We start from the raw sequence: 57671 nt of genomic DNA, 5'->3' as shown, positions 1-57671 counted from the left end.
GCGGACGCGCGCATGACCTCGCCGGCCTGGTCGGGGCGCAGCGTTCCGGGCAGCGCGCGATGGGCCTTCGGCGCCGCCAACCGCAGCCCGGGGTCGACCGCGAGCAGTCCACGGTCGGTCGCCCAGGCCGTGAACGTCCGCGCCGAGGCCGCACGCCGCGCCAACGTGGTCCGGCTCAGACCCTCGTTGCGCTGCGCGGCCAACCACGCACGCAGTTCCGCGATGTCGAGCGCCTCGAGACCCGGCCCCGGCTCGGCCGTTCCGACCCCACCGGCTCCGCCCCCGTCACCGCCGCGCTCGTCACCGCCGTTCTCGTCACCGCCGTTCCCGTCGAGGTCGTTGACTCCGCAGACGGTGGCGACCAGGGACACGGCGTCGCCGACGTAGGCCCGCACGGTGTGCGTCGACAGGCCGCGTTCGGCGGCGAGGTGCCGTTCGTAGTCGTCGACGACGGTGGCCACCGGCCGGGGCAACACGGCGCGCAGCCGACGCAGGTCGGTGCGCCCGTGCGCGGGCCGACGCCCGCCACGCGCGGTCGAGGAACTCATGCGGCTGACGCTGCGGTACTGCACGACCGTGGTCAAGTATCGCCACGCCTCGATGATCAAGCTGCAATCCGCGTGCTGGGGACCTCCTTCCTTCCTGTTCGGATGTCACCCGGTAGGGGTCACCCTCGTGGAACGGGTGCGCTGGTCACGCGCGCTCGCCGCCACCCCGTCTCGCACCGCTCCACAAGTCCGGACAGCTCCAGCTCGGGCAGCAGCGCGCGCACCCTCGCCAGCGGCACCCCGGCCGCCTCGGCGACGTGTTCCGCGGCGCTGCCGTCGCGTTCGGCCAACGCCTCGTGCACGCGCAGCGCCTCGGGTCCGAGACCGTCGGTGGCCCGCCGCGGACGTGGGGCCGTGGCCGTCCGGGTCATGCCGCCGGATCTGCCGACGGTGTCGAGCACCTCGTCGACCGACGCGACGAGCGTGGCGTGGGATTCGCGGATCAGCTCGTGGCAGCCGACCGAGGTCGCCGCCCCGATCGGCCCGGGTACGGCCATGACGACCTTCCCGAGCGCCCCGGCGGTGGCGGCGGTGTTGCGGGCGCCGCTGCGACGGCCGGCCTCGACGACGACGGTTCCGGAGGTCAACGCCGCCAGCAGCCGGTTGCGCACCAGGAACCGGTGCCGGGCGGGCGGGGTCCCGGGTGCGTACTCGCTCACGACGACGCCCTCGGCGGCAATCCGGTTCAGCAGCCCGACGTGGCCTGCCGGGTAGGCGATGTCGAGTCCGCAGCCCAGCACCGCGACGGTGGGTCCGCCCGCTGCCAACGCACCGCGGTGGGCGGCGCCGTCGATGCCGTAGGCCGCGCCGGAGAACACCGGGGTGCCGTCCCGCACCAGGCCGTTGGCGAGTTCGGCGGCGGTGTGCTCGCCGTACTCGCTGGCCGCTCGGGCCCCGACGATGGCGACCGCTCCCTCGACGACCTCGTCCAGGCGCCCGCCGCCTCGGACCCACAGCCCTACGGGCGGGGCCACGTCGCGCACACCGCGTCCGGTGGCGATCTGCAACGACAGCAGCGGCCAGGCCGGCCACTCGTCGTCCTCGGGCGTGACGAGCCGATGTCCCGCCTCGTGGGCCGTCCGCAGGGTGTCGACCGCCCGGTCGACATGTCGTCGTGCCTGTGTCTCCTGCGCGACGCCGGCGGGCACCTCCCCGCGGCGTACGCGCGCGGCGGCGACGGCGGGTCCGTGCTCGGCGACGAACGCGGCCACCGCCGGTGCGGGCGGTTCGGCCACGCCGAGCAGATACGCCCGCGCCACCCGCGCCTCGTCCGCGGCTACGTCCACAGCGACGTCCCCGCCGGCGCCTGTTCCTGGGCCCGGTCCCGGGCCGGTTCCGATGTCGGGGCCCGTGGTCATGCCACCCTCCGATCCCGGAACTCCAGGGCCGCGGCGACGTGGTCGCCGTCCGGCTCGTCAGCAGCGGCGAGGTCGGCGAGCGTCCACGCGATCCGCAGGCATCGGTCGGCCCCGCGCGCAGTGACGGCGCCGCGATCGAGACTCCGGTCGAGCAGCCGGGTCACCGCGGCGGGCAACGCGAACTCACGTCGCAACGCCGGGCCCGGCACATCGGCGTTGGTGCGCCAGCCGCGTTCCGACCAGCGTTTCGCCGCGCGCTCGCGTGCCGCCACGACGCGGTCGCGCACCCGCGCCGTGGGCTCGCCCGCGCCCACCTGCCCCGCGCCGACCGGCGCCGTCTCCCCGCCGCCGGCGGAGCCGGGCGCATCGGAGTCGGCGAGGTCGTCGATCTCGGCGGCCAGGCTCAACGACGACGCGGGCCGCATCCGGACGCGCAGGTCGACCCGGTCGAGCAGCGGTCCGGACAGTTTCGCGAAGTACCGCCGCCGTGCCGCGGGACTGCATTGGCACTCGGTCTCGCGGGCCGGGGCGCACGGGCACGTGTTGGCGGCCAGCACGAGCTGGAAACGTGCGGGATACCGCACCCACCCCTTCGACCGGCCGATGCGCACCTCGCCCTCCTCGAGCACGGTCCGCAGGGCCGCGAGGCGCTCGCCGCCGAACTCGGGTGCTTCGTCGAGGAACAGGACCCCACGATGCGCCCTGCTGATCGCGCCGGGAGCGGCCAGACCGCTGCCACCGCCGATCAACGCCGCGACGGAGATCGAGTGGTGCGGGGCCACGAACGGCGGGACCCGCACCAGCGGCGCCTCGCTGCTCAGGGCACCGTCCACCGAGTGCACCGCGGTGACCTCGAGCGCCTCGTCGTCGCCGAGGGCCGGCAACAGCCCGGGCAGCCGGGTCGCCAGCATCGTCTTCCCGATACCGGGCGGTCCGGTCATCAACAGGTTGTGGCCGCCCGCCGCGGCGACCTCCAGCGCCCACCGGGCCTCCGGCTGACCCGCGACGTCGGCCAGGTCGAGCACGTCGGTACCGACGCCGTCCACGCCCGGTTGCGGTTCGGCGCGCACCAGCGGACCCTCGTCGGCCAGCCAGGCGATCAGCTCGGTGAGCCGCTCCGCTCCCCCGACCTCGAGTCCGGCGACGAGCGCACCCTCGGCCAACGATTCGACGGCCACGACCGCGCGCCGGTAGCCGGCCTTGCGCGCGGCGAGCAGCGCCGGCAGCACGCCGCGTACGGGCCGCACACGACCGTCGAGCGCCAGTTCGCCGAGCAGGACCGTGTCGAGGAGTTTGTGCGCCGGCACGGCGCCGGAGGCCGCCAGCACCGCGGCCGCGATGCCGAGGTCGTAACCGGAGCCGTCCTTGGGCAGGTTCGCCGGCGACAGCCCCAGGGTGACGTTGCTGTCGGGCCAGCGCTGCCCGCTGTTGCGGACGGCGGCGCGGACGCGGTCCTTGGCCTCCCGCAGTCCCGTGTCGGGCAGTCCGACGAGTTTGGTGCCGGGCAATCCGGCGCCGATGTCGGCCTCGATCTCGACGGCACGTCCGTCGACGCCGATCAACGCGACGGACCAGGCACGTGCGAGCGCCATCAGAACGCTCCCCGGATGTGCCGGACGGTCGGTCCGCGTCCCGGGGAGCAGTCGACGGAGAGCACGTCGAACCGGATCGGACACCAGCCGACGCCGAACTCCGACAGCCACCGTGAGGTGAGCCGGCGGATCCGCGCCTGTTTGTCCTCCGTGACCGCCTCTGCCGGTTCGCCGAACCGCGGCCCCGAACGAGTCTTCACCTCGCACACGACGAGGGTCGTCCGGTCGGTCGCGACGATGTCGAGTTCGCCCTCGCGGCATCGCCAGTTGCGGCTCAGCACGACGAGTCCGTGCTCGGTCAGGTGCTGCGCGGCCAGGTCCTCACCACGGCGGCCCAACGCGAGATGCGACGCGCGCCTGCCGCCCGCTGTGGAGCTCATGCTCGTTCACCCCCAGGGTCCACGGCCGGCACTCGCCGGCCCTGAACCTCACGATCACAGGGGTGTCAGGTCCGCGGCAGGGTCAATTCGCCAGGTTGTGGACAACCGGGGTGTTGTGGACAACCAGGGCACGCGCAGGCTCTACGGCGCGCGATTGTCGGTGGCCCGTGCTACGGCGGGTCAGTTGCCGAACGGGCCCTCCTCGGGCAGCTGGAGCTCCGGTTTCTCCAGCTCCTCAACGTTGACGTCCTTGAAGGTGATGACCCGAACGCTCTTGACGAACCGGGCGGGCCGGTACATGTCCCAGACCCAGGCGTCGGACATGCGCACCTCGAAGTACACCTCGCCCCCACCGTCCCGTACCTGCACGTCGACCGCGTTGGCCAGGTAGAACCGCCGCTCGGTCTCCACGACGTACGAGAACTGGCCGACGATGTCGCGGTACTCCCGGTACAGCGACAACTCCATCTCGGTCTCGTACTTCTCGAGATCCTCTGCGCTCATCTGCTCCTCGCAAGCCTTACGAGCCGTTCCACCGCGGACAATCCGCGGTGAGCAAACATTGTGACACCCGCCGGCGCCGAGTTCGAAACAGCGCCGCGCTCCTCAGCCCGCCGGAATCTCGAACAGCACCGCCTGGTTCTCGTCCTCCCGGACGGGGGTGCTGCGCAGAGCCGCCGCGGTCAGCATGACCGGATGCGGCGGTTGCCGGTCGTGGTGCTTCCCGGCGGCCGCCACGTTCGTGTAGGACCACCGGTGCACGGGGCTCGGTCCGTGCTCGAACAGCGCCTGGCCGTGCACGCCCGTGGTGTAGCCCTTGTGCACGTCGAAGCCGTACTCCGGATATTCGCCGTGCAGCTCGGCCATGATCCGGTCCCGCGTGACCTTCGCCAGCACCGACGCGGCCGCCACGCAGGCCACGGCCCGGTCGCCCTTGATCACCGGGACACTCGGTGCGGGCATCCCGGGCACGCCGAACCCGTCGATCAGCACGTATCCGGGGGCGGCGGCGAGGCCCGACACGGCCCTGCGCATGCCCTCGATGTTGGTCACGTGGATGCCACACGCGTCGATCTCGGCCGGTTCGGCGATCACGACGGAGTAGTCGAGCGCGCGCCTCACGACCCGCTCGTACACGCGCTCGCGGGCCGCCGCGGTCAGCAGCTTCGAATCGGTCAGCTCGGGCAGTCGGGCGGCATCACCCGGCCGCAGGACGCATGCGGCGACCACCAACGGGCCCGCGCAGGCGCCGCGTCCCGCCTCGTCGACGCCGGCGACCGGGCCGAGTCCGCGCCGGTCCAATGCGCCCTGCAACGCCCACGGCATCTCGCCGCGGATGATCGCCCGCGGAGGTCGCGGCTCGAGGACCGACAGACCGCTCGTCGCTGCCGCCGGCCGCGTCGACGACGGTTTCCGGGCCCGTTTCGCGGGCTTCGTCGGCTCAGGCACGCCGATCACTCCACCCTTCGCCCCGGCCGGCTATCGATCGCGGCGAACCGCCCCGCCGACGGCCGAGGCGACGCCACGTCCGACCTTCAGCACGGGCCAGGCCGCGATGACACCGACACCCAGCGGAATGCCCTGCTGCCACGTGGGGGCGCTCATCGCGTTCGCCTGCTCCTCCTGCGGATTCGGCGAGCTGATCACACCCCAGCGCGACGGCGGCAGCACGATCAACCGCGCCTTGCCGACGATGGCGTCCTCGGGAACCGCGCCACTGGCGGTGCCCTCCTCGTTGTGCGAACGCGAGTCGGCGGAGTTGTTGCGGTTGTCGCCCATCATCCAGACGTATCCCTCGGGGATCGTCACCTTGGGGAACGGCGACTGGGGGCGGTCGCCCTCGAGGAGCAGATAGGGCTCGTCGAGGGGTTCGCCGTCGACGAGAACGCGGTTCTCGTCGTCGCAGCATTCGACGGTCTGTCCGCCGGTCGCGATGATCCGCTTGACGAAGTCGCGTTCGTCGGGCGGCGCGAGGCCGAACGCGGAGCCGACCATCTGGAAGAACTCGGCGACGGCGTTGCTCTCGTCCTGCGCCAGTTCGGGGCCGACCCAGGCGTCGGGCCCGCGGAACACGACGACCTCACCGGGGTCGGGGTCGGTGAAGTTGTAGACGAGTTTGTCCACGAGGATGCGGTCCGGCGTGCACCCCGGGCAGCCGTGGAGGGTCTCCTCCATCGAACCCGACGGGATCATGTACACGCGGGCCAGGAACTGCTGGATCAGGAACGCCAGCACCAGCGCGATGCCGATGAGGATCGGCAGTTCCTTCCAGAACGACCGCGGCTTCTTCGCCTTCCCGCGGCCGGAACCTCGGCCGGCGGCCTGTGCCTTCTCTCCGGCACCCTCGCTGGAATGCTCCTGCGATACGGCGTCGTCGGACGGTTTGTCGAACGGATTTCTCCGCTCACCGCCCGGGCGTTCCGGTTCGTCCTCTGAGGCGTTTGAAGACACAGGCTCGACCACGGCGTCAGGCTACGGGAAGCTCCGCCGCGCTCAGGAGGCGGAGGTGTTCTCGCGGCGCTCCTTGATCTTGGCCGCCTTGCCCCGCAGGTCGCGCAGGTAGTACAGCTTCGCGCGGCGGACGTCGCCCTTCTTGGCGACCTCGAGCTTGGCGATGTTCGGCGAGTGCACCGGGAAGGTGCGCTCCACGCCGATGCCGAACGACATCTTGCGGACGGTGAACGTCTCGCGGATGCCGCCGCCCTGACGGCGGATCACGACGCCCTCGAAGACCTGGTTCCGCTCGCGGTTGCCTTCGATGACGCGGACGTGAACCTTGAGCGTGTCGCCCGGGCGGAAGTAGGGGATGTCGGAACGCAGCGAGGTGGCGTCCAACGCGTCCAGGGTGTTCATCTTCTGGTCCGTCCTCGTCCTCGTGTGGCAATGTGGCATGGGTCCGGGCGCGCACCGGCCTCACAGCGGGCCGCCCAGGAGTTTCGGCAGCGCGTGGTCACACGTCGCGCCAACTGGTCAAGTATGGCATGGAGGCCGTGCACGGCCGACAAGGGGCTGCACCATGGGCGCCCGGCGCCCCACGTCAGTCCTGGTCACGGAGCCGGTCGAGCACTTCGCGGTCGCGGGCGTCCAGTTCGTCGGCGAGCCGCTCCAGCAGGTCCGGCCGGCGGTGATAGGTCCGTTCCAACGCCTGATCGCGGCGCCACCGGTCGATGTGGGCGTGGTTGCCCGAACGCAGCACGTCGGGCACGGCGAGGTCGCGCCACACCTCGGGCCGGGTGAAGCTGGGGCCCTCGAGCAGTCCGTCGGAGAACGAGTCCTGCTCGGCGGAGACCGGATTGCCCAGCACCCCGGGCAGCAGCCGGACGACGGCCTCGGCCATCACCAGCACGGCCGCTTCCCCGCCGACGAGCACGTAGTCGCCGATGGACACCTCGTCGACGGGCATGCGCCGGGCGGCGTCGTCGAACACGCGCTGGTCGATGCCCTCGTACCGGCCGCAGGCGAACACGAGGTGCTCCTCCTCGGCGTACGCGCGGGCCATGGTCTGGGTGAACGGCCGGCCGGCGGGGGTGGGCACGACGAGCCGGGAGCGTTCGGTGCACACCGCGTCGAGCGCCTCGCCCCACACCTGCGGTTTCATCACCATGCCGGGCCCGCCGCCGTACGGCGCGTCGTCGACGGCGCGGTGCACGTCGTAGGTCCAGTCCCGCAGGTCGTGGACGCCGATCTCGACGAGCCCGCGCTCGATGGCCCGGCCCAGCAGCGCCGCGCGCAGCGGGTGCAGGTACTCGGGGAAGATCGTGACGACGTCGAGTTTCACGGCACGGCTTTCGGACAGAGGCGGATCAGGGGCTGGGCTCGACGTCCTCGAGCAGACCCTCGGGCGGGTCGAGCACGACCTTCCCGGCCTGCACGTCGACCTCGACGACGATCGCCTGCACGAACGGGACCATCGCCTCGGACCGGCCCTCGCGGTCGAGCACGAGCAGTTCGCCGCCGGGCGAGTGGACGATCTCGCGCACGGTGCCGACGGTCGTGCCGTCGGTCAGCTCGGCGCGCAGCCCTTCGAGTTCGTGGTCGTAGAACTCGTCGGGGTCGTCGATGGGCGGGAGTCCGTGGGCATCGGCGAGCAGCAGCAGGCCCCGCTGCGCCTCGGCGGCGGTGCGGTCGGGCACCTCCTCGAAACGCACCAACAGCCGCCCGCTGTGCCAGCGGGCGGCTGTGACGGTGAGTCGGGTGGTGGCGCCACCACGGGCCCGGCCGGTCAGGACCGCACCCTCGACGAACCGCTCCTCGGGGGAGTCGGTGCGCACGTCCACGGCGAGTTCGCCGCGAATGCCGTGGGCCTTCGCGACCCGGCCGACCACGACCTGTTCGGTCATCCGCTCAGCGGTCGGTGTCGATCACGTCGACGCGGATGCCCTTGCCGCCGACGGATCCCATCACGGTGCGCAGCGAGGTCGCGGTGCGACCGCTGCGGCCGATCACCTTGCCGAGGTCGTCCGGGTGGACGTGGACCTCGAGGGTGCGGCCGCGGCGGTTGGTCACCATCTCGACGCGGACCTCGTCGGGGTTGTCGACGATGCCGCGCACCAGGTGCTCGAGCGAATCGGCGAGGAAGCTCACGCCTCGTCGGCCTTCTTCTCGCCCTCGGCCTCGGCGGCGGGCGCCTCGGCGGACTCGGCCGTCTCGGCGGTCTCCTCGGCCGGCTTGTCGGCCTTCTTGCCGCCACCCTTCTTCTTCGGGGTGGTGGCCTGGATCGAGGGCTCCTCGTTCGCGGCGGCGAGCGCCTCGTTGAACAGCTCCTGCTTGGTCTTCTTCTCCGGCTGCGGCTTCAGCGTGCCCTCGGCACCGGGCAGGCCCTTGTGCTTCTGCCAGTCACCGGTGACCTCGAGCAGACGCTGCACCGGCTCGGTCGGCTGCGCGCCGACACCCAGCCAGTACTGCGCACGCTCGGAGTTGACCTCGATGAGGCTCGGCTCGTTCTTGGGGTGGTACTTGCCGATCGTCTCGATGGCCTTGCCATCCCGGCGGGTGCGCGCGTCCGCGACGATGATGCGGTAGTACGGCGCACGGATCTTGCCCAGGCGCTGCAGCTTGATCTTGACGGCCACGGGTGTGGGTACTCCTGTCGTGTTCGCTTACGTGGTTCGTAGGCACCACCCCGAGTGGGGAGCGGATCGGCGATGCCCCGCAGGTCTGTGGTCTCGCCCCGAACGCGGTGAGAGGGCCCGTTCGGAGCGGGCAAGCTCCCATTTTGCCAGAGCGACTTCGCTCACCCGCGCCCACCTCCCCTACCCGGTCCCGATCGCGACCGGAGAACACTGCGACGCGAACTCGGTAACCCGGCCACCGGAGCGGCAGCGGCCGCGATTCCGGCGCGCCGCCGGCGGGAAGGATCGCACGTGGACGCAGCGACGCTCGCATTGCTCGCCGGAGCCGGCGTCGGTGCGGGACTGGCGGCGTCGATCGCCGGACTGGCCTCGCTGTTCAGCTACCCGGCCCTGCTCGGCGCCGGACTGCCGCCTCTGATCGCCAACATGACCAACACCGTGTCGATGTTGGCGACCACGGTCGGCGCCGCGGGCGGATCGCGGCGCGAGTTGCGCGGCCAGGGCCGCCGACTCGGCTGGATCGTGCTCGGCGCGGTGATCGGCGGCTCGGGCGGCGCCGCACTGCTGCTGACCACGCCCGCCGAGACGTTCGAACTCGTCGTGCCGTGGCTGATCGCGCTCGGCTCGCTGCTGCTGCTCGCGCGGGACCGGTTGCGGCAGGCGGTCGAACTGCGCGCGATGAAACTGGGCACCGAGCACACACCCGGCAAGGGCTTCGTCACGGCGTTCGGCGCCGTGACCGTCTACTCGGGATACTTCGGCGCCGGCTCGGGGATCATGATGCTCGCGGTCCTGTCGGTGTCGCTGCCCGATCCCCTGCCGGTGTCGAACGCGTTGAAGAACATCGCCACCGGCGCGGCGAACGCCACGGCCGCGGTCGCGTTCGCCGTGTTCGCCCCTGTCCACTGGCCGGCCGCGGCCGCGCTCGCCGCGGGATCGTTCGTCGGCGCGTGGCTCGGGCCGATGGTGGTGCGCCGGCTGCCGGAACGTCCGCTGCGGATCGCCATCGCCCTCGCCGGGCTGGGGCTCGCGGCGCACCTGTTCGTGCAGGCGCTGTAAGTCGCCTGCACCGGCGCGCGGCTCGGCCGCTCAGGCCTCGGCGATGCCCAGCGCGGTGAGCAGGATCGCCACCGCGGGCAGGAAGTTGTTCATCTGGTGCGCGACGATGCTGCCGAGTAGCCGACCGGTGATGAGCCTGGCCAGGCCGATCGGAATCGAGATCACGATCAGCAGCGACGTCCGCAGCGGTTCGAGGTGGCTGACGGCGAACACGGCGGTCGACAGGACGAACGCGGCGAACCGGCCCCACTTCTCCTTGCGCCATTCGAGCCGTTCGGTGGCACTCCACAGCAGACCGCGGTAGATGATCTCCTCGCAGATCGGGCCGAGCAGCCACAGGTACAGGAACATCACGATCGCGGCCTGCACCGACATCGGGGTGTTCTCGACGAGCGCGCCGATCGCCGACTGGGCGTTGCGCTCCCCCACGATCTCGGTCCAGATCCACGCACCGACGCTCGTCAGGACGAGGCCGAGCAGGCCGAGTTTGAGCCCCAGTTTGACGTCGTCCCAGCGCCAGGACAGGTTCAGATCGGCCAGCGGTCCGTTGCCGCGCACCTTGGTGATCACCAGGGCCGTGGACGCGGCGATCACCGTCGGCAGCATCGTGCCGATCAGCACGTTGCGCACCGACAGCGCCTCGCCGGGTTCGGTGTCGCGGTAGAGGATCGCCCCGATCAGGGCGGCCGAGGCGAGCAGCACGCACTCGACGAGGATGAACGCGCCGAAGCCCCAGCGGGGCCGGGGCAGCGCCGTCGACTCGGCCGTCGACCCGGACGCCGGTTCGGAGGAGGCGGCGCCGCCCGCGTCCGGTGCCGTCACGCTGGTCCTCCCGCCGGTCGCCTCGCCGCTGGCGAGCCTACTGTGCGCCACCGCACGGTCACGCCCCGCCCGGCCCTCCCGCCGAGGGCACGCCCTCAGCCCACGCGCCCACCACCGACGAGTCTGCCGCGCAACACGATGTGCCGCGGGGCGGCGAGGACGTCGAGGTTCTCGCGCGGGTCGGTGTCGTAGACGAGCAGGTCGGCGTGCGCGCCGTCGACGATGCCGTCGTGGCCGAGCCACGAGCGCGCCGCCCATGACGCCGCACCGAGCGCCTGCTCCGGGGACATTCCCGCGCGGTGCAGTGCCGACACCTCATCGGGCAGCCGGCCGTGGGCGACCATGCCGCCGGCGTCGCTGCCTGCGTAGATGTCGACGCCCGCGTCGATGGCCCGGCCGATCATGTCGCCGACCCCCGTGTGCAGCGCCCGCATGTGGGCCGCGTAGGTCGGGTACTTGGCGGCCTGGTCGCGATGCCGGGGAAGTTCTCGATGTTGATCAACGTCGGGACGAGGGCGGTGCCCTGCCGCGCCATGCGGTCGAGCAGGTCCGCGTCGAGTCCGGTGCCGTGTTCGATGCAGTCGATGCCCGCGGCGATCAGGCCGGGCAGCGCGTCCTCGCCGAACACGTGCGCCGTCACGCGCGCGCCCGCGTCGTGCGCGACCCGGATCGCCTCGGCCAGGATGTCGTCCGGCCACAGCGGCGCGAGGTCGCCGACGCCGCGGTCGATCCAGTCGCCGACGAGCTTGACCCAGCCGTCGCCCACGGCGGCCTGTTCGGCGACGGCCTCGGGCAGCTGGTCCGGGTGGTCGAGGTCGATGCCGAGCTTCGGGATGTACCGCTTGGGCAACGCGATGTGCTGGCCGCTGCGGATGATCCGCGGCAGGTCGACCCGGTCCTGGAGCGGGCGGATGTCGATCGGCACGCCGCAGTCGCGGATGAGCAGGGTCCCGGCGTCGCGATCGGTCTCGGCCTGCGCGGCGGCCTCGTCGAGCGTCACCGGCCCGGCGACGCCGATCCCGGGGTGGCAGTGCGCGTCGACCAGACCGGGCACGACGAACGCGCCGTCGAGGGTCTGCGCACCGTCGACCGGGGTCAGCGAGATGCGCTCACCGTCGGTCCAGAGGTCCCGTTCACGCCCGTCCGGCAGCGTGACCGCGCGGATGTGGAGCATGGCTCACTTGTTCTTCGGCAGCTTGAGCTTCGACGGGTCGAAGCCGGGCGCAGGTCGTTGAGACCGCCGCCGAGCTGGGACAGGTCGGGCGTCTGCCCGCCGCCGGCCCCGCCGCCACCGGGCATGCCACCCGGCATCCCACCGGGCAGACCGGGGAAACCGCCGGGCATCTTCTGCTTGGGCGCCTTGTTCTTGCCCTTCTTGCCCTTGCGGCCCTTCTTCTGCTTCTTGGTGGCGCTGCCGCCACCGCCGCCGAAGCCGAACCGGCCCGCCATCTGCTGCATCATCTTGCGGGCCTCGTAGAAGCGATTCACGAGGTCGTTGACCTCGCGGATCTTCACGCCGGAACCGTTGGCGATGCGCTGGCGCCGGGACGCGTTGATGATCTTCGGGTTCTCGCGTTCGGCGGGCGTCATACCGCGGATGATCGCTTGGAGCCGGTCGATCTGGGCGTCGTCGACCTGCGAGAGCTGGTCCTTCATCTGCCCGGCGCCGGGCAGCATGCCCAGCAGATTGCCGATGGGGCCCATCTTGCGCACGGCCTGCATCTGCTCGAGGAAGTCCTCGAGCGTCATGTCGCCGGTGCCCAGCTTGGACGCCGCCTGCTCGGCCTTCTCCTGGTCGAACGCCTGCTCGGCCTGCTCGATCAGCGTGAGCATGTCGCCCATGCCGAGGATGCGGCTGGCCATGCGGTCGGGGTGGAAGACGTCGAAGTCGTCGAGCTTCTCACCGTTGGAGGCGAACAGGATCGGCTCGCCCGTCACCTGCCGGACCGACAGGGCCGCACCACCGCGGGCGTCACCGTCGAGCTTGGTGAGCACGACACCCGTGAAGCCGACGCCGTCGCGGAACGCCTCGGCCGTGGTGACCGCGTCCTGACCGATCATCGCGTCGACGACGAACAGCGTCTCGTCGGGCTGCACCGCGTCACGGATGTCCGCGGCCTGCTGCATCAGCTCCTCGTCGACACCCAGCCGGCCGGCCGTGTCGACGACGACCACGTCGTGCTGGGCGTGCCGCGCCTCCTGGATGCTGCGCTTGGCGACGTCGACCGGGTCGCCGACGCCGTTGCCCGGCTCCGGGGCGAACGTCGTGACCCCGGCGCGCTCACCGACGACCTGCAGCTGCGTGACCGCGTTGGGGCGCTGGAGGTCGCAGGCCACGAGCATCGGCGCGTGGCCCTGGTTCTTCAGCCACAGCGCGAGCTTGCCGGCCAGCGTCGTCTTACCGGCACCCTGCAGACCGGCCAGCATGATCACGGTCGGCGGGTTCTTCGCCAGGTGCACGCGGCGGGTCTCCCCGCCGAGGATCGCGACGAGCTCCTCGTTGACGATCTTGATGACCTGCTGGGCCGGGTTCAGCGCCTCGGAGACCTCGGCGCCCTTGGCGCGCTCCTTGACCTGCTTGATGAACTCGCGCACCACCGGCAGCGCGACGTCGGCCTCCAGCAGCGCGATCCGGATCTCGCGCGCGGTGGCGTCGATGTCGGCCTCGGAGAGCTTGCCCTTGCCTCGAAGGTTCTGCAGGACCGATGTGAGCCGATCCGAGAGGGTGTCGAACACGGGGTGCACGCTCCAGCAGGTCGTCGTTCCTGGCGCCGGTTCATCACACCGACGACGTCCCAGGGTACTGGCCGCAGATCGTCGAGGGGCCGCCCGGCCGGTCTGTCCCCCACAGATCCCCCTACGCCCGGCCGGGCGGCGTCTCGTCCCGGTCGCGAGCACCGCGGTCGGCCTGTTCGCCAGACCCCCAGCACCAGGCGAGCCCCACCGAGCAGCGATGTCGCATCCGAGCTGGTCACCACGATGCCCGCCGGACCCCACGTCACGTCAGCGTGAAGACACCGCAATCGGCCTGAGTAGCCCTACTCAGCCACCCCTGCGTAGCCACGTGCGTAACCCCCGTGTCAGCACCCCACGTCGCCGTGTTGGCAACTGGCGTCGCCGTGTTGGCGTTCGGCGTCGCTCAGCCGGAGCCGGCGGCACGGCGGTTGCGGAACTGCGCCGCCTTGACGCGGTTCTGGCAGGTCGTGCCGCAGAACCGCCGGGTCCCGTTGCGGGAGGTATCGACGTAGACGCGGTCACACGCGGGCGCGGAGCACACGCCCAACCGGTCGGCGTAGGGATTGCCGAGCACGACGGCGAGCGAGGTCGCCATGGGCGCCTCCCAGCTCGGCACGAAATCCGCGTCGGGCGTGTGGAAATGCAGATGCCACGGGCCGTCGCCGTGCCGGGACAGCTCGGGAGCGGCGCGGGTTTCTCGCAGCAGACCGTTGACGTGCCGGCAGGCCGCGTCCATGTCGCCGGCCTCGACGTGTTCGAAGACGACGCGCAACCGGCCCGCGGCGGCGGCGAGGTCGTCCACGTCGCCCTGCACCGGCCGCTCGTCGCCAACTGCCCCCAAGGCTTCGCGTGCCGAGCTCAGCATCTCGGCCGCCGACGGCGCGTGCTCGCGGCCGCGCGCATGTCCCGGGGTGAGTGCGTTGACGAGCGCGACCGTCGCGGCGACCACGCCCGACGTGTGACTGTCGAAATCCACTTGACCAGTTACTCGCCTTCTCGTAGCGTCGTCACTGTCATTCTATGCTTCGACAGTTACGGAGCCGGTCATGTCCACTGTGCTCGATCGCAGCATCGCCGAACACTGGCTCGCCCGGTGGGACGCGCAACAGGAGCGGTATGTCGCCGATCGCGAGGAACGCTTCGCCGTGATCGCCGACGTCGTCGACACCGCCACGCGCAATGTCACCGGCTCCGGGCCGGTCGTCGTCGATCTCGGCTGCGGGCCCGGTTCGCTGTCCGCCCGGCTGTTGTCGGCGATCCCCGGCGCCGCAGTCGTCGGCATCGACTCCGATCCGGTCCTGCTCGGACTGGGCCGTGCCCGCCACCCCGAGGTGACGTTCGTCGACGCCGACCTCGCAGGCGACGAATGGGCAGGCGCGATCCCCTCCGTCGTCGACGCAGCCGTGTCGACGACGGCACTGCACTGGATGGACCCCGGCGACCTCGAACGGCTGTATCGCACGCTGGCCGAGCACATCCGCCCCGGCGGCGTGTTCGTCAACGGCGACAACCTCGCCGCCCACAGCCCGCGCATGCACGAACTCGCCACGCGCGTACGCGACCGCAGGGCCGAACGGGTAGGCGTCACCGGCAACGAGGACTGGCACGCCTGGTGGACCGCCGTGGAGACCGACCCGGCGCTCCGTGACCTCGTCGCCGAGCGGGCGCGGCGCACGCTCGAGCACCACGACGACAACGGCGTCACCGTCGACGAGCACCGGAAACTCCTGCACGCGGCAGGTTTCTCCGACACGGCCGTGGTGTGGGCGCACGGCGACGACACGGTTCTCGTCGCCGTGCGCTGACCCGCGTCCGCACCGAACGCGGGTCGCTCAGGCCGAGGACGCGGCGATGACGGCCTGTTCGACCCGCTGCCGCCAGGCGGCGTCGATGGTGCCGCTGCGTGGGGTCACGGCGAACGAGTCGACGGCACGGTCGCCCAGGGTGGCGACCTTCGCCCAGCGCACGTCCGCGTCGCACCGGCGCAGCGCGCCCGCCACCCGGTACAGCAGACCGATCCGGTCCATGGCGCGGAGTTCGACGACGACGGTGTCCGAACCGGCGGTCTCGTCGTCGAACCACAGCACCTTCGGCTCGACCGGACGTGCCACGCCCGCGTACGCCCGTTCCTTCTCGGCCAGCTTCTGCGACAACGCCAGTCCACCCGCGACGGCACGTGCGAACTGGTCGCGCAACAGCGCCGGATCCGGCGGGGTGCCGAACCGCGGTGACGCCGTGAACACGCCGACCCGGCCGCCGCCGTGGCTGCGCAACGTCGCCGTGTGCACCTCGAGCGAGTTGAGCGCGAGCACCCCGGCGGCCGGGGTGAGCAGCTCGGCGCCCGCGGGCACCGCGAGCACGACGGTGGCGATCTTGTCGCCGTCGCCGTCACCGCCGTGGGCACCGAGCGAGACCGTCGCCTGACCCTTCATGGTGCGCACCGCCTCGGCCACCTGCTCGACCTGCGTGTCGTCGAGCTCCTCCGGTGAGGGCAACGGCGTCCCGGTGAGCAGTTTGCGCGTGCGGCTCACCAGTTCCCCGATGAGACCGGCCTTCCACGCCGTCCACACGCCCGGGCCGGTGGCGAGCGAATCCGCCTTCGCCAACGCGTGCAACAGATCCAGCAGCAACGGATCGCCGTCGATGGTCTTGGCGACCCGCTCCACCGTCTCGTGCTCGCTGATGTCCCGGCGCGTCGCGGTGTCGGGCAACAACAGGTGGTGCCGCACCATCGCCGTGACGACTGCGGCGTCCCGTTCGGACAGTCCGACCCGGACGGCCACGTGCTGGGCGATCTTCGCGCCGAGCTCCGAGTGGTCGACGTCGCGCCCCTTGCCGATGTCGTGCAGCAAGGCGCCCAGCAGCAACAGGTCCGGGCGCGCGACCGTGTCGGTCAACTTCGCCGCCTCGACGCACGTCTGCACGAGATGCCGGTCGACGGTCCACACGTGCACCGGCTCGCGCGACGGCAGGTCGCGCACCGCTCCCCATTCGGGGAACAACCGCGCCCACAGTCCCGTCCGGTCGAACGCCTCCACGGCATCGACCAGCCCGTCGGCCGCGCCCAGCAACTCCGTCAGCGCCTTGCGCGCCGACTCCGGCCACGGTGCGCGCAACTCCGGCGCCGAATCGGCGAGCGTGCGCAACGTACCGTGCGACACGGGCGCCGACGTGCGCGCCGACGACGCCGCGACTCGCAACAACAGCCCGGGATCGCGCGCGGGCACGGCATCGCGCGCGAGCGCGACCTCGTTGCCGTGCAACACCACACCGTCGTCCAACGGCGTGCGCGACGGTTTGCGGCCGAACCGGCCCTTCGGTGGATCGGCCGCCCGCAACGCCACATCCACGGCGTAGGCGACCGTCCGCCCCGAGCTCGAGAGCGTGCGGGCCAACGCGAACCGGTCCCCGAACTCGAGTTCCGTCGCGACGACCGCCGCGTCCTCGGCCCCGAGGATGTCCCTGCTGCGCCGCACGGTGCGTCGCAGTTCGGTCCGCACGTCGAGCAACAGCCCGCGCGCCTCGGCGACCTCCTCCGAGCCCCGATCGGCCAACTGGGCCACCGACAACGCGTCGAGCAGTCCCAGATCCCTGAGCCCGCCTCGACCATGCTTCAAGTCCGGCTCGGACACCTGGGCGATCTCCCCGCTACGGCCCCATCGCTCCCGTGTGGACTCGACGAGTTCGGGAATGCGTTTGCGGGCACTTCTCCGCCACTGATCGCGAGCGGCGGAGACGAGTCTGGACGCCAGATCGGCGTCCCCGGCGATGAGTCTGCCGTCGAGCAGTCCCATCGCGGTGCGCAGATCCTCCGAAGCCACCTTCAGCGCCTCGGCCGGAGTGCGCACCGAATGATCCAGGCCGACGCGCGCGTCCCACAGCGGGTACCACAACGCGTCGGCGATCTCACCGATCTTCGGATGTCCATTGTGGATGAGTACGAGGTCGAGGTCGGAGAACGGCGCGAGTTCGCGACGGCCAAGGCGCCAACGGCGACCAGCGCGACGTCAGCAGGCGCGATGCCTGCGACGCCGACGCCGGCCGCCGTGGCGGCCTTGTTCAACCAGAACTCGTACAGGTCAACCAGAGCCGCCCTCAGTGCCGTGGCACCGAGCCGGCCGTGCCGACCCTCCAGCAGCCGATTGGCCGCCTCGACAAGTCCCCCTACGACCACCGTGTGCGCCTAGAGGGCATCCGCGCCGCGCTCGCCTGTGCGGACACGAACCACGGTGTCAACAGGGGTGACCCAGACCTTCCCGTCACCGATCTTTCCGGTGTGGGCGGCAGTAGCCACCGCGTCGATGACCTTGTCGACATTGGCGTCGTCGGTCACGACCTCGACCTTCAGCTTGGCCACGAAGTCGACGGCGTACTCGGCGCCGCGGTAGACCTCGGTGTGGCCCTTCTGCCTGCCGTAGCCCTGAACCTCGCTGACGGTCATGCCCAACACCCCGAGCTGCTCGAGTGCGGAGCGGACGTCGTCGAGAGTGAACGGCTTGACGATCGCAGTGATGAGCTTCATGACGTGGAATCCTCCATCTGCTTCGTCGAGCTCGCCGCGCCGGTGTCCACCGAGGCCGCACGGCCGCTACGGCCGCCCGCGAAGTCGTAGGCCGACTCGGCGTGTTCCGCCTCATCGATACCGGAAACCTCGTCCTCCGTCGACACGCGACCGCCGGTGACACCCTTGACGATCAGGCCGAGGATGGCTGCGACCACCGCGGAGTAGACCATCGTGCCCACCACGGACAGAACCTGGATGCCCACCAGGTCGATGCTGCCGCCGTAGAACAGGCCGTTGGTGCCCTCGCCGTCCGGAACAACGCTCGCCGTGGCGACGAAGCCCAGCATGACCGTACCGATCAGACCACCCACGAGGTGGACACCGACGACGTCGAGCGAGTCGTCGTAGCCGAAGCGGTACTTCAGGCCCACCGCGGCGGCACAAGCGGCACCGGCGATCGCACCGATGGCCAGGGCGCCCCACGTGTCGACGTAGGCACACGCCGGGGTGATGGCGACCAGACCGGCCACGACACCGGAAGCGGCACCGAGGCTGGTCGGCTTGCCGTCGCGGATCTTCTCCAGCAGCAGCCAGCCGAGCATCGCGGCACAGGTGGCCGTGACGGTGTTGATGAAGGCGATGCCGGCGACACCGTCGGCGGCGTAGGCCGAACCGGCGTTGAAGCCGAACCAACCGAACCACAGCAACGCGGCACCGAGCATCACGAACGGCAGGTTGTGCGGCTTCATCGGCTCCTTCGGCCAGCCGGCACGCTTACCGAGCACGAGCACCAGACCCAGGGCCGCAGCACCCGCGTTGGTGTGGACCGCCGTACCACCGGCGAAGTCCAGGGCGCCGATCTCCTCGATCCAGCCGCCGCCCCACACCCAGTGCGCGACCGGGAAGTAGACGAGCGTCGCCCACAGACCGGCGAACAGCAGCCAGGCGCCGAACTTCATGCGATCGGCGACCGCACCGGCGATCAGCGCCACCGTGATGATGGCGAACATCGCCTGGAACGCGACGTCGACCGTGCCCTCCGTCGGGTCGCCCTCGGGCGTCATCAGGCCGGAAAGGCCCAGATAGTCGAGGGGGTTACCGACGAAGTAACCGATGTCGGTGCCGTAGGTCATCGAGTAGCCGTAGATGACCCACAGGACACCGATGAGGCCCATGGAGCCGAAGCACATCATGAGCATGTTGAGGACGCTCTTCGAGCGGACCATGCCGCCGTAGAACAGCGCCAGTCCCGGCGTCATGAGCAACACCAACGCGGAGCTGGTGAGCAACCAGGCTGTATTCCCTTCCACGCTTCTCCTCCTTCGAGAGGCAGCCGAACTCGCAATTGCGCGACAGCATCCGGAGTCCGTGTTGCACCGAATGGCTCATCGCGTTTCGGGAGGGTGAAGCGATTCGCTGCGATTGTTACGTCTGCGTTTCCCAAACTGGGGGTGGATACGTCCCGTTCCGAAACGTCATGGTCGAATATGGGGTGTGACCTCACGTAACAGCTCCAAACGGGCGTTACCACCGGCGATCGTCGAAGTGTTGCGCTGCTCCGTCTGCTCGGCCCCACTGAGCCCTTCGGAACGGTCACTTCGTTGCGTGCGGCGTCACACTTTCGACGTTGCGAAGCAGGGGTACGTCAACCTGCTGCACGCGAAGGTCGACGCCGGCACCGCCGACACGGGCGAGATGGTCGCCGCCCGCGCGGAGTTCCTCGGCGCCGGGCACTACGCGCCGCTCGTGAGACTCCTCGCAGAGTCGGTCCGTGCATCCACCCGTCCGGAATCCGGCCCCGCACCGTCGCTGATCGTCGACGCGGGCGCGGGCACCGGCCACTACCTGGCCGGTGTGCTCGACGCGTGCGACGGCGACGCCCACGGGTTGGCGCTCGACGTCTCGGCGCCCGCGTTGCGCCGGGCCGCCGCCGCGCACCCGCGGATCGGGGCCGTGGTGTGGAATCTGTGGCAGCCCTGGCCGGTCGCGGACGGGGCCGCGGATGTCGTGCTCAACGTGTTCGCACCGCGCAACGCGGCCGAGTTCCACCGGGTGCTGCGCCCCGGCGGCACCCTCGTCGTCGCGACACCGGGTGCGCGACATCTGCACCAACTCGTCGAACGGCTCGGACTCCTCGACATCTCCGGAGGCAAAGCCGGGCAGCTGAGCGAGACGCTGACCGGCCGGTTCACCCACGTCGACACGCGTTCGACCTCGCGCACCGAGCCGTTGGACGCCGACGACGTGCGCCGGATCGTCCTCATGGGACCGAACGCCCACCACCTGCAGCGCGGCGTGCCGGGGGGCCTCGGTGAGCGCCTCGACGCGCTACAAGGGACGGTGGAGGTCACGACCGAGTTCGACGTGTCGGTGTTCCGGCGGGTCGACACCGAGGCGAACGAGTCGAACGTGTCGAACGATGCGGACGAGTTGACGGAGGACGGCGGATGACCGAGGTGCCGGCGAGCGTGCTGGCCGACCACGACTGGGTGCGCGAGGACGTGCGGCGTGCGGCGTCGATGTACGGTCCGGCGACCGAGCGGGTGCTCGGCTCGATCCGGTGGTACTCGGCGTCGTCGATGCTCGTGGCGCCTCCGCTGGAGGCACTGGTGCACACCGGCAAGCCGGCCGACCCGGCGCTCGAGGCGGTGCTGCTCGACATCCACGGCGACGGCCGGATCCGCGACTCGCGCTCGCTGCGGTTCCTCGACGGCGGGGTGCCCCGGCTGGCCGAGGAGTTCGCCCGCGCGATCGGCCCCGCGGTCGCGACGATCGCCGACGTCAGCGGCGCCTCGCAGCGTTCGTTGTGGGCGATCGCGGCGGACTCGATCGGCAATCGGCTGCTGTGGGCCGCCTCCGCACTCGGCCGGGCCGGCGCCGCCGACGAGGCGATACAGGTCGCGGGCGAGCTGGGCGACGGGATCGCCGCGGCGGGCGCGCCGATGCCGCGTCCGCTGTTCACCGACGTCGGCGGGAAACCGGTGGTGCGCCGCACGTCGTGCTGCCTGATCTATGACCGACCCGGCGGGGAGAAGTGCACGAGCTGCCCCAAGCAACCCCCGGAGGAACGCCTCCGCCGCCTGCGCGCCCTCCTCGGTTGACACTCCCGAGGGCCCCATGGTCGCGCCCACCCGTCGCCCAACCACCACCCCCCAACGACGCGCTGACGCGCGGCAGCGCCCGACGCGACCATGGGGCCCTTGGGAGCTTTTACGTGACCGAGGTGTGGCGGGTGTGGAGGGTCTGCTGGCCCGTTTCCGTCAGCGTGCCGGGGAGGCGGAGGCGGGCCAGGCCGCCGTCGGGGTAGATGTCGAGCCTGGCGTAGCGCATCGGCCGGCCGCGGCCCTCCGCCTCGTCCGGCACGGCGAAGCGGTGCCGGGTGTCGGGCTGCAGCCGGGTCCGGGGCAGAACCTCGAACCACGATTCCCCGTCGAGCGATCCGCTCAGCGACGCCCATCCGGGCGCGTTGCCGCGCAGGTTGCTGGTGTCGAGTTCGACGAAGCGCACCACGCCCTCGGCCGCCAGCGCCGCGATCATCCAGTCGTTGCCGTCGTCGCGACGGCGCGCGGTCTCCCAGCCCTCCGCCTGGTTGGCGGCCAGTCCTGGCGCGAGCACGTTGTTCGGCGAGGAGTAGAACATGTTGCTGCACCCGGTGACGATGGCGCCGTTCTCGAGCGCGGCCAGGTCGAGCGCCGACGGGTCGAGCAACGCCGGATCGGGCACCACCGTGCCGTGCACGCGCAGCCGCGCCACTCCCCCGTCGGGATGCATGGTCAGCCGCACGTGGGTGTACCGGCGGCCCGAGTCCACGGGGTACGCGTTCTCGGTGTGCCCGTCCGCGGGCGCGTGGTCGACCAGCACGTCCCAGTCGGCGGCCGCGACCTCGTCGGCATCGGGGTATCCGGGCAGCGCGCATGCCTCGACCGAGACGTGCGGCGGGTAGTTGCCCTTGAAGAACGCCGTGTCCACGACGACGCCCTCGATCACGCCGGGCATGCCGAGCCGCACGATCGCCTGGTCGTCGCCGGGCGTACGGTGCCGACGCGTCTCCCAGCCGTCGTAGACCTGCCCCTTGGGACCGAACGTCTCCGGCTGGTGGCGCGGGGTCCACGGGTTGACGAGGTTCTCCTTCTCGGCGAACAGCTCGTCGCTGGCCCACATGACCGTGCCACCGAAGCGCCGCGACGCCAGATCGATCAGCTCGGTCCACTCCGGACGGTCGGTCATGCAGACTCCCTGGGTCGGTTCGTCAGGAACTCCCCGAACGGCTCCCCCGCGATCTCCCGTCCGCGCAGCCAGGTCGAGCGGACGACGCCGGCGAGGGGCCGGTCGTGGTAGGCGCTCACCGGGTTGCGGTGGCGCAGCCGTGTCCGGTCGACGACGAACGCGTCGTCCGGGGCGAACACGGCGAAGTCGGCGTCGCAGCCCACGGCGATGCGTCCCTTGTGGTCCAGTCCGACCTGTTCGGCGGGACGCAGCGCCATCCAGGTGACGACGTCGGCGAGGGTGAACCCGCGCTGCCGCGCGCCGGTCCACACCGCGGGCAGGCCCACCTGCAGCCCGGCGACGCCGCCCCACGCGACGCCGAAGTCGCCGCTGTCGAACCGCTTCAGCTCGGGGGTGCACGGCGAATGGTCGGTGACGACGCAGTCGATGACGCCGTCGCCGAGCGCCTGCCACAGCTGTTCGCGGTTGGCGGCCTCGCGGATGGGCGGGCAGCACTTGAACTCGGTCGCCCCGTCGCGGATCTCCTCGGCGACGAAGCTCAGGTAGTGCGGACACGTCTCGGCGGTCACGGCGACGCCGTCGGCGCGCGCCTCGGCGATCAGCCCGACGGCCTCGGCCGAGGCGAGGTGCAGGATGTGCACGCGCGCACCCGTCTCGCGTGCGAGTCGCAGCACGCGGGCGATCGCGGTGTTCTCGGCCTCCTGGGGCCGGGAGTCGAGGAAATCGGCGTACCGCCGGCTGCTCGGCTGCGGCGCCCGCTCGATGACGTCGGCGTCCTCGGCGTGCACGATCAGCAGTCCGTCGAAGGCGGCGAGTTCGCGCATCGCCGTCTCGAGTTGTGCCTCGTCGAGCGGGGCGAACTCGTCGACGCCGGAGTGCAGCAGGAAGCACTTGAATCCGAACACGCCCTCGTCGTGCAGCGGCCGCAGCGCGCCGAGGCTGCCGGGGACGGCCCCGCCCCAGAACCCGACGTCGACGCTGATCCGCCCGGCGGCGGCCCGGCGTTTCGCCTCGAGGGCGGCGACGTCGACGGTCGGCGGGAGGCTGTTGAGCGGCATGTCGACGATCGTGGTGACCCCACCTGCCGCGGCGGCGCGCGTGGCGCTGTCGAAGCCCTCCCAGTCGCTGCGTCCCGGGTCGTTGACGTGCACGTGCGTGTCGACCAGACCGGGCAGGAGCACCTCGTCGGCGGCGAGTTCGACGACGCGCCCACCCGCGGGCAGCGCGCCCGGTTCGTCGACGGCGACGATGCTGCCGTCTGCGACGCCCACGTCGGCGGGCCGCTCACCGTCCGGGGTGACGACCCGCTGTGCCCGGATCACCAGGTCCATGCGGTACCTCCTCGGCCCGCAGCATAGGCACATGTGAAGCCATCGGTAAACACCCGAGGTGGTCGCGGGGACTCGCGGTGCTCTAGATTCACCGCCGTGTTCCCTGCCGACGACGTGGAACTCGGCGCCCGCCTCCGCGCGCTGCGCGCCGAGCGCGGCATGTCGCTGCGCGCGCTCGCGGCCGAACTCGGCATCAGCCCGAGCGCGCTGTCGCAGATGGAACGCGGCCGGAAACGCCCGTCGGTCACCCGACTCTTCCAGATCATGACGCTGCTCGACGTGCCGTTGTCGGCGGCGTTCGGCGAGGCGCCCGCACCCGCGCAGGACCCGCCGGTCGGGTCGGTCGGGTCGGTCGGGTCGGTCGGGTCGGTCACTGTCACGCGCGCGGGCGAGGTTCCGGAACTGCCGCTCGGCGACGGGGTGACGTATCGCAGTCTCACGCCGGTGCCGATCCCGGGGACCGAGGTCTACGAGACTGTCTATCCGCCGGGGTCGAGTTCGAGCCAGGACTCCGAGTACCTGCGGCACACCGGCCACGAGATGGGCACGGTGACCGCCGGGACGCTGACGGTCGACGTCGACGGCCGGCGCCACGAACTCGCCCGCGGCGACGGGATTCGGTTCCCGTCGTCGACCCCGCACCGCATCCACAACGCCGGCGCCGAGACCGCCGTCGCCGTGTGGATCAACCTGCGCTGAGCCCGGCGGCGAGTACCCGTTTCAGCCGGATCGGCGTTCACGGGGCAGCCAGTCCAACGACGTCACGGTGTCGGTGGTCGGCAGGTATTCGAGGCCGACGTAGCCGTCGTACCCGGCGGCCTCGAGGGCGGTGAGGACACCGTCGAGATCGGTCGTCCCGCTGCCCGGCTCGTGCCGGCCCGGCGCGTCGGCCAGCTGGACATGCCCGGTGCGCGCGGCGTGCTCGGCGACCGTGTCGAGGTCGCCCACGACCGCGCGGTGGTACAGGTCGGTCAGCAGGGTGAGCTCGGGCCTGCCGACCCGGTCGAGCACGGCGAGCGCGTCGGCCGTGCTCGACAGCGGATAGGCCGGCCGCCCCGACAACGCCTCGAGCACGATCCGGCCGTCGAGCTCGGCGACCCGATCGGCAAGGCGGTCCAATGTGGACACCGCGCACTCGTCCTGTTCCCGGGGGTCGACACCGTCGAGCCGGTTGCCGTAGAGAGCGTTGAACCGGCGCGTGCCGAGCCTGCGCGCGATGTCCAACGCGACGTCGACGCTCTCCTGCAGTTCGGCCTGCCGGCCCGGCCACGACACGAGTCCGCTGTCGCCCGCGGACATGTTCCCGGCGTAGAAGTTGAGACTGACCAGGCTGACCCCGCGTCGGTGATCGCCGAGACGAACGCGTCGACCTCGGCGTCGGCGGGCACCGCGACGGTGTCGAACGGCCACCAGCACTCGACCGCGTCGAAGCCGGCCTCGCGCGCGCGCGCGGGCGTCGAGCAGCGGCAGCTCGGTGAACAGCATCGAGAGGTGGGCGTCGAACCGCAGTCCGTGGCGCGTCGGGTCGGGCGTCATGGGAGATCATTCTGGCCCAGCGTGCCGCGACGCGAACGGACACCGCCCCGGCTGCCACGTAACCTCACCGACGTGGCAGATCTCGAAGCGGAATTCACGAGTGAGCCCTTCCGCGGCGAAGGGGCGCCGCCGGAGCATGCCGTCAGGGCCAGGGAGGCGGCCGAACACGCGGGGTTGACCACGGACTTCGGTCCGCTCGGCACGTCGGTGCGGGGTGAGGCCGACACGGTGCTGGAGGCGCTGCCCGCCATTGCCAGGGCCGCACTCGAGGGCGGCGCGACGCGACTGACGCTGCGGGTGCAGCACCCGGGCCACGAGGAGCCCGACGAGTCCGGGGCGGGCACGGTGCTCGAGGGCATGGTGCGCCAGGTGGAGGCCGAGCTCGGGGCGCGACTGTCCGAACTCGACCGGCCGGGCAAACAGCGGGCCGTGCGGTTGCTGGACGAACGTGGCGCCTTCCAACTGCGCCGCTCGGCCGCCGAGGTCGCCGAACTGCTCGGCGTCACCCGATTCACCGTCTACAACTACCTGAACCGCCAGTAAGTTCAACAAACTGTTGACGGACGGGTAGGCCTCGCTTACGTTTCAGCGAATGAGCAGGCTCCCGTTGGCCGAGTTCAACACGGCCGAACCGCACCGACTACGGCCGATGCTGACCGCGTGCCTGGCCACGGCGCGCTGGGCCGACCACGTCCTGGCCGGACGTCCGTACACCGACGTCGAGGCGTTGCGCGAGCACGCCACCCTGACCCTCACCCCCGACGAGATCCACGAGCCATGGCGGCCCATCCGCGGATCGGCGAGAAACCGGCCGGCGGCACCTCCCGGGCGGAGCAGTCCGGTGTGGACGACGAGGACGCCCGGCGCTTCCGCAGCGCCAACGCCGAGTACGAGGAGCGCTTCGGCCACGTCTTCCTGATCTGCGCGAGCGGCCGCAGCGGCGCCGAACTGCTCGCCGCACTGCGCGAGCGGATGGACAACGACGCCGACACCGAGCTCCGCATCGCCGGCGAGGAGCTCGTCAAGATCGCGCAACTGCGCCTGACCAAGGAGGTCCAGTGAGCCTGGTGACGACCCACGTCCTCGACACGGCACGCGGCCGCCCCGCCGCGGGCGTGCCCGTCGAACTGCACGCCCGGGACGACGGGTGGTCGACGATCGCCGCCGCGGTGACCGACGACGACGGCCGCGCCCGCGACCTCGGCCCGGACCAGCTGCCGGCCGGGGTGTACCGGCTGGTGTTCGACACCGAGTCCTACCTGGGCGCCGACTGCTTCCTGCCGGAGGTCACGGTGACGTTCCGGATCACCGATCCGGCCTCGCACCACCACGTGCCCGTGCTGCTGAGCCCGTTCTCGTACTCCACCTACCGAGGGAGCTGATCTTTCGTGGGCATCTCGCTGGGGCCCAACCAGTACGGCAAGGCCGAGGTCCGCCTGGTCACGGTCGACCGGCAGGGGCCGGTGCACCACCTGAAGGACCTGACCGTGTCGACGTCGCTACGCGGCCGGCTCGAGCGCACGCACCTGACGGGCGACAACGCCGACGTCGTGGCCACCGACACCCAGAAGAACACGGTGTACGCGTTCGCCAAGGACGGCGTCGGCGAGATCGAGGACTTCGCCCTGCGCCTGGCCACCCACTTCACCGGCTCGTTCGAGCACATCACCGGCGCGCGGATACTGATCTCCGAGCACGGCTGGAACCGCATCGCCGTGGGCGGCACGCCGCACGACCACGCATTCAGCCGCGCCGGGGACGAGGAACGCACCACCGCCGTCACCGTCCACGACGGAAAAGCGTGGATTGTGTCCGGAATTACCGGTTTGACGGTATTGAAATCAACCGGGTCCGAATTTCACGGTTTCCCGCGGGACGAATACACCACGCTCGCCGAGACCGAGGACCGAATTCTTGCGACGGCCGTCACGGCACGCTGGCGCTACGGGCGCGCCGACGGTATCAACTGGTCGGAATCGTACGACGCGATCCGCCGTGCGCTGCTCGAAACCTTCGCCACCAAGCACAGTCTGTCGCTGCAGCAGACCCTGTACGCGATGGGCGAGGCCGTCCTCGAGGCCCGTCCCGAGGTCGCCGAGGTCCGGCTCTCCCTGCCGAACAAGCACCACTTCCTCGTCGACCTGAGCCCCTTCGGACTGGCCAACGAGAACGAGGTGTTCTACGCGGCGGATCGGCCGTACGGACTGATCGAGGGCACCGTCATCCGCGACGATGCCGAGGATTCCGGGCTCGCCTGGTATTCGCTTCCCGAATTCTGATCCCGCGCACGCGGCGGGTCGTTTGGAGATTCCCGTGCATCCTGTCGACGCGAAACCGCCCACTGGGCAACTGATTGCCGGAGGCCTGCAACACGTCGCCGCGATGTACGCGGGGGTCGTGGCACCGCCGTTGATCATCGGCGCCGCGGTGGGCCTGTCCGCGGGACAACTGAGCCTGCTGATCAGCGCGAGCCTGTTCACCGCAGGCCTGGCGACGATGCTGCAGACGATCGGCGTCTGGCGGTTCGGCGCGCGGCTGCCGCTGGTCAACGGCGTGACGTTCGCGACCGTGGCTCCGGTGCTGGCGATCGTCGACCAGCGCGGACCGGACGCGGCCCTCGGCGTGGTGTACGGCGCGACGCTCGTCGCCGGCCTGCTGATCGTGTTGGCGGCACCGTTCTTCTCCCGGCTGACCCGATACTTCCCGCCGATCGTCACCGGCACGGTGATCACGTTGATCGGTGTGTCGCTGCTGCCGGTGGCCGTCGGCTGGATCTCCGATCAGCAGCCCTCGGCCGGTGGCACCAACCTGCTGCTCGCCGGGGTCACGTTGATCGCGGTGCTGGCGTGCACCCGGTTCCTGTCCGGTTTCTGGAGCCGGGTGGCGCTGCTGCTCGGACTGGTGGTGGGCACGCTCGTGGCGTGGCCGCTGGGCGAGGTCGACTCGTCGAGCCTGACCGAGGCGCCCGCGTTCGGCATCGTGACGCCGTTCCACTTCGGCGCGCCGGTGTTCGACATCGCGGCGATCATCTCGATGGCCATCGTCGCCGTGGTGATCATGGCCGAGAGCACCGCCGACATGATCGCTCTCGGCGAGGTCGTCGAACGGCCCACCTCGGAACGCACCATCGCCGACGGACTCCGCGCCGACGGACTCGGCACCGCCGTGGCGACCATGTTCGGCGGGTTCGCGTGCACCGCGTTCGCGCAGAACGTGGGACTCGTGGCGTTGACCCGCATGTTCAGCCGGTACGTCGTCGCCGCGAGCGGGTTCATCCTCGTGCTGCTCGGCATGTTCCCCGTCGCCGGCGGCATCGTGGCCCTGGTGCCGCAGCCGGTGCTCGGCGGCGCGGGACTGGTGCTGTTCGGCGGCGTCGCGGTGGCCGGCCTGCGCACCCTGGCCAAGGCCTCCTTCGAGCGGCCGGCGAACATCACGATCGTCGCCGCCGCACTCGGTATCGGACTGATCCCCATCGCCTCGCCGGACTTCTACGAGGGATTCCCGGCCACGATGCGCACGATCCTCGACTCCGGCATCAGCGCGGGCTGCCTGGCCGCGGTCGTGCTGAACCTGATCTTCGGCGACCGCGCCCGCCGCGACCCGGTCCCGGAGGAAACCAAGGAACCCACCCCAACCTGACCACCGTGTCAGCACCCCACGCGCGTGTCAGCACTTCACGCGGGCGTGTCAGCACCCCACGGCGCCGTGTTGGCACTTCGGCGTCAGCGGGTGTCGGCGACGAACTCCCGCAGGGTGCGGGCGAAGAACTCCGGATTGTCCTCGGGGATCAGCGTGCGACTGTCGGGAACCGTGACGAGCCGGCCCTGCGGGAACAGCGCGGCGAGGCGTCGTCCGTGCTCCTGCGGCATCATCTTGTCCTCGGCGGCCCAGGCCACGAGGACCGGACGATCGAACGTCCCCATCGCCTCGGCCCATGCGCGCAGGGTGCGCTTCGGCGGAATGCCCTTGCCGTAGCGGATCAGGTCGGCGCGCACGGCCTTGTTCCGTCGCCCGGGTGCGAACCAGTCGCGTTGGACCTCGCGGGGGATCGGTCGTTTCGACATCCACCCCCACCCGCCGGGCGCACGCTGCACGGCGCGGAACCGCAGCAGGTGCAGCAACGCGGCGATACCGCCTGGAATCCGGCTCAGCGCGAGGAGCAGCCGGCCCGGCAGTCCGGGCGGGTAGTTGTCGAACGCCTCGCACGAGGCCAGCACGACGCGAGCCAGACGTTCCGTCCGCTGTTCGGTGAGCAGCACCTGGCCGCCGCCCCAGTCGTTGACCACCAGGGTCACCTCGCGCAGGTCCAGGGCTTCGAGGAACTCCCCGATCAACAGGCCGAGCCCCCGCAGGCTCAGGTCGGCGTCGGGGCGCATCGGGATCCGGTGCCCGCCGAGCGGCCACGTCGGCAGCACGCAGCGGTACTCCCCGGCCAGCTCCGCGACGACCTTGCGCCACACCGTCGCGTTCATCGGCGGTCCGTGCAGGAACACCAGCACCGGGCCGTCGGCGTTGCCGGTGTCGACGTACTCGATCGTGCCCGCGGACAGTTCCACCGCGGAACGCTCGCCTGTCAGTTCGGTCGTCATGGTCGCTCTCCTTCGAGCCCATTGACCGGATGTCCGATCCGCGCCAACCCTTCGACCTGCGACGATGATCGCGGCATCCGACTAGATAGATCGCTCTACTCAGCCGTTAGCGTAGAATGCCGGCCATGGCGAGCACAAGGGAACGGATCGTGACGGCCGGCGCCGAGCTCTTCCGGCGCCACGGATACACCGGCACCGGCGTGAAGCAGATCGTCACGCGGGCCGAGGCCCCCTTCGGCTCGCTGTACCACTTCTTCCCCGGCGGCAAGGAGCAACTCGGCGCCGAGGTGATTCGTGAGGCGGGGCTACCGTTCGCGGCGCTGTTCGACATCTACATCGCCTCGGCCGACTCGCTCGTTGACGCCATCGAGGGCGCCTTCGCGGGTGCCGCCGAGACGCTCGTCGAAACCGATTACGCCGACGCCTGTCCGATCGCGACGATCGCGCTCGAGGTGGCCAGCTCCAACGAGAACCTCCGTCAGGCGACGGCCGAGGTCTTCGAGGCCTGGCTCGCGACGGGCACCCGGGTGTTCGGCGAGTTCGGGCTGTCCGCCGACGACGCGCGCAGGCTCGCGATCGCCACCGTCACGAGCCTCGAAGGCGCGTTCGTCCTCAGCCGGTCCCTGCGCAGCACCGAACCGCTCCTCGCCGCTGGCCGCACCGTCGCCGCACTCGCCCGCGAACTCCAGTGACGACGACCCCGAATCGCCAACACAGCGACGTGGATTGCCAACACGGCGACGCGAGGTGCTGACACGGCGCCCTGAACTGCTGACACGGCGACGCCAGGTGCTGACACGGCCTGTTAGATGAGGTGGTCGGGGCGGACCGGGGCTCGGGTGAGGTCCTTGCCGGTGGCTGCGCGGACGGCCGCGATGATCGCCGGGGTCGACGAGATCGTCGGCGGTTCGCCGACGCCGCGCAGTCCGTACGGGGCGTGCGGATCGGCGAGCTCGAGGACGTCGATGTTCATCGGCGGCATGTCCAGCACCGTCGGGATGAGGTAGTCGGTGAACGACGGATTGCGGATCACGCCACCCTCGGTCTGGATCTCCTCCATCACGGCGAGCCCGAGCCCCTGCGCCGAACCGCCCTGGATCTGCCCGACGACGGCTTGCGGGTTGAGCGCCTTGCCGACGTCCTGGGCGCAGTCGAGCGCCACGACCTTGACGAGGCCGAGTTCGGTGTCGACGTCGACCACCGCGCGGTGGGCCGCGAAGCCGTACTGCACGTGGGCGTTGCCCTGGCCGGTCTCGGGGTCGAGCGATTCGGTGGGCCGGTGCCGCCATTCGACGGTCTCGTCGAGTTCGTCGCCGCCGAGCACGTCGGCGACGTCGGCCAGCACACCGTCCTCGGTCGAGCCGACCTTGAGCCCGTCGAGGTGCAGGTCGGACTCGCTGCGGCCGAGCGCCGACGCGGCACGCGAGAGCAGCGCCGAACGCACCTTCAACGCGGCGGCGCGCACCGCCCCGCCGGTGACGTAGGTCTGCCGGGACGCCGACGTGGAGCCCGCGCTGCCGATCGAGGTGTCCATCGGCAGGATCGCCACCTGCTCGACGCCGAGTTCGGTGCGCACGATCTGCTGCAGGATCGTCACGAGCCCCTGGCCCACCTCGGCGGCCGCGGTCTGCACGGTCGCAGCGGGCTCACCGCCGACGACCGACAGCCGTACCCGTGCGGTCGAGTAGTCGTCGAAGCCCTCGGAGAAGCAGATGTTCTTGATGCCCACGGCATAGCCGACGCCGCGCACCACGCCCTCGCCGTGGGTCGTGTTCGACACGCCGCCCGGCAGGATGCGCACGTCGGCCTCGCCGGCCGCGGGCAGCGGGTCCGGCAGGGGCATCGCCTCGAGCCGGTCGAGCAGCTCCACGACGGGTGCCGCCGAGTCGACGACCTGACCGGTCGGCATGACCGTGCCCTCGCTCATCGCGTTGCGCCGCCGGATCTCCGCCGGCGACAGTCCACACGCGACGGCGAGTTTGTCCATCTGCGACTCGTAGCCGAACGCGGCCTGCACCGCGCCGAACCCGCGCATCGCGCCGCACGGCGGGTTGTTCGTGTAGGTGCCCCAGCAGTCGATGCTGACGCCGGGCACGTCGTACGGTCCGACCCCGAGCGTCGCGGCGTTGCCGACCACGGCGCCGGTGGACGAGGCGTACGCGCCGCCGTCGAGGTAGATCCGCGCGGTGACGTAGACGAGCCTGCCGTCGCGGGTCGCGCCGTGCTCGTAGTACATCGTCGCGGGATGCCGGTGCACGTGGCCGTAGAACGACTCCTCGCGGTTGTAGACCATCTTCACCGGCTTGCCGGTGTGCAGCGCGAGCAGACAGGCGTGAACCTGCATCGACAGGTCCTCGCGGCCGCCGAACGCACCGCCGACGCCGCCGAGGGTCAGCCGCACCTGCTCCGGGGACAACCCGAGCGCGGCGACGATCTGCTGCTGGTCGACGTGCAGCCACTGCGTGGCGACGTACAGGTCGACGCCGCCGGACCCGTCCGGCACGGCCATTCCGGACTCCGGGCCGAGGAACGCCTGGTCCTGCATGCCGACCTCGTACCGTCCACTGACGACAACCTCGGCAACCGCACCACCGTCTGCGCCGTCGGGAACCTGCCCGCGCCGGATGGGCACGTGCCGCACGACGTTCCCACCCTGGTGCAGCGGGGCGGTGTCGCCGTGGACGGCCGCCTCGGCGTCGGTGACGGGGTCGAGTTCGGCGTAGGTGACGTCGATGAGCTTCATCGCCCGCTGCGCGATCTCCGGGTGGTCGGCCGCCACGACGGCGACGGCCTCCCCCCGGTAGCGGACGACGTCCTCGGCGAGCACGGGCTGGTCGGGGTGTTCGAGCCCGAAGCGGTTGATGCCGGGCACGTCCTCGTGGGTCAGCACCGCGTACACGCCGGGCACGGCGAGCGCGCGGGAGATGTCGATGCCGGTGATGCGCGCGTGCGGGTGGGGGCTGCGCAGGGTGGCGCCCCACAGCATCTCCTCGTGCCACAGGTCGGACGAGTAGGCGAACTCGCCGCGCACCTTGCGGACGCCGTCGGGGCGGGTGGGGCTCGACCCGACGCCGCCGGCGGCGGTGTGGGTGCCGGCGGGGTCCACGGCCGCGGGGCTCACGGGTGCCGAAGAGGTGCCAGTCGCCGAGGACTCAGCAGTCGTGCCGGTTGTCGAAGTCGTCCGGGTCATCGCATCCTCCTGCTCGCCGCGGCGAGCTCGGCCGCCACAGTCGTCTCGTCGGTGCGGTCGAGGTGGCCGTCGGTGACGACGGGTTCGCCGCCCACCAGCAGCAGTTTCACGTCGGGCACGGCCGACAGCACCAGCGCGGCCACCGGGTCGTCGATGCCGGCGTGGTTCAGTCCGCGCAGGTCCCACACGGCGAGGTCGGCGAGCTTGCCGGGTTCGAGCGAGCCGAGTTCGCCGTCGCGACCGAGGCAGCGTGCGCCGCCCATGGTGCCCATCCACAGCGCCTGCCGGGTGGTAAGCGCCTGCGGTCCGCCGCGCTGGCGGGCCTGCAGCAGCGCCTGGTGCAGTTCCTCGCCGAGCCCGCCGGACTCGCTGGACGCGGCGCCGTCGACGCCGAGTCCCACGGGCGCGCCCGCGTCCAGCAGCGCCCGCGCGGGCGCGATGCCCGTGCCGAGTCGACCGTTGGACGTCGGGCAGTGCGCCGAACCCGTGCCGGTCGCACCCATCCGGCCGACGGCGTCGGCGGCGAGGTGCACGGTGTGGGCCAGCCACACGTCGTCGCCGAGCCAGCCGAGCTTGTCGGCGTACTCGGCCGGGGTGCAGCCGAACTCGGCGAGGCACTGCTGCTCCTCGTCGAGCGTCTCGGCGAGGTGGGTGTGCAGGCGGACGCCCTTGCGGCGGGCCAGGTCGGCCGCCTCGGTCATCAGCCGTTCGGTGACGCTGAACGGGGAGCACGGGCCGACGGCGATGCGCACGTCGGCCGCCGGGGAGGCGTCGTGATAGGCGTCGATGGCGGCCTCGGTGCCCGACAGCGCCCCGTCGAGGTCCTCGACGAGGTGGTCCGGCGGCAGCCCGCCCTGCGACTCGCCGCGGTCCATGGACCCGCGCACGAGGTGTCCGCGCACACCGATCCGCCGGACCGCGGACACGAGGGCGTCCATCTGGTCGCCGCCGGTGCGCGGGAAGACGTAGTGGTGGTCGGCCACGGTGGTGCAGCCGGTGAGCGCGAGCCGGGCGAGTCCGGCGGAGGCGGCGGCGTGCGTGATGTCGGCGTCGAGCCGGCCCCACACGGGATACAGCTCGACGAGCCATTCGAACAGCGTCGAATCGGCGGCGTAGCCGCGGGTGGCCCACTGGTACAGGTGGTGGTGGGTGTTGACCAGGCCCGGGGTCACGAGGCATCCGGTGGCGTCGACGCGCGGTCCGGGGTGGTGCGCCGGTGCGGGCCCCTCCCCGACCGCCGTGATGACGCCGCCGTCGACGACGACGTGTCCCGTGCGGTACTCGGTGCCCTCGGCATCGACGGTGGCGACCGCCGCGTTCTCGATGATCATCGGGCGCTCGCCGCCGTCCGGACCGCGTCGAGGATCTTCTCGTAACCGGTGCAGCGGCACAGGTTCCCGGCGAGCGCCTCGCGGATCTCCTCGTCGCTCGGGTCGGGTTCGCGCCGCAGCAGGTCGTGGGCGGCCACGACGAGACCCGGCGTGCAGAATCCGCATTGGACGGCGCCGCAATCCACAAAGGACTGCTGGACGGGGTCGAGCGCGTCGCCGTCGGCGAGTCCCTCGACGGTGCGCACCTCGCGACCCTCGGCCTGTCCCGCGGCGACGAGGCACGCGCACGCGGGCACGTCGTCGACGTACACGGTGCACGAGCCGCACTCGCCCTGTTCGCAGGCGTTCTTCGACCCGGGCAGGCCGAGCCGTTCACGCAGCACGTACAGCAGGCTCTCGCCGGCCCACACGTCGTCGACCCGGCGGCTCTGTCCGTTCACGATCAGGTTCAGGCGCATGCTGCCGCACTCCCTCGGTAGTCGTCCCACGCCCAGGTCAGGGCCCTGCGCGCCAGTACGCCGAGGGCGTGGGTGCGGTACTGCGCGCTGCCGCGGACGTCGTCGATCGGTTCGGTGGCGTCGGCGACGAGGCCCGCGAACCGCCGCTTCATCGAGTCGGCGAGCGGGGCCCGGGTGTCCCACGGCAGCTCGGTGGTCAGGAACTGCTCGGCCGCCGCGACCCGCCGCGGGGTCGGTGCCGCCGAACCGATGGCCACGCCCGCGTAGCCGTCGCGGATCACCACGGCCAGCGAGCACACGGCGATCACCATCGCGTTGCGCGTTCCGACCTTGCTGAACTGCTCGGCGGTCCGGTGCTCGGTGGGCAGGTGCACGGCCGTGATCAGCTCGTCGGCCTCGAGCGCGTTGCGTTTGACCCCGGTGTAGAAGTCGGCCGCGGGGATGCGCCGGACACCGCGCACCGAGGCGACCTCGATCTCGCGCCCGCGGCGAGCAGCACCGGGTGCGTGTCGCCTGCGGGCGAGGCGGCGCCGAGGTTGCCGCCGACGGTGCCGCGGTTGCGGATCTGCGGCGAGCCGACGGTCCGGGCGGCCATGGCCAACCCGGGCAACGTGTCGCCGAGCTCGTCGATGAGACGGGTGTAGGGCACGCCCGCCCCGAGGCGGACGTGCCCTACGGACGCGGACCAGGTTGCGAGTTCGTGAATCCGCGTCAGGTCTACCAGCACGTCCGGACGGTGGTGGTCGTAGTTGAGTTCGACCATCACGTCGGTGCCGCCCGCGATCGGCACGGCGCCGGGCCGCTCGGCCACGACGGCGAGTGCCTCGTCCAGGGTCTCCGGTCGGACGAATTCCACGGGCGTGCTCCCAAGGCTGTCCAGGCGTTTCGGGCTGTGCCTGCCAGTAGACAGCCACGGATACCCCGCGGCAACGGCTCGGATGTATGAAACGCACAGGCCCACGACCGGCTCGTTTTGTGCTTTCCTACAAACCTGATGACGCTGGTGAAAACTCTGCTGGAGATCCCCGGACTGCGGCTGCGGCTGCACGCGGGCCGCGACCTGCTCGACCGCGAGGTCAGCCGGGTCTACGTGACCGAGCTGCCCGATCCGAGCCGGTACCTGTCCGAGGGCGAGTTCGTGCTGTCGGGGCTGCTGTGGTGGCGCGGTCCCGGCGACGCGGAACCGTTCGTGCGCGCGCTCGCCGACGCCCGCTGCGCCGCGCTGGCCGCGTCCGGCGCGGACACCGGCGGCATCCCCGACGACCTGGTGCAGGCGTGCCGGCGGCACCGCATCCCGCTGCTGGAGGTGCCCGCGGACCTGTCGTTCGCGGTCGTCACCGAACAGGCCGTGCTCGCGTTGGCCGCCGAGACCGACGGGGCGCGCAAACGGTTGCTGTCGGCCGCGGCCGAGGATTCCTCGCTGCCCGCGCTCGTGGCCTACGGCTCGGCGGAGCTGGGCGCGGACTGCTGGGTGGTGACCTCGACCGGCCGCGTCGTCGCCGCGAGCACGCCGGAACAGCCGCGCCGAGGCCGTGCTTCCGGCGATACCGAGGCGAGCGTCTTCGCGGTGGGCGGGCGGCATGCCGTGCCGTGGTCGCTCGTCGTCGACGCCCTGTTGAGTCCGGGTGGCCGCGAGGTCGCCGAGGAGTTGGCGAATCTCGTCGGGCTCGCGCGCGGCCGCCGCGACGAGGTACGTCGGGCCCGGATGCGGGTCGCGGCACCGCTGCTCGAGTCGCTGGCCGACCCGAGCTGTTCGGGCGCGGACCTCGCGCGGGCGTTCGAGGCGACCGGGCTGCCCGCCGAGGCGTCCGTGCGGGTGCTGCTGGCGCGCACCCCGGGCGCCGGCACCGCAGCGGAGATCCTCGATGAGGCGTTGAGCGCGTTCGCCGGCACCGAGCAGCTGTTTCTCGGCGAGGTCGCCGGCACCCACACCGGCGGTTCCGGCAGCGAGGCGTGGGCCGTGATGGCCGTCGAGCCCTCCACCGCCGACGAGCCGTGGCCCGGCGACTGGCCCGCCCGGGCGATGGAGACGTTGGCCGAACTCGGCTCCGGACGGGTGCTGATCGGCGCGGGCGGACCGGCGCCCGTGCACGGTCTGCGCGGGGCGGCGGAGGAGGCCCGGCACGCGGTGCAGGCCGCGGCGGCGCGGCCGGAACGGGTGGCGGTGGCCTCGGGTGCCGGGATGGGCCTGCATCAGCTGTTGCTCGCGGGCGCACCCGACGAACTGCGCCAGGCCCTGGCGGCCCGGGTGCTGGGCGAGCTGCCACAGCATCCGGAACTGCTGCGCACCGTGCGGGTGTACCTGGAGTGCTCGGGTTCGCCGGCGAAGGCGGCCAAGCGATTGCACGTGCACGTCAACACGTTGCGCTACCGCATCGCACGCGCGGGCGAACTGCTCGGCGGCGGCAGCAGCTCGGAGGCCCCGTGCGACCTGACGGACTTCCGCACCCAGGTGGACGTCTATCTGGCGTTGTCGGCCGAGGCCCGTACGGTGGGCATCGATGGCACGTGACAGGGGTGGACGACAGGCGTTCGGCGAGCTGGGACGGCGGCTCACACAGCTCGACGGGCAGAGCTACGGGCGGTACAAGAGCCTCCAGGGCGACTGGGACGGCGACGGCTTCACGGTGACGGTGCAGAAGGCGCAGACGGATCCGTTCGCGCCCGCGAGCCGCATCGAGGTGCGCGTCGACGCCGGCCATCTCGCCTACCCCGAGTCGTGGTGGAGCACGCCGGTGCGGGCCCGCGCGCTCGCGGACTTCCTGTTGCGAGTGCTGGGAAAGCAGCTGCGCGGGTCGCTGCTGCGGGTCGACGTCGGCGGCCAGCAGGTGCTCGACCGCAGCGCTCTGCGCGTGCACCGCGGCGCGGTGACGTTGCGCCTCGGCATCGACCTGCCCGGACCGCGGCGGCGGATCGATGGGCGCGGTGCCCGCAGGGCCCTGTGCGAACAACTTCCCCGCGCGATCGAGGCGCTGCGCCGCGACGCGCTCGACGCCGACGCGGTCGAGGAGTTCGTCGACTCCGTCGAGGACACCGACGCGCTGCGGCGGCAGCTGTCGGACCTCGGGCTGGTGGCGTTCGTGGCCGACGGGGCGATGTTGGCGCGGCGCAGCGGCACCGACGACCGGCCGCTGGCCGACGGCGTTCCGTTCACCTCCCCCGAGTCGTTGCGCACGACGGTGCAGCTGCCGCATCGGGGCGCGGTGAGCGGCATGGGGATCGCCGAGGGCGTCACGTTGATCGTCGGCGGTGGCTTCCACGGCAAGTCGACCTTGCTGCGCGCGCTCGAACGCGGCGTGTACGACCACGTTCCCGGCGACGGCAGGGAACTCGTGGTGAGCCGGTCGGCGACGGTGAAGGTGCGGGCCGAGGACGGCCGCAGCGTGCAGCGGGTCGACGTGAGCGCGTTCGTCGGCGAACTGCCGACCGGCGCCGACACCCGCGACTTCTCGACGTCGAACGCCTCCGGGTCGACCTCGCAGGCCGCCACCACGATCGAGGCGATCGAGGCGGGCGCCGAGGTGTTGCTGATCGACGAGGACACGGCCGCGACGAACCTGATGATCCGGGACGCGCGCATGCAGGAGCTCGTCGCGAAGGGCAACGAACCGCTGACCCCGTTCGTCGACCTGGTGCGCCCGTTGTACAGCCAGCACGGCGTGTCGACCGTGCTGGTGATGGGCGGATCGGGCGACTACCTCGACGTCGCCGACCGCGTCGTCATGATGGCGGCCTACCACCCGGAGGACGCGACCGAGCGTGCCGTGGCGCTGCGGGCGCCGCAGAGCCGGGCCGTCGAGGCCGACGGTTTCCCCGCGATCCGGCACCGGGTGTGCGATCCGCGGTCGCTCGCCGCCGAGCGCAAGGGCAGGCGCATGGTGAAGGCACGCGGCATCGACACGCTCACCTACGGCGAGACCGACATCGACCTGCGGTCGGTCGAGCAGATCGTCGACGTCGGACAGGTCGCCGGCATCGGCCAGGCGTTGACCCACGGTGTCGAGAGTGGACTGATCGACGGCAAGCGGACGGTCGCCGAGTTCCTCGACCTGCTCGAACGCGATCTCGCCGAGAACGCCGACGCGCTCCGGCACGGTTTTCTGGGCGACTACGTCGTGCCGCGCCGCTTCGAGGTGGCGGCGGCGTTGGCCCGGCTGCGCGACCTCCGCGTGGCCGACCTTCGCGAGTAGCCTCGGCCCCCATGAGTGACGAGCGGGAACGGACCGAAGGCACATCTCCGTGGCCGGGCGACCGGGCACAGGTCGTGGCGGGTCTCGTGGTCGCCCTGAGCGGGCTCTATCTCATGGTCGATTCGAACAACCCGGTGTGGCTGTCCGCGGCGCAGTTCGTCGCCGGCACGGTGATGGCCGTGCCGGCGTGGCGTCGCCGCCGCCGCGTGGACCAGGGCGAGGGCGCCGACCGGCGCGCGTAGTATCCAGTTCGGCCCCCAAGTGACCCGCGGGCGAAGTATAGGGCCTCCGGGGACCGCATCGTCCTCGCCGACGCCACCGACACCGCGTCGCCCGGATTGCGGTTCGGCTCACGAACACCGCGACCGACTCGTCGAGGCCGTGCTGCGACTCGCTCACGGAGCCGCCACCGGACCGACCTCACGCCGCTTCGACGAGCACGCTGCCGGTTACGCGAAGGGTGCGAGTTCCACGCCGGCGTCGAGCAGGCCCGCGCGGATGCGGCGAGCGAGGTCGACGGCGCCTGCGGTGTCGCCGTGCAGGCACAGCGACTGGGGCCGTGCGGCGAGGTCGGTGCCGTCGACGGCTGTGACGACACCCTCGACGGCCATGCGCACACACCGTGCCACGACGACGTCCGCATCGTGGAGGACGGCACCGGGTTCGCGCCGCGACACGAGCGTGCCTCCGGGGTGTAGGCGCGGTCGGCGAACGCCTCGGCGACGGTCGGCAGGCCGGCGTCGGCGGCCAGGCGCAACAGTTCCGACCCAGGCAGACCGAGCACGGGCAGCGCGGGGTCGCAGCGGCGGACGGCGTCGACGACGGCCTCGGCCTGGGCGGTGTGGTGGACGACGGTGTTGTACAGCGCGCCGTGCGGTTTGACGTACCGCACGGCGCTGCCGGCGATGCGGGCGAACCCGTCGAGCGCCGCGATCTGGTAGATGACGTCGTTGACGAGCTCGGCCGGGTCGACGTCGATGAACCGGCGGCCGAACCCGGCCAGGTCGCGGTAGCCGACCTGCGCGCGATCGCGACACCGCGTTCGGCGGCGCGCTCGGTGACGCGGCGCAGCACGGTCGGATCGCCGGCGTGGAATCCACATGCGACATTGGCGCTGGTGACGACGTCGAGCAGGGCATCGTCGTCGGTCAACGGCCAGATGCCGAAGCCCTCACCCAGGTCGCTGTTCAGATCGAGCCGGTTGGGGTCGAGCCTGTTCGGATCGAGACGGTTCGGATCGGACACCATGCCCGTCAGGGTACGACCGCTCAGCCGGCGCGGGCGGCGAGGCGGGTGATGGTGGGGCGGTCCGGACCACCGGCCAGGTCGGACTCGTCCACGGCGCCGCAGTCGAGGCCGCGCGCGACGTAGGTGGCCAGCGCCTGCGCGGTGGCGGGTTCGTCGAGGACCGCGCCCTCGGGGGCGGTGCCCGCGCGCGCGGCGACGTAGGTGCGCAGCCGGTCGAGCGCGGACGGCAGGGTTTCACGGAAGAACGCGTAGGTGGCGGCGAACCGGCTGGGCAGCTGGTGCGGGTGCAGGTCCCAGCCCTGGTAGAACCCACGTTCCAGCGACCGGCGCACGAGCGCGTGTGCTCGGCCCAGCCCGCGCGGACGGCGGCGGCGTCGCCGACGGGCAGCCGGTTGGTCGACCCGTCGGACAGGCGCACTCCCCTGCCCGCGGCGGCCACCTGCATGAACTGCTTGGCGAAGTCCGCGGCCGGGTGGTCCATGCTCTGGTACGCCCCGGCGATGCCGAGTCCGGCGCTGTAGTCGTAGGTGCCGAAGTGCAGTCCGCTGCACCGGCCGTCGGCGGCGCGCAGGATCGCGGGCAACGCGACGGTGCCGTCGCCGGACAGCACCGACTGCGCCGTTTCGACCTGCACCTCGAACCGCAGGGTGCCCAGGGCGAGCCCGTTGGCCTTCTCCAGTTCGGACAGCACGTCGGCGGCCGCGGCGACCTGGTCGACGTCGGTGACCTTCGGCAGCGTCACCACGAACCCGGGCGGCGGGCCGCCCAGGTGCTCGAGGAACACATCGAGCGTGCGGATGCCGCGGCGGCGGGTGGCCGCCTCGAAGCTCTTGAACCGGATTCCGCGGAACGGAACGGATTCGGCGGCGAGTTCGCGGGCGCAGCGCACGACCTCGGCATCCTCGACGTCGTCGCCGGGGCTGCCGTAGCCGTCCTCGAAGTCGACCCGCAGGTCCTCGATCGGCTCGGCGGCCAACTTGTCCCGCACCCGCCCGAGCACGTCGGCGGGCGCGTCCAGGCCTTGGGCCGAGCCGTGAGCGCAGTCGTGGGCCTCCAGCACGGCCAGTGCCTGCTCGCCCCATTCGCCCACGAGTCCGGTGTGGAACCGGTTCGCGGGCACGTACACGGTGTGCACGGGTTGACGTCCGGTCGGCTCACCGGGGTAGGTGGCGGTCACGCGCGCGTCGGCCTCGGCGAGCGAGGCGTCGATGCGCGCGTAGACGTCCTCGGTGAGCCGACCGGAGGCCATTACTTGATCCGCTCGTAGGCGGGCAGCGTCAGGAAGTCGACGAACTCCTCGGCGAGCGCGACCTCCTCGAACAGCTCGACGGCCGGCTGCAGCAGCTCCGGCTTGATCTCACCGCTGAGCTGCTCCTTGACCTCGTCGAGCAGCGAGCGGACGAGGTCCCGCGTCACGGTCTCGCCGGAGTCGGCCAGCACGACGCCGTTCTGCACCCACTGCCACACCTGCGACCGGGAGATCTCGGCGGTGGCGGCGTCCTCCATGAGGTTGTGGATGCCGGCCGCGCCGTTGCCGCCCAGCCAGGAGGCGATGTAGCGGACGCCGACGTCGACGGCGCCGCGCAGGCCCTCCTTGGTGCACTGGGCGTCGGTGGCGGCGACGTCGAGGAGCTGGTCGGCGGTCACCGACACGTCCTCGCGGAGGCGGTCGAGCTGGTTCGGCTTGTCGCCGAGGACCTTGTCGAACTCCTCCTTGCACAGCCCGACCATGCCCGGGTGCGCGACCCACGAACCGTCGAAGCCGTCGCCGGCCTCGCGGGACTTGTCGGCGTGCACCTTGTTCGTGGCGTTCTCGGCCACGGCCGGGTCCTTGCTCGGGATGAACGCGGACATGCCGCCGATGGCGAACGCGCCGCGCTTGTGGCAGGTGCGCACGAGCAGCTCGGTGTAGGCGCGCATGAACGGCGCGGTCATGGTGACGGCGTTGCGGTCCGGCAGCACGAACGTGGAACCGGCGTCGCGGAAGTACTTGATGACGCTGAACAGGTAGTCCCAGCGGCCGGCGTTCAGGCCCGAGGCGTGCTCTCGCAGTTCGTAGAGGATCTCCTCCATCTCGAACGCGGCCGGGATGGTCTCGATCAGCACCGTGGCGCGGATGGTGCCGTGCTGCACGCCGAGGGTCTTCTCGGCGTAGGTGAACACGTCGTTCCACAGCCGCGCCTCGAGGTGGCTCTCCATCTTCGGCAGGTAGAAGTACGGGCCCTTGCCGCGGGCGAGCAGTTCCTTGGCGTTGTGGAAGAAGTGCAGGCCGAAGTCGACGAGCGCGCCGACACCCTTGCGGCCGTCGAACTCGATGCCCCGCTCGTCGAGGTGCCAGCCGCGCGGGCGGACGACGATCGTGGCGTGCTCGACATCGTCGCGCAGGCTGTAGTGCTTGCCGTTCGATTCGAGCTCGATCGTGCCGCGGATGGCGTCGGACAGGTTGATCTGCCCGTTCACGACGTTGCTCCAGTGCGGCGTGTTCGCGTCCTCGAGGTCGGCGAGCCACACCTTGGCGCCCGAGTTGAGGGCGTTGATCGTCATCTTCCGCTCGGTCGGACCGGTGATCTCGACGCGGCGGTCACGCAGCGCGGGCGGCGCCTCGGCGACCTGCCACTCCGACTCGCGGACCTGCTTGGTCTCGGGCAGGAAGTCCAGCTTCCCGGTGCGCTTGGCCTCCTCGCGGCGCTGCTTCCGCGCCTCGAGCAGCTGGTCACGGGTCGACGCGAAGTTCTTGTGGAGTCCGGACAGGAAGTCCAGCGCCTCGGGCGTCAGGATCTCGTCACCGCGCTCGACGGCGTCGCCGAGCACACGAACATCAGACATGAAACACCTCAGGGGACGTCGTCTCTATGGGGTTCGTCTTTTACATGACGGACTATAGTTTCTACATTACGGAAGCTCAATGTGAGTGTCCCTGCAGTGCGCGGAAGGAGTCGGCGTGGCCGCGAGCGGTGGAGTTCAGTCCCTCGATCGGGCGTTTGAGCTGCTGGAACGGCTCGCCGATGCGGGCGGCGAGGCGAGTCTGTCCGAGTTGGCGACGTCGTCGGGGTTGCGATGCCGACGATCCACCGGCTCATCCGCACGCTGGTCGCCTCGGGCTACGTGCGGCAGAACGAGAATCGCCGGTACGCGCTGGGCGCGCGGTTGATCCGGCTCGGCGAGCACGCGAGCCTGCAGTTCGGCACGTGGGCGCGGCCGTTGTTGGCCGAGCTGGTCGACGAGGTCGGCGAGACGGCGAACCTGGCGGTGCTGGAGCGCGACGAGGTGGTGTACGTGTCGCAGGTGCCCTCGAAGCACTCGATGCGCATGTTCACCGAGGTGGGCAGGCGGTTGTTGCCGCACGGCACGGGCGTGGGCAAGGCGATCCTCGCGGGCCTGGCGGCCGAGGACGTGCGCGAGTTGTTGGACCGCACCGGCATGCCCGCCTACACCGAGCACACGCACATCGACGTCGAGCGTTTCCTGACACATCTGGGTGAGATCGCCGAGCAGGGGTACGCGCTGGACGAGAGCGAACAGGAACTGGGCGTGCGCTGTGTGGCCGTGCCCGTGCCGGGAACGCCGACGCCGACGGCGGTGTCGGTGTCGGGTCCGGAGGGCAGGCTGACGAAGGAGGCCGTGGGCCGGATCGCCCCGATCGTCATGCGCACGGCCGAGCAGCTGTCGAAGCAGCTGCCGGGCTGAAACTGGTCGGGGCCGGCCGGCCGGTCGGGGCGGCTTTACCGCATGGGGGTCTCGTCGACCTGGATGTCGAAGTTCACCTGACCGTCCTCGACGGACGTGACCTCGACGTCGACGCCGATCTGGCTGTCGTCCATGGCGGTCAGAGTGCACCGGGTGGTCTCGCCGACCTCGCCGGTGAGGTCCTCGGGGCAGTCGACGTTCTTGGCCTGGTTGCCGGTCTGCTGCTCCAACGTGGACTGAACACGGTCGGCGAGCGCCTCGGAGTCCACGTACACCGAGAACGAGCACCCGGACAGTCCGAACGCGGCGACACCGAGAGTGCCCAGGACGGCGAGGCGGGACAGGCGATTCATGCGAGAACTCCAGTCGTGAAATGAACGTGGTTGGGTGAAACCAGGGACGACGTGCATCGCGGCGGACGGCGTGCCGGAGCCGGCACGAGGTGGGACGGCCGGGCCGCCGCCCCGGTTCCCGGCCCCGCGCGCGTGTGTCAGTTCTCCGCGGGTCGCGCAGATGCGACGATGGCCTGCATATCGGGTGTCACCGCCTCGATCCGGTCGACGGTCGCGGTCCCGTGGATGAGAATTACGGCCTTCTGTCCCGCCTGGGCACCGCTGCCGGGAACGGCGAGGATCGTCTGGACCTGAACGAGCTCGTACGTCGATCCGCCGAGCTCCGCGTCGTAGCGCAGCATCTGCACCATCTGTTCGCCGCCACCGGCCGCGCTCTCCTGGCGGCTCGTGACCTCGGGGTTGTACCCCGCCTGCTCCGCGGCCGTCACCTCGCGTCCGCGACGTCCTCCAGCGAGGTCTCGGCGTCGGCGAGGTGACCGAGGACGTTGACGTTCGGGATGTGTTCGTCGTCGTCGGCCTTCATCGGCTCGTACTGGAGCAGCAACGCGACGTTCGGGAGACCGGCCCGTTCCGGGTCGATCTCCCGCCACCCGTCCGGCACCTCGATGCTGATCGGCAACGGCAGGTCACGGATCACCGTGCGACCGTCGTCGCCCTCCCCGGACTCGGTGGGCGACGCGGACGGAGCGCTCGTCGCGGCGCTGGGCTCCGCACTCCCGTCGGGACCACCGACGGCCTCCGCCGACCCGGTCTGCTGCTGCGCGCACCCGGCGACCGTGCCGAGCAACACGACCCCGACCGCCACCGCACCGACGCGTCGTCGCAGTTGACCCGCGTATCCATTCACTCTCCGGCCCCCGAACCCATTCGAATCCATCATGGACAGATCAACGCCGCGCGGCTGCCCAGGCAGCCTCGGGCACCCGGTCGAGAAGGTCACACCGAACATCGAGCGCAGCGATCAACTGATCCGGATCCCGGTGATCCTTGCAGTCGTCCCACACCTCGATCTGGTCGCCGCGCACAATGACGCCATCCAGCCGACCGGAATACGACCCCAAGTAGTGAACAATGCTGTCGTTGACGAACTGGGCCGCAAAATTCTGATCGTCAGCCCTGATCGCGAAATGGTTATCGATCTCCGGGCGTCCGGATCGGAAGTTGTACCACCCCAACCCCCGATTGACCGTGGACGAGATGCGGTCGCTCTTCCTGAGCGCGAACGTGGAGACCGCACCCGGGGCAGTCACCCACACGCACATGTTCTTGACCCGCTCACGCTTCGGGGTCACCACGTCGAATGTGCCGGCAATGAAGGATCTCCCCCGGTGAACACCGGTGATCACATCCTTCACCGCGACAGCCCGCGCGCGACGCTGCAACGGGTTCAGCGGGTGGCCACCGGTCGAATAGGTGTCGTAGACGAAGTTGTAGAACCGGAGGATCTCCTCCGACCCGCCGATCAGGTTCCATCCGCGCCGCTGGGCTTCGACTCCGAGGCGCTGCTGGATGTCAGCCTCGGTGCGCTTATGCCGCTTGTGGAAGTAGACCATCATGGCGCCCAGCGCCGCGAAGACGAGCAGTGAGCCGCCCACGGTCACGAACACGATCATCCCGGTACTCACGAGATCCCTCCCCCGAACTCGCGGCCCACTACCTCCCTGTGGGACCGGTCGGCGCGTAGTTTCGCAATCTTGTCCACTTTGCGCACGTCGTCGTTAGTTACCTCACTCAAAGAGGCGACGTCGGCACCGTATGTAGTGGAACAAGGCGGGCATTCGGCCACGTTTCGGGCCGGTGTGGGAGTGTCCTCAGTGGTCGTCGACGCGGATCGAGGCGACGAACTGCTCGAACTCGGGGGCCGCCTCGGTGAGGCGTTCAGGGGTCGCGGTGAGCGTGCTCGACACGACGGCGAGGCGGTCGTTCTGATCGCGGAAACCGATCAACGTCTGCGCCATGGCGAGCGTCTTCTGGTGGTTGCCCATCCGCTCGTCGTACTGGACAACCTGGAAGTAGACGGGTGTCTCGCCGGGGCCGGCGCCGTCGGAGCCGTCCTGTTCCTGGACGACGTGCGGATCGCCGCCGTCCTGCCGCAGCGACTCCACCTCGCCCTGGGCGACCTGCTTGAGCGTCGTGTCGCCCTCGATGATGTTGCCGCCCACGACGATGTTCGTGCTGAAGTCGGTCTCGATGGACTCGTTGTGCACGGCGAAGAACGCCGCGTCCGGCGCGTCGACCTGGGCGGGGTCGAGCGAGCGCCACCCGGCGGGCAGTTGCACGGTGATCGGCACGGGCAGTTTGTCGATCCGCACCTGCTCGCCGTCGCCACCCGGACCGCCGTCCTCGTTCTGCCCGTCACCGCCGGGGCCTTCGGGGCCACCGGGACCACCGGGACCACCGGGGCCATCGCCGGTCTCGCCGTTGCTCGGCCCCTGCTGCTCGGATCCGGCGGTGGGTCCGGGGCTCGAGTCGGGGGAATCGGCGCGGTAGCCCGAGCAGCCGCCGGCCGCGACGAGCACGCAGGCGGCCAACGCCACGGCGTATCGGCTCGTCGTTCTCGTTCCGGCCGGCATGGCCCTCACCCCGATTCCCTCGGCTCCCGCGTTCAGTCCAACAGGGCGTCGACGAAGGCGGACGGCTCGAACGGCGCGAGGTCGTCGGGACCCTCGCCGAGACCGACGAGCTTGACCGGCACGCCCAGCTCACGCTGCACCTGGAACACGATGCCGCCCTTCGCGGTGCCGTCGAGCTTCGTCAGCACGACGCCCGTGACGTCGACGACCTCGGAGAACACGCGTGCCTGCGCGAGACCGTTCTGGCCGGTCGTCGCGTCCAGCACGAGCAGCACCTCGTCGACCTTCGCCTGCTTCTCGACGACGCGCTTGACCTTGCCCAGCTCGTCCATCAGGCCGGTCTTGGTGTGCAGCCGGCCCGCCGTGTCGACGAGCACCGCGTCGACGCCCGCGTCCACGCCGCGCTTGACCGAGTCGAACGCGACCGACGCCGGGTCGGCGCCTTCCTTGCCGCGCACGACCTCCGCGCCCACGCGCTGCGACCACGTCTCCAGCTGGTCGGCCGCCGCGGCGCGGAACGTGTCCGCCGCGCCGAGCAGCACCTGCCGGCCCTGTGCGACCAGCACGCGCGCCAGCTTCCCGGTGGTCGTGGTCTTGCCCGTGCCGTTCACACCGGCGATCAGCACGACCGCCGGCTGCTTCTCACCGTCCACCGTGTGCGGCAACGCGTGCACCGACCGGTCCGCGTCGGGCCACAGGGTCTGGGTGAGCACGGAATGCAGCGCCTCCCGCGCCTCCTCGGCCGTGCGGACGCCGCGCGTGGACAGCTCCCCGCGCAGCTTCTCGACGATCTCCGTCGTCGTGGCCGCGCCCAGGTCGGCGACCAGGAGCGTGTCCTCGATCTCCTCCCAGGAGTCCTCGTCCAGGTCGCCCGCGCCGAGCAGGCCCAGCAGACCCTGGCCCAGCGCCGACCGCGACTTCGACAGCCGGCCACGCAGTCGCTCGATCCGGCCCGCCGCGGGCTCCGGCTCCTCGACGGCGGGGGCGGCCGCGGGCTCGGGGGCGGGTTCGGGTTCCGGCTCGGGCGCCGGTTCCGGGGTCTTCTCGGGCTCGGTCTTCTCGGGTGCGGCCGTGTCGGCCGGCTGGTCCTCGGTGTCGGGCAGGCCGACGTCGACGATGTCGCGGCGCGGCGCGTCCCGGGGCACGGAGGCGTCGTCGCCCACACCCGGCTGGCCGTCGACCTCGGTGCGCTCCTCGACGGGGTGCGCCGGCGACTCCTTCGGCTCCGCGGCCGGCTCGGCCGGCTCGGACGACTCCGGAGCATCGGCGGCCGTGCCGCCCGGGGCGAGCGAGATGCCACCCCCGGCCTGGTACCCGCCCCCCTTCGGGACCTCCTTCTCCTTGTCCCGTTCGAGGCTGATCTTGCGCTTGCGCGACAGGATCAGGCCCGCGACGAGGGCGACCGCCAGCACGGCGGCCACCACGACAACGATCCAGATCACGGCTTCGTTCGACACGTCCGCCATCCTCCCACTGGCCCCGTGTCCGATCCTGCTCCCCCTGACCGCCGGAGCCCCCGCCCCGCGACAGCGGCCGCAACCGCCGCGCTCAGGGCGCACACTCGGGTGCCAGAAGTTAACGGTCCGGCATCCATCGTGGCCAGAAACCCACTGAACGTGTTGCGCACGTCAGCTCATTGGACTAGACCACTGATGTGTCCCCTTCACTCCGTGTCGCCGGACTGCTGTCCGGGACCTCCGTGGACGGCATCGACGTCGCCGTCGCCGAACTGACGGTCGACGCCACCGACGCGTCCGGCGCCGAACTCGTCCTCACCCCACGCGGCCAGTGGGAACGCCCGTACCCGGACGAGCTGCGCGCCGACCTGCTCGCGGCCCTGCCGCCGGCACCGTGCTCGGCCGAACAGCTCGCCAAACTCGACACCCGCGTGGGCCAGGCGTTCGCCGACGCGGTGGTCCACGCCGAACAGCAGGTGGGACCGGTCGACGTCGTCGCCTCGCTCGGCCAGACGGTGTTCCACTGGATCTCCGGCGGCCACGCCCTGGGCACGCTGCAGATCGGGCAACCCGCGTGGATCGCCGAGCGCACCGGACGGCCCGTGGTGTCGGACCTGCGGGTCCGCGACGTCGCCGCAGGCGGCCACGGCGCGCCGCTGGCCAGCACACTCGATGCGCTGCTGCTGCGCGCGGTCGCCGACCGCGAGAACACGCCGGCCGTCGCGCTGAACATCGGCGGGATCGGCAACATCACGGTCGTCCCGCCCACCGGCAGCGACCCGGACGACGTGCTCGCCTACGACACCGGACCGGGCAACGCACTGCTCGACCTCGCCGCCACGCAGGTCAGCGGCGGCGCGCAGGGCAGCGACGTCGACGGGGAGATCGCGGCGCGCGGCCACGTCCGCACCGACCTGCTCGACCGGCTGCTGGCCGATCCGTACTACGCGGCCGCGCCGCCCAAGTCCACGGGCAAGGAGCACTTCCACCGCACCTACCTCGACGAGGCGCTCGGCGGACTGCCGCCCGTCGACGACGCCGACCTGCTCGCGACCCTCACCGAACTGACCGCGACGACGATCGCCGATGCGTGCGCCCGGCACGGCGCGACGACCGTGTACGCCTCCGGCGGAGGGGTCCGGAACCCGACCCTGATGCGCGCGCTGGCCACCCGGTTGACAATGCGCACAAGCGACGAACTCGGCATGCCGACCGATGCCAAGGAGGCCTACCTGACCGCGGTGCTCGGTTGGTTGTCCTGGCACGGCCTCGCCGGCACCGTGCCGAGCGCGACGGGCGCCCGCGGGCCCCGCGTACTCGGCAGCATCACCCCAGGTGAGCAGCCGCTCGCCCTCCCGACCCACCAACGTCGTCGATTTCGCGGCTGAGGGTGGTCAACCCGCGCGAGACACGGTAGGAGTGACCAATGCGCGCACTGGACCTCGCGATCATCGCGATCTTCCTGGTGGGAACCCCGATCCTGGGCATCCTGCTGAGCGGTAAGCAGAAGTCGTCGAACGACTACTTCGTCGGCAACCGGCGGGTGCCGTGGTGGGCGGTCACCTTCTCCGTCGTGGCCACCGAGACGTCCACGCTCACCGTGCTGAGCGTGCCGACCGTGGCCTACCTCGGCAACATCACCTACCTGCAGCTCGCGATCGGTTACCTCATCGGCCGCACCGTGGTCGCGTTCGTGCTGCTGCCGAAGTACTACCAGGGCGGGTTCGTCAGCGCCTACGGGTTCCTCGGCAAACGCTTCGGCGGCGGGCTGCAGGGCACCGCATCGGTGACGTTCCTCGTCACGCGCCTTCTCGCCGACGGTGTGCGCCTGTTCGCCACCGCCATCCCCGTCAAGCTTGTGCTCGACGCCATGGGACTCGACGTGTCGTACTGGATGGTCATCGCCGCCATCGCGTTCGTCGCCGTCATCTACACCTACTTCGGCGGCATCCGCGCCGTCATCTGGGTCGACGTGGTGCAGATGGGCATCTACGTGCTCGGTGCCATCGCCGCCATCGTCATCCTCGCGGGCCAACTGCCCGACGGCTGGTTCGGCGGACTCGTCGACGAGGGCAAGCTCCAGATGTTCGAGTTCGGCTCCAACATCGTCACCGACCAGTACGCGTTCATCACCGCCGTCGTCGGTGGCGCACTGTTCGCCATGGCCTCGCACGGCTCCGACCAGCTGATGGTGCAGCGCCTGCTGGCCTGCAAGACCGTGCGCGACAGCCAGAAGGCCGTCATCGCCAGCGGTGTCGTCGTGTTCTTCCAGTTCGCGATCTTCCTCGTCGTCGGCGCGATGCTGTGGTCGTTCTTCGGCGGACAGAGCATCGACCAGCTCGGACTGTCCAACCCCGACGACCTGTTCGCGCACTTCATCATCACCGAACTGCCCGCAGGCCTCGCCGGCATCCTCATCGCCGGCATCCTCGCCGCGGCCATGTCGACGATCTCCTCGTCGCTCAACTCGCTGTCGACCTCCACCGTGGCCGACCTGTACGAGCGGTTCACCAAGAAGAAGCTCTCCGACGCGACCCAGCTCAAGCAGGCCCGCATCTGGACGATCATCTGGGCCGTGGTGTTCGTCGGCTTCGCCTCCATGTTCACCACCAGCGAGACCCCCGTCGTCGAACTCGGCCTCAGCATCGCCAGCTACACCTACGGCGCACTGCTCGGCGCCTTCTTCCTCGGCATGCTCGTGAAGAAGGCCCGCGAGCTCGACGCGATCATCGCGTTCGTCTGCACCATCGCCGTCGCCGGCTTCTTCGTCCTCGGCGTCACCTTCACCGTCGAAGGCGAGGAACTCCCCCTCGCCTTCCCCTGGTACGTCCCCCTCGGCGTCGTCGTCACCCTCGTCGTCGGCGGCCTGCTGTCCCTCCGGCACAGCGACCCCGACCCGAAGACCGTGGCCACCGAGAAGGAGGAAGAGCCCGTGTAGTCGGGCGGCGGCTTGGTGCGGGGCCGGTGGGCGTGACGTCCACCGGCCCCGTCGTCGTTTCGGGGACGTGGTGTTGGCACCCCGCGTCGCCGTGTCAGCGTTCTGCGTCGCCGTGTCAGCACTTCGCGTCGCCGTGTTGTTGCTTTGGGAGTGAGGGCGCCTCGCCGGCTGGGCAGGTCTCCGGGATGTTGGGCGGCTTTGCCGCCGGGGGAAGTGTCATCCCGTCGACCTCTCGTTTGGGGTATCACACTGCAGTCAGGGCGCAAGGTTTCGTTGTTGGGCGCCTGTTTGGTTTCGGGTTGCGCCCTGACTGCAGTGTGATGGTTCCGGTTTAGGTCGACGGGATGACACTTCACAGAGGCGGTTCTGTGGGTTGGGTGGTTGGCGGGGTTGGCCTTGCTTCGCTTCGGCCGTGTCGATCCTGCGGGATGTTTTGGTTACTTTAAGTGGTGATTTTTCGTCATGCTTGTGGGTGGTGTTTGTCGATCAGTTGTTCGGTATTATTGGGTGCGTGAGAGATGTTGAGGGGATCGTTGATCGGGCTCGGTCGGTGCTTGCTTTGCGGGCTCGGGCTGATGCTGCTGAGGTGTCGTTTCTTGCTTCGCTCGATGACGGCGCGTCGTCGGATTCGGTGGAGCGGCGGTCGTTGGCTGAGGCGTTGGCGCCTGAGCTTCGACTGTCACCTCAGGGGGTTTTGGATCGGATTCATACCGCTTTGGCGTTGACTTATCGGATGCCTCGGTTGCTTTCCGCTATGCGGGAGGGGCAGGTGGATCGGTATGGCGCCGAGCGGGTGCTGAATACTGTCGCGCCGGTTTCTGATTCCGATGCTCTTGAGGTGGATCGGATGCTGGAGGAGAAGCTTTCCCGCCTGTCTCTGACGGCGTGGCAGCCTCGGAACATGGCTTGGCATGCTTCGCAGATCGTCAAGCAGGTTGATCCCGGTGCTGAGACCGCTGCCGCTCGGATGGCGCATGAGGGTCGGAAAGTCACGTTGGATCACGGGGTCTACGCGCAGTCGCGCCTGTCGGCAGATCTGCGTCCGACGTCGCCTCGGCCGCCTACGCCCGCGTCGACGCCATCGCGCGCAAGCTTCGCCTCTCCGACACCTCACGGAATCTCGACCAGCTTCGGGCCGACGTGTTCGCCGACCTGCTCCTGGGCAACGACCCCGGCGTCACCGTGCCCCAGTCGGCGGCGATGGTCTATCTCCACATGCCCATCGACACCGCGCTGTCGATGTCCGAGACCGGGGCATCCATCGACGGGATCGGACCGGTGCCCGCTGCTTATGCGCGGGAGATCATGACCAACCCGAAGTCCGTATGGCGGAAAGTCCTCTGCGATTCCGCCACCGGGAACCCGGTTGACCTGGGGCGATCGTCGTATCGTCCGAATTCGACGATCCGCAAGGTCGTCCGGGTTCGCGACCGGATGTGCGTCGTGCCCTGGTGCCGACGACCCGCTCGGCACTGCGACTTCGACCACCAACAACAGTGGGCCGAAGACAACGGCTCGACCTCAACCGACAACGCGGCGCCCCGCTGCCGCCGACACCACCGGCTCAAGAACGCACCCGGCTGGACCCACTCCTACGACCCGGTCCACGGCACGTCCTCGGTCACCACGCCCCTCGGCATCGCCTACACCGACAAGCGCGAAACCGTACTCGGACCCCGATCGTCCGCACCCGACAAAGCGCCAGGTCCGAACGACGAACCACCACCGTTCTGAACGAACCGTGGCGACGCGAACGTCCTACGCCTCGATGGGCTCGGCCTCGGCCACTTCGGCGGGCGCCGGCTCGGGCTCGGCGGTGTCGGCGCGCATGCGCTGCGAGATCACCTTCGTGATGCCGTCGCCCTGCATGCTCACGCCGTACAACGCGTCGGCGATCTCCATGGTGGGCTTCTGGTGCGTGATGATGATCAGCTGCGAACTGTCGCGCAACTGCTCCATCAAGCCGATCAGCCGGCGCATGTTGGTGTCGTCAAGAGCGGCCTCGACCTCGTCCATCACGTAGAACGGCGACGGGCGGGCGCGGAAGATGGCCACCAACATGGCAACGGCGACCAACGACTTCTCGCCGCCGGACAACAACGACAACCGCTTGACCTTCTTGCCCGGCGGACGCGCCTCGACGTCGACACCCGTGGCGAGCATGTCGTCCGGCTCGGTCAACACCATGCGACCCTCGCCGCCGGGGAACAACACGGAGAACACCGTCTCGAACTCGCGCGCGACATCCTCGTAGGCGCTCGTGAAAACCTCGAGGATCTTGTCGTCGACCTCCTGAATCACGGTCAACAGATCCTTGCGGGTCTCCTTGAGATCCTCCAACTGCGTCGACAAGAACTTGTACCGCTCCTCGAGCGCCGCGAACTCCTCCAACGCCAACGGATTCACCTTGCCCAACTGGGCCAGATCCTTCTCCGCGCGCTTCGCCCTACGCTCCTGCGTCGGCCGGTCGTACTGGAACGGCTGCGGCTCGGCCACCGTCTCGCCGCGCTCCTTCGCCGCCTCGTACTCCGCCAACTCACCCGCACCCGGCGGGACATCCACATGCGGGCCGTACTCGGAGACCAGATCGTCCAACCCGATCCCGAACTCCTCGGTGATCTTCGTTTCCAGCTGCTCCAACCGAAGCCGCTGCTCGGCGCGCACCACCTCGTCCCGATGCACCGCGTCGGTGAGCTTCTCCAGCTCCCCCGTCAACTCCTTGACCTTGCCGCGCACCTGCATCAGCGCCGTCTCGCGCTCCTCACGCCGCGCCTTGATCGCATCCCGCTCGGCCGCGGCCCGCTGCAACGACGTCTCGATCCGATCGAGCGCCACCTCACCACCGGTCGCCACCGCCTCGGCGATCGCCGCGCCACGCTCCCGCGCCACCCGCGCCTGCTCCGCGCGCTCCCTGGCCTGCCGCTCGGCCTCCGCCTCGCGCAACAACGCATCCGACTTGCCCGCGATGCTCCGGGCACGCTCCTCGGCCGTGCGCAACGCCAGCCGCGCATCGACCTCCTCCTGGCGGACAGCAGTGAGCGACTCGGCCGCATCGTCGCGCTCCGAGGTGTCCGGGTCCTCCTCGACCGGCTCCTCCGACACCGCGGCCAAGCGGTCCTCCAGCTCGGCCAACTGCGTCAACACGTCCTGCCGGCTCTGCTCGACCTTCGCGCGCTGGTTCCGCAGTCGCTCCACCTCGGACTCGGCCGAACGCGCCGTCTGCTCCAGGCTGCTCAGCCGCTCCGTCGAACGCGCCTTGCGGACCTTCGCCTCGCCCAACGCCTCCTTCGCCGCGGTCACCTCGCCCTGCCGCGCGTCCTGCTCGGCCCGCGCACCCTCGAGCTCGGCCGACGCACGCTCCAGCGCCCGCTCCGCCGCAGCCAACCGGTCCTGCGCCTCGTCGACCGCGGCCTGGACCTCGATGACGCTCTCGTCCTTCGCCGAACCGCCGACCGCCCAGTGCTCGCCGAGGACATCGCCGTCGCGAGTCACCGCCGTGACCCCGGCATGCCGGGCGATCAACGCGCGCGCGTCGTCCAGCCCGTCGACGACCGCCACCCGAGCCAACGCACGCTCGACCGCCGGCCGCAACGCCTCCGGTGCGGTGACGACCTCACGCGCCCACCGCGCACCGCCCGACAACGCGGGCCACGACGTCAGGTCCACATCGGACCGCGCGCCACCCAGCAACAGCCCGGCCCGGCCCGACTCGTTGTCCTTCAAATAGGCCAACGCGGTCAGCGCATCGCCACCCGCCGACAGGGCCACCGCATCGGCGACCGGGCCGAGCGCCGCCGCCAACGCGACCTCGAAACCCGTCTCCACCGTCAACAACGTCGCCACCGAGCCCAGCAGGCCCGGCACCTGCTCGGACGCCTGCAACAGCGCGCCCGCACCGTCCTTGCGGTTCAACCCCATCGACAGCGCATCGACACGGGCCTTCTCCGACGCGATGTCCCGCTCGGCGCTGCGCTCGGCCTTGACCAGCTCGTCCACCCGCTGCTTGGCGACGTTCGCCGCCTCGACCGCACGCTGGTGCCGCTCCTGGAGGCCCTCGTCGTCGGAGTCCTCGACGCCGCCCTCCGCGCGCGCCGCCTCGAGCGCCTCGGCCGCCGTCTCGGCGCGCGCCTCGGACTCCTCGATACTCGCCGAGATGCGCTCCACCTCGTCGGCCGTGGCGTTGTTCTTGCTGCGCAACGCCTCGACCTGACCGGAGAGCTTCGCGATGCCCTCCCTGCGGTCGGCGATCGCGCGCACCGCCGCCATGTGGGCGCGTTCGGCCTCCTGCACCACGCGTTCGAGGTGCTCGCGGCGTTCCGTGGCCTCGGCCAGCACCGACCGGGCCTCGCCGACCTCCTCGTTCAGCTCCTCCTCGCGTGCGGCCGCCTCCTCGGCCTCCGCGATGAGCTCCTCCGGATCGCGGCCGGTGCCGCCGACCTCGACCTCCGCCGACAGGTGCCGCTGCCGCTCCACGGCCAGCCGCACCGTGCCGCGGAGTCGTTCCGCCAGCGACGAGAGCTTGTACCAGGTGTCCTGCGCCGCCTGCAGCATCGGCGCGTCTTCGGCCAGCGAATGCTCCAGATCGGCCTGCTCCGAGCTGACGACCTCGAGCGCCTGCTCCACCTCGGCCTGCGGGCGCGCGCGGCGTTCTCGTCGGCCTCTTCCTTCGCGATCGACTCCCGCTGCGTGACCAGGTCGTCGGCGTAGAGGCGCAGCTTCGCGTCCCGCAGCTCCGACTGGACCGTCTGCGCCTTCCGCGCGATCTCCGCCTGCTTGCCGAGCGGCTTGAGCTGCCGCCGCAACTCGGTGGTGAGGTCGTTGAGCCGGTCGAGATTGCCCTGCATCGCGTTGAGCTTGCGCAGCGCCTTCTCCTTGCGCTTGCGGTGCTTGAGGACGCCCGCGGCCTCCTCGATGAACGCGCGCCGGTCCTCCGGCTTGGCCTGCAGGATCTCCGCCAACTGGCCCTGACCGACGATGACGTGCATCTCCCGGCCGATACCGGAGTCGGACAACAGTTCCTGGATGTCGAGCAGTCGGCAGTTGCTGCCGTTGATCTCGTACTCGCTGGCGCCGTCGCGGAACATGCGGCGCGTGATCGACACCTCGGAGTACTCGATGGGCAGCGCGCCGTCGGCGTTGTCGATCGTCAACGTCACCTCGGCGCGGCCCAGCGGCGCGCGGCCCGACGTGCCGGCGAAGATGACGTCCTCCATCTTGCCGCCGCGCAGGTCCTTGGCGCCCTGCGTGCCCATGACCCACCGCAGCGCGTCGAGAACGTTCGACTTGCCCGAGCCGTTCGGGCCGACCACGCAGGTGATACCCGGTTCGAAGCGCAACGTGGTCGCCGACGCGAACGACTTGAAGCCTTTGAGCGTCAAGCTCTTGAGGTACACGCGGCGTCTGACCTTTCACTCACGATGCGGGGAGTTCAATCGGCAGATGCTACCCGGCGGCTCCGGCGGGCCGTGGGACGACGCCCGGGCGTGCCACGACCTCGATCGCGCGCCGACCTGCCACTTTCACCTCTCCGGTCCCCCACGGCACACGCGTCACACGGGTGACCGGCCGGGGGCGGTCCGGCGTCGGATTCAGCGTTCGACGAAGTCGGTCAGCCCGCCCTTGGGGTCGGCCCACAGTTCGGCGACGTGCTCGACCCGACCCGGCGTGCCGCCGCCGCGCAGCAGGGCGAGCAACGCCGTGCACTCGTCCTCGGGGCCTTCGGCGACCACCTGGACGCGGCCGTCCGACAGGTTCGTGGCGCTGCCGACCAGGCCCAGTTCGAGCGCCCGGCTCCGCGTCCACCAGCGGAAACCGACTCCCTGCACCGCGCCGTGCACCCACGCCGTCAGCCGCACCGGCCCGGTTTGCGACCCCGTGTCCTGTTGCTCACCCACACGTCCATGGTGCCGCACGCAGGAGTGACGGCCCGCACACCCTTACCCGCAGCTGAGTCCCGGCCGATAACCCGAAGGTGGTAGCGTGCCGCCGTCGTCCACCCGATCATTCGAGTCGGAGGAAACTCATGTCGACCGAGGTCGCACCGCCCAGCGAGCCGTCGGGCCGCTGGCAACGCACCGGCTACCTCGCGCTGGCCGCGAGCGGGCTCGTGCTCTCGACCGCGTTCGGTGCGTTGGCGCAGGTCGCCGCTCCCGAGGGGCACAACACCGCGGGCGACGACAGCTCCCAGGTGAGCACCGGCAACGACGGCCAGGCCCCCGACCTGGACAACCCGGCCCCGGGCGCGACCACCGAGATGGTCGACGGCCGCCCCGTGCCCGGCGAGAACCCCGAGCGGCCCGGTCCCTCGGTGACGACCTCGATCAGCGTCGGCCCGGACGGCACACCGACACGGGTGACGACCACCCGGGACAACCCGCAGCGCCCGCCGCAGTCCCCCGGCGACGGGCAGTCCAGCCAGCCCGGTCCCACCGACGGTCGCCCGACCGACACCCGGCCGACCACGACCGCACCCCGCCCACGTCGACCAACCGC

General features: G+C 70.8%; 44 protein-coding genes and 14 pseudogenes (1 of these 58 running past the window's edge). 20 read left to right on the top strand and 38 right to left on the bottom strand.

Features of this window, described 5'->3' with window-relative positions; translation table 11 throughout:
- The 12 genes and pseudogenes from BJF85_RS04915 to rpsP form a co-directional block, all read right to left on the bottom strand.
- Positions 1-548: pseudogene (locus BJF85_RS04915) on the bottom strand (tyrosine recombinase XerC); it reaches 528 nt to the left of the window's first position.
- A gap of 119 nt (positions 549-667) precedes the next feature.
- Positions 668-1834, bottom strand: a complete 1167-nt coding sequence (gene dprA, locus BJF85_RS04910; RefSeq protein ID WP_075845958.1) for a DNA-processing protein DprA — start codon at positions 1832-1834, stop codon at positions 668-670.
- 68 nt (positions 1835-1902) lie between these two features.
- Complete coding sequence (locus BJF85_RS04905; RefSeq protein ID WP_075845957.1) at positions 1903-3498, bottom strand: YifB family Mg chelatase-like AAA ATPase; 1596 nt, start codon at positions 3496-3498, stop codon at positions 1903-1905.
- Positions 3498-3878: a YraN family protein gene (locus BJF85_RS04900; RefSeq protein WP_075845956.1), complete on the bottom strand. Its 381-nt coding sequence runs from the start codon at positions 3876-3878 to the stop codon at positions 3498-3500. Before BJF85_RS04900 ends, BJF85_RS04905 begins: the two co-directional genes overlap by 1 nt.
- A 180-nt stretch (positions 3879-4058) precedes the next feature.
- Positions 4059-4382, bottom strand: a complete 324-nt coding sequence (locus tag BJF85_RS04895; RefSeq protein WP_075845955.1) for a DUF2469 domain-containing protein — start codon at positions 4380-4382, stop codon at positions 4059-4061.
- 102 nt (positions 4383-4484) lie between these two features.
- The gene (locus tag BJF85_RS04890) at positions 4485-5204 is read right to left on the bottom strand and encodes a ribonuclease HII (protein WP_083665948.1); all 720 of its coding nucleotides are present in this window, start codon (positions 5202-5204) and stop codon (positions 4485-4487) included.
- 153 nt (positions 5205-5357) lie between these two features.
- On the bottom strand, positions 5358-6329 hold the full coding sequence (lepB, locus tag BJF85_RS04885) for a signal peptidase I (protein ID WP_075845954.1): 972 nt from the start codon (positions 6327-6329) through the stop codon (positions 5358-5360).
- A 42-nt stretch (positions 6330-6371) separates the two neighbouring features.
- Complete coding sequence (gene rplS / locus BJF85_RS04880; protein ID WP_075845953.1) at positions 6372-6731, bottom strand: 50S ribosomal protein L19; 360 nt, start codon at positions 6729-6731, stop codon at positions 6372-6374.
- A gap of 184 nt (positions 6732-6915) precedes the next feature.
- On the bottom strand, positions 6916-7656 hold the full coding sequence (trmD, locus tag BJF85_RS04875; RefSeq protein WP_075845952.1) for a tRNA (guanosine(37)-N1)-methyltransferase TrmD: 741 nt from the start codon (positions 7654-7656) through the stop codon (positions 6916-6918).
- Positions 7657-7681: 25 nt separating this feature from the next.
- Positions 7682-8218 carry a ribosome maturation factor RimM gene (gene rimM, locus BJF85_RS04870; RefSeq protein ID WP_075845951.1) on the bottom strand — a complete coding sequence of 179 codons (537 nt, stop codon included), beginning with the start codon at positions 8216-8218 and terminating at the stop codon, positions 7682-7684.
- A gap of 4 nt (positions 8219-8222) precedes the next feature.
- Positions 8223-8462: an RNA-binding protein gene (locus BJF85_RS04865; protein WP_075845950.1), complete on the bottom strand. Its 240-nt coding sequence runs from the start codon at positions 8460-8462 to the stop codon at positions 8223-8225.
- The gene (gene rpsP, locus BJF85_RS04860; RefSeq protein ID WP_075845949.1) at positions 8459-8950 is read right to left on the bottom strand and encodes a 30S ribosomal protein S16; all 492 of its coding nucleotides are present in this window, start codon (positions 8948-8950) and stop codon (positions 8459-8461) included. The genes BJF85_RS04865 and rpsP overlap by 4 nt, the downstream gene beginning before the upstream one ends.
- A gap of 291 nt (positions 8951-9241) precedes the next feature.
- Here rpsP and BJF85_RS04855 point away from each other — a divergent pair, with 291 nt between their 5' ends.
- Entirely contained in the window at positions 9242-10009 is a 768-nt protein-coding gene (locus BJF85_RS04855) for a sulfite exporter TauE/SafE family protein (protein WP_075845948.1), read from the top strand.
- A gap of 30 nt (positions 10010-10039) precedes the next feature.
- Here the strand turns inward: BJF85_RS04855 and BJF85_RS04850 are convergent, their stop codons facing one another.
- The 4 genes and pseudogenes from BJF85_RS04850 to BJF85_RS04835 form a co-directional block, all read right to left on the bottom strand.
- Positions 10040-10759 (bottom strand): CPBP family intramembrane glutamic endopeptidase, encoded by a 720-nt coding sequence (locus BJF85_RS04850; protein WP_255375396.1) that lies wholly within the window; start codon positions 10757-10759, stop codon positions 10040-10042.
- 167 nt (positions 10760-10926) lie between these two features.
- A pseudogene (locus tag BJF85_RS04845) lies at positions 10927-12005 on the bottom strand (amidohydrolase family protein).
- A 3-nt stretch (positions 12006-12008) separates the two neighbouring features.
- Positions 12009-13567 (bottom strand): annotated as a pseudogene (ffh, locus tag BJF85_RS04840) (signal recognition particle protein).
- Between the two features lie 403 nt (positions 13568-13970).
- The gene (locus tag BJF85_RS04835) at positions 13971-14543 is read right to left on the bottom strand and encodes a CGNR zinc finger domain-containing protein (protein WP_075845946.1); all 573 of its coding nucleotides are present in this window, start codon (positions 14541-14543) and stop codon (positions 13971-13973) included.
- Positions 14544-14613: 70 nt separating this feature from the next.
- Here BJF85_RS04835 and BJF85_RS04830 point away from each other — a divergent pair, with 70 nt between their 5' ends.
- On the top strand, positions 14614-15372 hold the full coding sequence (locus BJF85_RS04830; RefSeq protein ID WP_075845945.1) for a trans-aconitate 2-methyltransferase: 759 nt from the start codon (positions 14614-14616) through the stop codon (positions 15370-15372).
- 27 nt (positions 15373-15399) lie between these two features.
- Here BJF85_RS04830 and BJF85_RS04825 read toward each other — a convergent pair.
- The 3 genes and pseudogenes from BJF85_RS04825 to BJF85_RS04815 form a co-directional block, all read right to left on the bottom strand.
- Positions 15400-17741 (bottom strand): annotated as a pseudogene (locus BJF85_RS04825) ([protein-PII] uridylyltransferase).
- Positions 17742-17750: 9 nt separating this feature from the next.
- Positions 17751-18089: a P-II family nitrogen regulator gene (locus tag BJF85_RS04820; RefSeq protein WP_075845944.1), complete on the bottom strand. Its 339-nt coding sequence runs from the start codon at positions 18087-18089 to the stop codon at positions 17751-17753.
- Positions 18086-19381 (bottom strand): ammonium transporter, encoded by a 1296-nt coding sequence (locus BJF85_RS04815; RefSeq protein ID WP_075845943.1) that lies wholly within the window; start codon positions 19379-19381, stop codon positions 18086-18088. The genes BJF85_RS04820 and BJF85_RS04815 overlap by 4 nt, the downstream gene beginning before the upstream one ends.
- Before the next feature lie 226 nt (positions 19382-19607).
- Between BJF85_RS04815 and BJF85_RS04810 the strand changes: the two genes are divergently transcribed.
- Positions 19608-20522: a putative RNA methyltransferase gene (locus BJF85_RS04810; RefSeq protein WP_369822079.1), complete on the top strand. Its 915-nt coding sequence runs from the start codon at positions 19608-19610 to the stop codon at positions 20520-20522.
- Positions 20519-21172: a (2Fe-2S)-binding protein gene (locus tag BJF85_RS04805; RefSeq protein WP_075845941.1), complete on the top strand. Its 654-nt coding sequence runs from the start codon at positions 20519-20521 to the stop codon at positions 21170-21172. The genes BJF85_RS04810 and BJF85_RS04805 overlap by 4 nt, the downstream gene beginning before the upstream one ends.
- A gap of 109 nt (positions 21173-21281) precedes the next feature.
- Here the strand turns inward: BJF85_RS04805 and alc are convergent, their stop codons facing one another.
- Both alc and allB read right to left on the bottom strand, forming a co-directional pair.
- Positions 21282-22298, bottom strand: coding sequence for an allantoicase (gene alc, locus BJF85_RS04800; RefSeq protein WP_075845940.1), 1017 nt, complete (start codon positions 22296-22298; stop codon positions 21282-21284).
- Positions 22295-23629, bottom strand: a complete 1335-nt coding sequence (gene allB / locus BJF85_RS04795) for an allantoinase AllB (protein ID WP_075845939.1) — start codon at positions 23627-23629, stop codon at positions 22295-22297. Before allB ends, alc begins: the two co-directional genes overlap by 4 nt.
- A 96-nt stretch (positions 23630-23725) precedes the next feature.
- On the opposite strand from allB, the gene BJF85_RS04790 reads away from it, so the two are divergent.
- On the top strand, positions 23726-24328 hold the full coding sequence (locus tag BJF85_RS04790; protein ID WP_075845938.1) for a helix-turn-helix domain-containing protein: 603 nt from the start codon (positions 23726-23728) through the stop codon (positions 24326-24328).
- A 21-nt stretch (positions 24329-24349) separates the two neighbouring features.
- Here the strand turns inward: BJF85_RS04790 and BJF85_RS04785 are convergent.
- Positions 24350-25165 (bottom strand): annotated as a pseudogene (locus BJF85_RS04785) (hydroxypyruvate isomerase family protein).
- 72 nt (positions 25166-25237) lie between these two features.
- Here BJF85_RS04785 and BJF85_RS04780 point away from each other — a divergent pair.
- From BJF85_RS04780 to BJF85_RS04760, 5 genes and pseudogenes are all read left to right on the top strand, one after another.
- Positions 25238-25708, top strand: coding sequence for a helix-turn-helix domain-containing protein (locus BJF85_RS04780; protein WP_075845937.1), 471 nt, complete (start codon positions 25238-25240; stop codon positions 25706-25708).
- Positions 25709-25757: 49 nt separating this feature from the next.
- Positions 25758-26227: pseudogene (gene uraD, locus BJF85_RS04775) on the top strand (2-oxo-4-hydroxy-4-carboxy-5-ureidoimidazoline decarboxylase).
- Positions 26224-26547 (top strand): hydroxyisourate hydrolase, encoded by a 324-nt coding sequence (gene uraH / locus BJF85_RS04770; RefSeq protein WP_075845936.1) that lies wholly within the window; start codon positions 26224-26226, stop codon positions 26545-26547. Before uraD ends, uraH begins: the two are co-directional and overlap by 4 nt.
- Positions 26548-26553: 6 nt before the next feature.
- Positions 26554-27444 (top strand): factor-independent urate hydroxylase, encoded by an 891-nt coding sequence (pucL, locus tag BJF85_RS04765; RefSeq protein ID WP_075845935.1) that lies wholly within the window; start codon positions 26554-26556, stop codon positions 27442-27444.
- A 22-nt stretch (positions 27445-27466) separates the two neighbouring features.
- On the top strand, positions 27467-28804 hold the full coding sequence (locus BJF85_RS04760; protein WP_075845934.1) for a nucleobase:cation symporter-2 family protein: 1338 nt from the start codon (positions 27467-27469) through the stop codon (positions 28802-28804).
- Between the two features lie 83 nt (positions 28805-28887).
- Here BJF85_RS04760 and BJF85_RS04755 read toward each other — a convergent pair whose 3' ends face one another.
- Positions 28888-29754 carry an alpha/beta fold hydrolase gene (locus BJF85_RS04755; protein ID WP_075845933.1) on the bottom strand — a complete coding sequence of 289 codons (867 nt, stop codon included), beginning with the start codon at positions 29752-29754 and terminating at the stop codon, positions 28888-28890.
- Positions 29755-29879: 125 nt separating this feature from the next.
- Between BJF85_RS04755 and BJF85_RS04750 the strand changes: the two genes are divergently transcribed.
- Positions 29880-30446, top strand: a complete 567-nt coding sequence (locus tag BJF85_RS04750) for a TetR/AcrR family transcriptional regulator (RefSeq protein ID WP_075845988.1) — start codon at positions 29880-29882, stop codon at positions 30444-30446.
- A gap of 113 nt (positions 30447-30559) precedes the next feature.
- On the opposite strand, the gene pucD is transcribed toward BJF85_RS04750, so the two are convergent.
- The 4 genes and pseudogenes from pucD to BJF85_RS04730 form a co-directional block, all read right to left on the bottom strand.
- Positions 30560-32944 carry a xanthine dehydrogenase subunit D gene (pucD, locus tag BJF85_RS04745; protein ID WP_083665927.1) on the bottom strand — a complete coding sequence of 795 codons (2385 nt, stop codon included), beginning with the start codon at positions 32942-32944 and terminating at the stop codon, positions 30560-30562.
- Positions 32941-34275, bottom strand: coding sequence for an 8-oxoguanine deaminase (locus BJF85_RS04740; protein ID WP_075845931.1), 1335 nt, complete (start codon positions 34273-34275; stop codon positions 32941-32943). The genes pucD and BJF85_RS04740 overlap by 4 nt, the downstream gene beginning before the upstream one ends.
- Positions 34272-34733: a (2Fe-2S)-binding protein gene (locus tag BJF85_RS04735; protein WP_075845930.1), complete on the bottom strand. Its 462-nt coding sequence runs from the start codon at positions 34731-34733 to the stop codon at positions 34272-34274. The genes BJF85_RS04740 and BJF85_RS04735 overlap by 4 nt, the downstream gene beginning before the upstream one ends.
- A pseudogene (locus BJF85_RS04730) lies at positions 34724-35589 on the bottom strand (xanthine dehydrogenase family protein subunit M). The gene BJF85_RS04735 and the pseudogene BJF85_RS04730 overlap by 10 nt, the downstream one beginning before the upstream one ends.
- 138 nt (positions 35590-35727) lie before the next feature.
- Here BJF85_RS04730 and BJF85_RS04725 point away from each other — a divergent pair.
- Genes BJF85_RS04725 through BJF85_RS04715 form a run of 3 tightly spaced genes read left to right on the top strand, consistent with a single transcriptional unit; the run spans position 35728 to position 39165 of the window.
- Positions 35728-37245, top strand: a complete 1518-nt coding sequence (locus tag BJF85_RS04725) for a PucR family transcriptional regulator (protein WP_075845929.1) — start codon at positions 35728-35730, stop codon at positions 37243-37245.
- On the top strand, positions 37235-38923 hold the full coding sequence (locus BJF85_RS04720; RefSeq protein ID WP_075845928.1) for an ABC-ATPase domain-containing protein: 1689 nt from the start codon (positions 37235-37237) through the stop codon (positions 38921-38923). Before BJF85_RS04725 ends, BJF85_RS04720 begins: the two co-directional genes overlap by 11 nt.
- An 11-nt stretch (positions 38924-38934) precedes the next feature.
- Complete coding sequence (locus BJF85_RS04715) at positions 38935-39165, top strand: hypothetical protein (RefSeq protein WP_075845927.1); 231 nt, start codon at positions 38935-38937, stop codon at positions 39163-39165.
- A gap of 207 nt (positions 39166-39372) precedes the next feature.
- On the opposite strand, the pseudogene BJF85_RS04710 reads toward BJF85_RS04715, so the two are convergent.
- The 3 genes and pseudogenes from BJF85_RS04710 to aceB form a co-directional block, all read right to left on the bottom strand.
- Positions 39373-40171 (bottom strand): annotated as a pseudogene (locus BJF85_RS04710) (LamB/YcsF family protein).
- Between the two features lie 20 nt (positions 40172-40191).
- Positions 40192-41420: pseudogene (locus tag BJF85_RS04705) on the bottom strand (aldolase/citrate lyase family protein).
- Positions 41420-42997, bottom strand: coding sequence for a malate synthase A (gene aceB, locus BJF85_RS04700; protein ID WP_075845926.1), 1578 nt, complete (start codon positions 42995-42997; stop codon positions 41420-41422). Before aceB ends, BJF85_RS04705 begins: the two are co-directional and overlap by 1 nt.
- Positions 42998-43112: 115 nt before the next feature.
- Here aceB and BJF85_RS04695 point away from each other — a divergent pair.
- Positions 43113-43858, top strand: a pseudogene (locus BJF85_RS04695) (IclR family transcriptional regulator).
- Positions 43859-43893: 35 nt separating this feature from the next.
- Here BJF85_RS04695 and BJF85_RS04690 read toward each other — a convergent pair.
- The 6 genes from BJF85_RS04690 to ftsY all read right to left on the bottom strand — a co-directional run bounded on the left by BJF85_RS04690 (position 43894) and on the right by ftsY (position 48250).
- Positions 43894-44211 carry a DUF4333 domain-containing protein gene (locus BJF85_RS04690; RefSeq protein ID WP_075845925.1) on the bottom strand — a complete coding sequence of 106 codons (318 nt, stop codon included), beginning with the start codon at positions 44209-44211 and terminating at the stop codon, positions 43894-43896.
- Positions 44212-44348: 137 nt separating this feature from the next.
- The gene (locus tag BJF85_RS04685) at positions 44349-44639 is read right to left on the bottom strand and encodes a hypothetical protein (RefSeq protein ID WP_075845924.1); all 291 of its coding nucleotides are present in this window, start codon (positions 44637-44639) and stop codon (positions 44349-44351) included.
- The gene (locus BJF85_RS04680; RefSeq protein WP_075845923.1) at positions 44636-45016 is read right to left on the bottom strand and encodes a hypothetical protein; all 381 of its coding nucleotides are present in this window, start codon (positions 45014-45016) and stop codon (positions 44636-44638) included. The genes BJF85_RS04685 and BJF85_RS04680 overlap by 4 nt, the downstream gene beginning before the upstream one ends.
- An 82-nt stretch (positions 45017-45098) precedes the next feature.
- Positions 45099-45836 (bottom strand): hypothetical protein, encoded by a 738-nt coding sequence (locus BJF85_RS04675; protein WP_139320463.1) that lies wholly within the window; start codon positions 45834-45836, stop codon positions 45099-45101.
- Between the two features lie 186 nt (positions 45837-46022).
- On the bottom strand, positions 46023-46784 hold the full coding sequence (locus tag BJF85_RS27095) for a hypothetical protein (RefSeq protein ID WP_139320462.1): 762 nt from the start codon (positions 46782-46784) through the stop codon (positions 46023-46025).
- Between the two features lie 32 nt (positions 46785-46816).
- Entirely contained in the window at positions 46817-48250 is a 1434-nt protein-coding gene (gene ftsY / locus BJF85_RS04665; RefSeq protein ID WP_075845920.1) for a signal recognition particle-docking protein FtsY, read from the bottom strand.
- A 188-nt stretch (positions 48251-48438) separates the two neighbouring features.
- On the opposite strand from ftsY, the pseudogene BJF85_RS04660 reads away from it, so the two are divergent.
- From BJF85_RS04660 to BJF85_RS27835, 4 genes and pseudogenes are all read left to right on the top strand, one after another.
- Positions 48439-49658: pseudogene (locus BJF85_RS04660) on the top strand (anhydro-N-acetylmuramic acid kinase).
- A 9-nt stretch (positions 49659-49667) separates the two neighbouring features.
- Positions 49668-51179 (top strand): sodium:solute symporter, encoded by a 1512-nt coding sequence (locus tag BJF85_RS04655; protein ID WP_075845919.1) that lies wholly within the window; start codon positions 49668-49670, stop codon positions 51177-51179.
- A gap of 412 nt (positions 51180-51591) precedes the next feature.
- Positions 51592-52212, top strand: a pseudogene (locus tag BJF85_RS31085) (DUF222 domain-containing protein); the annotation flags it as partial.
- A 107-nt stretch (positions 52213-52319) separates the two neighbouring features.
- Positions 52320-52913 carry an HNH endonuclease signature motif containing protein gene (locus tag BJF85_RS27835; protein ID WP_255375389.1) on the top strand — a complete coding sequence of 198 codons (594 nt, stop codon included), beginning with the start codon at positions 52320-52322 and terminating at the stop codon, positions 52911-52913.
- 24 nt (positions 52914-52937) lie between these two features.
- Here BJF85_RS27835 and smc read toward each other — a convergent pair.
- Positions 52938-56572, bottom strand: a pseudogene (gene smc, locus BJF85_RS04645) (chromosome segregation protein SMC).
- Between the two features lie 195 nt (positions 56573-56767).
- Positions 56768-57073, bottom strand: coding sequence for an acylphosphatase (locus BJF85_RS04640; RefSeq protein WP_075845918.1), 306 nt, complete (start codon positions 57071-57073; stop codon positions 56768-56770).
- A 128-nt stretch (positions 57074-57201) separates the two neighbouring features.
- Between BJF85_RS04640 and BJF85_RS04635 the strand changes: the two are divergent.
- Positions 57202-57671 (top strand): annotated as a pseudogene (locus BJF85_RS04635) (hypothetical protein); the annotation flags it as partial.

Origin of the sequence: Saccharomonospora sp. CUA-673, assembly GCF_001942305.1 — a bacterium.
Classification (GTDB): domain Bacteria; phylum Actinomycetota; class Actinomycetes; order Mycobacteriales; family Pseudonocardiaceae; genus Prauserella.
This window is presented reverse-complemented; position numbering and strand designations above follow the sequence as displayed.

Coding starts and splice junctions, on each gene's coding strand:
- BJF85_RS04805 (WP_075845941.1), top strand. CDS start 20,519: ATGACCGAGGTGCCGGCGAGCGTGCTGGCCGACCACGACTGGGTGCGC.
- BJF85_RS04690 (WP_075845925.1), bottom strand. CDS start 44,211: ATGAATCGCCTGTCCCGCCTCGCCGTCCTGGGCACTCTCGGTGTCGCC.
- BJF85_RS04750 (WP_075845988.1), top strand. CDS start 29,880: ATGGCGAGCACAAGGGAACGGATCGTGACGGCCGGCGCCGAGCTCTTC.
- BJF85_RS04725 (WP_075845929.1), top strand. CDS start 35,728: ATGACGCTGGTGAAAACTCTGCTGGAGATCCCCGGACTGCGGCTGCGG.
- rimM (WP_075845951.1), bottom strand. CDS start 8,218: ATGACCGAACAGGTCGTGGTCGGCCGGGTCGCGAAGGCCCACGGCATT.
- BJF85_RS04740 (WP_075845931.1), bottom strand. CDS start 34,275: ATGATCATCGAGAACGCGGCGGTCGCCACCGTCGATGCCGAGGGCACC.
- BJF85_RS04715 (WP_075845927.1), top strand. CDS start 38,935: ATGAGTGACGAGCGGGAACGGACCGAAGGCACATCTCCGTGGCCGGGC.
- BJF85_RS04890 (WP_083665948.1), bottom strand. CDS start 5,204: ATGCCGTGGGCGTTGCAGGGCGCATTGGACCGGCGCGGACTCGGCCCG.
- BJF85_RS04820 (WP_075845944.1), bottom strand. CDS start 18,089: ATGAAGCTCATCACTGCGATCGTCAAGCCGTTCACTCTCGACGACGTC.
- rplS (WP_075845953.1), bottom strand. CDS start 6,731: ATGAACACCCTGGACGCGTTGGACGCCACCTCGCTGCGTTCCGACATC.
- pucD (WP_083665927.1), bottom strand. CDS start 32,944: ATGACCCGGACGACTTCGACAACCGGCACGACTGCTGAGTCCTCGGCG.
- BJF85_RS04895 (WP_075845955.1), bottom strand. CDS start 4,382: ATGAGCGCAGAGGATCTCGAGAAGTACGAGACCGAGATGGAGTTGTCG.
- BJF85_RS04735 (WP_075845930.1), bottom strand. CDS start 34,733: ATGCGCCTGAACCTGATCGTGAACGGACAGAGCCGCCGGGTCGACGAC.
- BJF85_RS04755 (WP_075845933.1), bottom strand. CDS start 29,754: ATGACGACCGAACTGACAGGCGAGCGTTCCGCGGTGGAACTGTCCGCG.
- BJF85_RS04720 (WP_075845928.1), top strand. CDS start 37,235: ATGGCACGTGACAGGGGTGGACGACAGGCGTTCGGCGAGCTGGGACGG.
- allB (WP_075845939.1), bottom strand. CDS start 23,629: ATGGACCTGGTGATCCGGGCACAGCGGGTCGTCACCCCGGACGGTGAG.
- BJF85_RS27095 (WP_139320462.1), bottom strand. CDS start 46,784: ATGCCGGCCGGAACGAGAACGACGAGCCGATACGCCGTGGCGTTGGCC.
- BJF85_RS04830 (WP_075845945.1), top strand. CDS start 14,614: ATGTCCACTGTGCTCGATCGCAGCATCGCCGAACACTGGCTCGCCCGG.
- BJF85_RS04655 (WP_075845919.1), top strand. CDS start 49,668: ATGCGCGCACTGGACCTCGCGATCATCGCGATCTTCCTGGTGGGAACC.
- alc (WP_075845940.1), bottom strand. CDS start 22,298: ATGACCGACCGTCCGGAGTGGACCGAGCTGATCGATCTGGCGTCGCGG.
- BJF85_RS04905 (WP_075845957.1), bottom strand. CDS start 3,498: ATGGCGCTCGCACGTGCCTGGTCCGTCGCGTTGATCGGCGTCGACGGA.
- ftsY (WP_075845920.1), bottom strand. CDS start 48,250: ATGGCGGACGTGTCGAACGAAGCCGTGATCTGGATCGTTGTCGTGGTG.
- aceB (WP_075845926.1), bottom strand. CDS start 42,997: ATGTCTGATGTTCGTGTGCTCGGCGACGCCGTCGAGCGCGGTGACGAG.
- BJF85_RS04900 (WP_075845956.1), bottom strand. CDS start 3,878: ATGAGCTCCACAGCGGGCGGCAGGCGCGCGTCGCATCTCGCGTTGGGC.